At 67.1% G+C, this 56,815-nt stretch carries 48 protein-coding genes, 2 tRNA genes, 4 pseudogenes and 2 riboswitches (2 of these 56 cut by a window edge); of the genes and pseudogenes, 28 read left to right on the top strand and 26 right to left on the bottom strand.

The genetic code is table 11. The annotated features are described in order from the left end of the window. Positions 1–564, bottom strand: partial view of a transporter substrate-binding domain-containing protein gene (locus BTH_RS29000; RefSeq protein ID WP_011402667.1) — the 5' portion only. Its footprint begins 231 nt before the window's first position; only the first 564 of its 795 coding nucleotides appear in the window; it begins with the start codon at positions 562–564; its stop codon lies beyond the left edge, outside the window. A 149-nt stretch (positions 565–713) separates the two neighbouring features. On the opposite strand from BTH_RS29000, the gene hemE reads away from it, so the two are divergent. The 3 genes from hemE to BTH_RS28990 all read left to right on the top strand — a co-directional run bounded on the left by hemE (position 714) and on the right by BTH_RS28990 (position 4,516). Then, positions 714–1,808 (top strand): uroporphyrinogen decarboxylase, encoded by a 1,095-nt coding sequence (hemE, locus tag BTH_RS28995; RefSeq protein ID WP_009906695.1) that lies wholly within the window; start codon positions 714–716, stop codon positions 1,806–1,808. A gap of 241 nt (positions 1,809–2,049) precedes the next feature. Next, a complete protein-coding gene (locus tag BTH_RS35805) occupies positions 2,050–2,256 on the top strand; it encodes a hypothetical protein (RefSeq protein WP_080511574.1) in 207 nt (68 codons plus the stop codon). Then, the gene (locus BTH_RS28990) at positions 2,249–4,516 is read left to right on the top strand and encodes a primosomal protein N' (protein ID WP_025404150.1); all 2,268 of its coding nucleotides are present in this window, start codon (positions 2,249–2,251) and stop codon (positions 4,514–4,516) included. Before BTH_RS35805 ends, BTH_RS28990 begins: the two co-directional genes overlap by 8 nt. Before the next feature lie 10 nt (positions 4,517–4,526). On the opposite strand, the gene BTH_RS28985 is transcribed toward BTH_RS28990, so the two are convergent. Next, positions 4,527–4,697 carry a hypothetical protein gene (locus BTH_RS28985; RefSeq protein WP_011402665.1) on the bottom strand — a complete coding sequence of 57 codons (171 nt, stop codon included), beginning with the start codon at positions 4,695–4,697 and terminating at the stop codon, positions 4,527–4,529. A gap of 283 nt (positions 4,698–4,980) precedes the next feature. Between BTH_RS28985 and putA the strand changes: the two genes are divergently transcribed. Together putA and BTH_RS28975 are read left to right on the top strand one after the other, a co-directional pair. Then, complete coding sequence (gene putA / locus BTH_RS28980) at positions 4,981–8,910, top strand: trifunctional transcriptional regulator/proline dehydrogenase/L-glutamate gamma-semialdehyde dehydrogenase (protein ID WP_009910285.1); 3,930 nt, start codon at positions 4,981–4,983, stop codon at positions 8,908–8,910. Positions 8,911–8,994: 84 nt separating this feature from the next. Then, positions 8,995–10,134: a branched-chain amino acid ABC transporter substrate-binding protein gene (locus tag BTH_RS28975; protein WP_009906688.1), complete on the top strand. Its 1,140-nt coding sequence runs from the start codon at positions 8,995–8,997 to the stop codon at positions 10,132–10,134. Positions 10,135–10,333: 199 nt separating this feature from the next. Here the strand turns inward: BTH_RS28975 and BTH_RS28970 are convergent, their stop codons facing one another. Then, on the bottom strand, positions 10,334–11,875 hold the full coding sequence (locus tag BTH_RS28970; RefSeq protein ID WP_009910284.1) for a class I adenylate-forming enzyme family protein: 1,542 nt from the start codon (positions 11,873–11,875) through the stop codon (positions 10,334–10,336). Between the two features lie 149 nt (positions 11,876–12,024). Continuing rightward, the gene (locus tag BTH_RS28965; protein ID WP_011402663.1) at positions 12,025–13,665 is read right to left on the bottom strand and encodes an acyl-CoA dehydrogenase family protein; all 1,641 of its coding nucleotides are present in this window, start codon (positions 13,663–13,665) and stop codon (positions 12,025–12,027) included. Positions 13,666–13,711: 46 nt separating this feature from the next. On the opposite strand from BTH_RS28965, the gene BTH_RS28960 reads away from it, so the two are divergent. The 4 genes from BTH_RS28960 (at position 13,712) to BTH_RS28945 (ending at position 17,309) form a co-directional block, all read left to right on the top strand. Next, the gene (locus BTH_RS28960) at positions 13,712–14,410 is read left to right on the top strand and encodes a TetR/AcrR family transcriptional regulator (RefSeq protein WP_009910276.1); all 699 of its coding nucleotides are present in this window, start codon (positions 13,712–13,714) and stop codon (positions 14,408–14,410) included. Between the two features lie 570 nt (positions 14,411–14,980). Then, entirely contained in the window at positions 14,981–16,135 is a 1,155-nt protein-coding gene (locus BTH_RS28955) for a pyridoxal phosphate-dependent aminotransferase (protein ID WP_009910274.1), read from the top strand. 56 nt (positions 16,136–16,191) lie between these two features. After that, positions 16,192–16,986, top strand: coding sequence for an ABC transporter substrate-binding protein (locus tag BTH_RS28950; protein WP_009910273.1), 795 nt, complete (start codon positions 16,192–16,194; stop codon positions 16,984–16,986). Further along, complete coding sequence (locus BTH_RS28945) at positions 16,983–17,309, top strand: FAD-linked oxidase C-terminal domain-containing protein (RefSeq protein ID WP_011402662.1); 327 nt, start codon at positions 16,983–16,985, stop codon at positions 17,307–17,309. Before BTH_RS28950 ends, BTH_RS28945 begins: the two co-directional genes overlap by 4 nt. A gap of 61 nt (positions 17,310–17,370) precedes the next feature. Here the strand turns inward: BTH_RS28945 and BTH_RS28940 are convergent, their stop codons facing one another. Then, positions 17,371–18,003: a PadR family transcriptional regulator gene (locus tag BTH_RS28940; RefSeq protein WP_009910271.1), complete on the bottom strand. Its 633-nt coding sequence runs from the start codon at positions 18,001–18,003 to the stop codon at positions 17,371–17,373. A gap of 97 nt (positions 18,004–18,100) precedes the next feature. Then, positions 18,101–18,532 carry a Cd(II)/Pb(II)-responsive transcriptional regulator gene (cadR, locus tag BTH_RS28935; protein WP_009906678.1) on the bottom strand — a complete coding sequence of 144 codons (432 nt, stop codon included), beginning with the start codon at positions 18,530–18,532 and terminating at the stop codon, positions 18,101–18,103. A gap of 82 nt (positions 18,533–18,614) precedes the next feature. On the opposite strand from cadR, the gene BTH_RS28930 reads away from it, so the two are divergent. From BTH_RS28930 to BTH_RS28910, 4 genes are all read left to right on the top strand, one after another. Next, positions 18,615–21,107: a heavy metal translocating P-type ATPase gene (locus BTH_RS28930; protein WP_011402661.1), complete on the top strand. Its 2,493-nt coding sequence runs from the start codon at positions 18,615–18,617 to the stop codon at positions 21,105–21,107. A 12-nt stretch (positions 21,108–21,119) separates the two neighbouring features. Next, entirely contained in the window at positions 21,120–21,536 is a 417-nt protein-coding gene (locus BTH_RS28925) for a zinc ribbon domain-containing protein (RefSeq protein ID WP_009910265.1), read from the top strand. Between the two features lie 237 nt (positions 21,537–21,773). Next, positions 21,774–22,022 (top strand): hypothetical protein, encoded by a 249-nt coding sequence (locus tag BTH_RS28920; RefSeq protein WP_009910263.1) that lies wholly within the window; start codon positions 21,774–21,776, stop codon positions 22,020–22,022. A 398-nt stretch (positions 22,023–22,420) separates the two neighbouring features. After that, positions 22,421–23,884: a mechanosensitive ion channel gene (locus tag BTH_RS28910; protein ID WP_009910260.1), complete on the top strand. Its 1,464-nt coding sequence runs from the start codon at positions 22,421–22,423 to the stop codon at positions 23,882–23,884. Positions 23,885–24,118: 234 nt separating this feature from the next. Here the strand turns inward: BTH_RS28910 and BTH_RS28905 are convergent, their stop codons facing one another. After that, positions 24,119–25,267 (bottom strand): acyltransferase family protein, encoded by a 1,149-nt coding sequence (locus tag BTH_RS28905; RefSeq protein WP_025404149.1) that lies wholly within the window; start codon positions 25,265–25,267, stop codon positions 24,119–24,121. Positions 25,268–25,749: 482 nt separating this feature from the next. Here BTH_RS28905 and eat point away from each other — a divergent pair, with 482 nt between their 5' ends. The 3 genes from eat to eutC are packed head-to-tail and all read left to right on the top strand — an operon-like array spanning position 25,750 to position 29,377. Further along, a complete protein-coding gene (gene eat, locus BTH_RS28895; RefSeq protein ID WP_011402658.1) occupies positions 25,750–27,159 on the top strand; it encodes an ethanolamine permease in 1,410 nt (469 codons plus the stop codon). 32 nt (positions 27,160–27,191) lie between these two features. Then, positions 27,192–28,589 (top strand): ethanolamine ammonia-lyase subunit EutB, encoded by a 1,398-nt coding sequence (locus BTH_RS28890; RefSeq protein WP_009910253.1) that lies wholly within the window; start codon positions 27,192–27,194, stop codon positions 28,587–28,589. Then, on the top strand, positions 28,586–29,377 hold the full coding sequence (gene eutC / locus BTH_RS28885) for an ethanolamine ammonia-lyase subunit EutC (RefSeq protein ID WP_009910252.1): 792 nt from the start codon (positions 28,586–28,588) through the stop codon (positions 29,375–29,377). Before BTH_RS28890 ends, eutC begins: the two co-directional genes overlap by 4 nt. Here eutC and BTH_RS32675 read toward each other — a convergent pair. Further along, complete coding sequence (locus BTH_RS32675; protein ID WP_080511571.1) at positions 29,310–29,858, bottom strand: MGMT family protein; 549 nt, start codon at positions 29,856–29,858, stop codon at positions 29,310–29,312. The two genes, eutC and BTH_RS32675, sit on opposite strands and share 68 nt — an antisense overlap. Then, a pseudogene (locus BTH_RS28880) lies at positions 29,824–30,384 on the bottom strand (LysR substrate-binding domain-containing protein); the annotation flags it as partial. The gene BTH_RS32675 and the pseudogene BTH_RS28880, both read right to left, overlap by 35 nt. A 55-nt stretch (positions 30,385–30,439) precedes the next feature. On the opposite strand from BTH_RS28880, the pseudogene BTH_RS28875 reads away from it, so the two are divergent. Continuing rightward, positions 30,440–31,429 (top strand): annotated as a pseudogene (locus BTH_RS28875) (IS256 family transposase); the annotation flags it as partial. Between the two features lie 113 nt (positions 31,430–31,542). Here BTH_RS28875 and BTH_RS32670 read toward each other — a convergent pair. The 5 genes from BTH_RS32670 to BTH_RS28860 form a co-directional block, all read right to left on the bottom strand. Continuing rightward, a complete protein-coding gene (locus tag BTH_RS32670) occupies positions 31,543–32,058 on the bottom strand; it encodes a site-specific integrase (RefSeq protein WP_156530116.1) in 516 nt (171 codons plus the stop codon). A gap of 68 nt (positions 32,059–32,126) precedes the next feature. Further along, a tRNA-Ser gene (locus BTH_RS28870) sits at positions 32,127–32,197 on the bottom strand. 85 nt (positions 32,198–32,282) lie between these two features. Further along, positions 32,283–32,600, bottom strand: coding sequence for a helix-turn-helix domain-containing protein (locus tag BTH_RS32665; RefSeq protein ID WP_011402654.1), 318 nt, complete (start codon positions 32,598–32,600; stop codon positions 32,283–32,285). 7 nt (positions 32,601–32,607) lie between these two features. Further along, positions 32,608–32,940, bottom strand: coding sequence for a type II toxin-antitoxin system RelE/ParE family toxin (locus tag BTH_RS28865; RefSeq protein ID WP_009910242.1), 333 nt, complete (start codon positions 32,938–32,940; stop codon positions 32,608–32,610). A 41-nt stretch (positions 32,941–32,981) separates the two neighbouring features. Continuing rightward, positions 32,982–33,497 (bottom strand): site-specific integrase, encoded by a 516-nt coding sequence (locus BTH_RS28860; protein WP_227739577.1) that lies wholly within the window; start codon positions 33,495–33,497, stop codon positions 32,982–32,984. A gap of 76 nt (positions 33,498–33,573) precedes the next feature. Here BTH_RS28860 and BTH_RS34160 point away from each other — a divergent pair. Next, positions 33,574–34,331 (top strand): IS5 family transposase gene (locus BTH_RS34160; protein ID WP_099005207.1). Its coding sequence is split into 2 segments (ribosomal slippage): positions 33,574–33,889 and positions 33,889–34,331, totalling 759 coding nucleotides; the frame shifts between segments, so codons are not numbered across the junction. A 400-nt stretch (positions 34,332–34,731) separates the two neighbouring features. Here the strand turns inward: BTH_RS34160 and BTH_RS28845 are convergent. From BTH_RS28845 to BTH_RS28805, 9 genes are all read right to left on the bottom strand, one after another. Then, entirely contained in the window at positions 34,732–35,511 is a 780-nt protein-coding gene (locus BTH_RS28845) for a rolling circle replication-associated protein (RefSeq protein WP_011402651.1), read from the bottom strand. A 458-nt stretch (positions 35,512–35,969) separates the two neighbouring features. Beyond that, complete coding sequence (locus BTH_RS28840) at positions 35,970–36,551, bottom strand: hypothetical protein (RefSeq protein WP_043300356.1); 582 nt, start codon at positions 36,549–36,551, stop codon at positions 35,970–35,972. A 76-nt stretch (positions 36,552–36,627) separates the two neighbouring features. Next, positions 36,628–38,010, bottom strand: a complete 1,383-nt coding sequence (locus BTH_RS28835; protein WP_011402649.1) for a type II secretion system protein GspD — start codon at positions 38,008–38,010, stop codon at positions 36,628–36,630. Continuing rightward, positions 38,007–38,915, bottom strand: a complete 909-nt coding sequence (locus BTH_RS28830) for a zonular occludens toxin domain-containing protein (protein WP_025404147.1) — start codon at positions 38,913–38,915, stop codon at positions 38,007–38,009. The genes BTH_RS28835 and BTH_RS28830 overlap by 4 nt, the downstream gene beginning before the upstream one ends. Then, complete coding sequence (locus tag BTH_RS28825) at positions 38,912–39,193, bottom strand: DUF2523 domain-containing protein (RefSeq protein WP_025404146.1); 282 nt, start codon at positions 39,191–39,193, stop codon at positions 38,912–38,914. Before BTH_RS28825 ends, BTH_RS28830 begins: the two co-directional genes overlap by 4 nt. Continuing rightward, positions 39,190–40,803, bottom strand: coding sequence for an IgG-binding virulence factor TspB family protein (locus BTH_RS34155; RefSeq protein WP_011402647.1), 1,614 nt, complete (start codon positions 40,801–40,803; stop codon positions 39,190–39,192). Before BTH_RS34155 ends, BTH_RS28825 begins: the two co-directional genes overlap by 4 nt. Before the next feature lie 73 nt (positions 40,804–40,876). After that, positions 40,877–41,149: a hypothetical protein gene (locus BTH_RS28815; protein WP_025404144.1), complete on the bottom strand. Its 273-nt coding sequence runs from the start codon at positions 41,147–41,149 to the stop codon at positions 40,877–40,879. A 63-nt stretch (positions 41,150–41,212) separates the two neighbouring features. Continuing rightward, positions 41,213–41,422, bottom strand: coding sequence for a major capsid protein (locus BTH_RS28810; RefSeq protein WP_011402645.1), 210 nt, complete (start codon positions 41,420–41,422; stop codon positions 41,213–41,215). 83 nt (positions 41,423–41,505) lie between these two features. Beyond that, positions 41,506–41,808 carry a hypothetical protein gene (locus BTH_RS28805; protein WP_011402644.1) on the bottom strand — a complete coding sequence of 101 codons (303 nt, stop codon included), beginning with the start codon at positions 41,806–41,808 and terminating at the stop codon, positions 41,506–41,508. 500 nt (positions 41,809–42,308) lie between these two features. Between BTH_RS28805 and BTH_RS35430 the strand changes: the two are divergent. Next, positions 42,309–42,419: pseudogene (locus tag BTH_RS35430) on the top strand (transcriptional regulator); the annotation flags it as partial. Positions 42,420–42,663: 244 nt separating this feature from the next. Here BTH_RS35430 and BTH_RS28795 read toward each other — a convergent pair. Continuing rightward, a tRNA-Arg gene (locus tag BTH_RS28795) sits at positions 42,664–42,739 on the bottom strand. Between the two features lie 276 nt (positions 42,740–43,015). Here BTH_RS28795 and BTH_RS28790 point away from each other — a divergent pair. Continuing rightward, positions 43,016–43,918 (top strand): c-type cytochrome, encoded by a 903-nt coding sequence (locus tag BTH_RS28790; RefSeq protein ID WP_011402642.1) that lies wholly within the window; start codon positions 43,016–43,018, stop codon positions 43,916–43,918. A gap of 280 nt (positions 43,919–44,198) precedes the next feature. Here BTH_RS28790 and BTH_RS28785 read toward each other — a convergent pair whose 3' ends face one another. After that, positions 44,199–46,286: a UvrD-helicase domain-containing protein gene (locus tag BTH_RS28785; protein ID WP_025369702.1), complete on the bottom strand. Its 2,088-nt coding sequence runs from the start codon at positions 46,284–46,286 to the stop codon at positions 44,199–44,201. 312 nt (positions 46,287–46,598) lie between these two features. On the opposite strand from BTH_RS28785, the pseudogene BTH_RS28780 reads away from it, so the two are divergent. From BTH_RS28780 to gcvP, 7 genes and pseudogenes are all read left to right on the top strand, one after another. Next, positions 46,599–47,394 (top strand): annotated as a pseudogene (locus tag BTH_RS28780) (hypothetical protein). Positions 47,395–47,457: 63 nt separating this feature from the next. Next, positions 47,458–48,189 (top strand): SGNH/GDSL hydrolase family protein, encoded by a 732-nt coding sequence (locus BTH_RS28775; RefSeq protein ID WP_009910205.1) that lies wholly within the window; start codon positions 47,458–47,460, stop codon positions 48,187–48,189. Between the two features lie 460 nt (positions 48,190–48,649). Continuing rightward, entirely contained in the window at positions 48,650–49,702 is a 1,053-nt protein-coding gene (locus tag BTH_RS28770) for an oxidoreductase (RefSeq protein WP_011402638.1), read from the top strand. Positions 49,703–49,871: 169 nt separating this feature from the next. Next, positions 49,872–50,231 (top strand): hypothetical protein, encoded by a 360-nt coding sequence (locus BTH_RS28765; RefSeq protein ID WP_009906661.1) that lies wholly within the window; start codon positions 49,872–49,874, stop codon positions 50,229–50,231. A 254-nt stretch (positions 50,232–50,485) separates the two neighbouring features. Further along, a riboswitch (glycine riboswitch) is annotated at positions 50,486–50,598 on the top strand. Between the two features lie 32 nt (positions 50,599–50,630). Next, a riboswitch (glycine riboswitch) is annotated at positions 50,631–50,767 on the top strand. Between the two features lie 96 nt (positions 50,768–50,863). Next, positions 50,864–51,982 carry a glycine cleavage system aminomethyltransferase GcvT gene (gene gcvT / locus BTH_RS28760; protein ID WP_009906659.1) on the top strand — a complete coding sequence of 373 codons (1,119 nt, stop codon included), beginning with the start codon at positions 50,864–50,866 and terminating at the stop codon, positions 51,980–51,982. 93 nt (positions 51,983–52,075) lie between these two features. Continuing rightward, entirely contained in the window at positions 52,076–52,456 is a 381-nt protein-coding gene (gene gcvH / locus BTH_RS28755) for a glycine cleavage system protein GcvH (RefSeq protein WP_009906658.1), read from the top strand. A gap of 354 nt (positions 52,457–52,810) precedes the next feature. After that, positions 52,811–55,738: an aminomethyl-transferring glycine dehydrogenase gene (gene gcvP / locus BTH_RS28750; protein WP_009910201.1), complete on the top strand. Its 2,928-nt coding sequence runs from the start codon at positions 52,811–52,813 to the stop codon at positions 55,736–55,738. On the opposite strand, the gene BTH_RS35795 is transcribed toward gcvP, so the two are convergent. Beyond that, on the bottom strand, positions 55,729–55,854 hold the full coding sequence (locus tag BTH_RS35795) for a ubiquinol-cytochrome C reductase (RefSeq protein ID WP_080511566.1): 126 nt from the start codon (positions 55,852–55,854) through the stop codon (positions 55,729–55,731). The genes gcvP and BTH_RS35795 overlap by 10 nt on opposite strands. Before the next feature lie 35 nt (positions 55,855–55,889). On the opposite strand from BTH_RS35795, the gene BTH_RS28745 reads away from it, so the two are divergent. After that, positions 55,890–56,815, top strand: partial view of an alginate lyase family protein gene (locus BTH_RS28745; RefSeq protein WP_009910200.1) — the 5' portion only. 193 nt of this gene lie beyond the right edge of the window; the window shows 926 of its 1,119 coding nt (coding positions 1–926); the start codon lies at positions 55,890–55,892; its stop codon lies off the right edge, out of view.

Below are 56,815 nucleotides of genomic sequence, written 5' to 3'. Positions count from 1 at the left end.
AATCTGCTTGAAGATCGTCACGTTATCCGGGAATACGGTGATCCTAGCGTGGGTGAAATGCTGCTTCGCGAAACGCTCGTTCGTGCCGCCCGGATTCGCGATCACGCGCGTTTGCGGCTGGTCGATCTGCGCGATCGTCTGATAGCGCTCGACATCCGCGCAGCGCACGATCGGCGTTTTGCCGTCGGTGACGTACGGCTGCGTGAAGAACACGTGCTTTTGTCGCTCGAGCGTCGTCGAGATGCCGCCCACCGCGATGTCGCATTTCGCGACGAAATCGTCGGTGAGCGTCGGCCACGTCGTCTTCACGAACGCCGTTTTCACGCCGAGCGATTTCGCGAGCGACGCCGCCATGTCGATGTCGATGCCTTCGAACGCGCCGTCCTCGCGCCGGTACGTGTACGGCTTGTAGTCGCCCGTCGTGCAGACGCGCAGCGTGCCTCGCGCGAGCACGTCGTCGAGCCGCGACGCGGGCATGGCGGGCGCGGCGTGCTCGCGCGCGGCTTGCGCATGGGCGAAGCCCGCGCAGCAGGCGAGCGCGAGCAATGTGATCTTCATTTTCATCGTGTCTCCTCGATACGTGTGGCTGGCGTGGCCGGGTTCGTACGCCGGATCATAACGGACGGCCGGCGAGCGTCATATGGCCGCGAGCGCCGGGCGGCGCGCCGCGTCCGGTAGAATGCTCCTTTGCGTTTCGCTTTGTCGCACTCATCGTGGCCCAGACTCTCATCAACGACACCTTCCTGCGCGCGCTGCTGCGCGAGCCGACCGACTACACGCCGATCTGGCTGATGCGCCAGGCGGGCCGCTACCTGCCCGAGTACAACGCCACGCGCGCGCGCGCCGGCAGCTTTCTCGGGCTCGCGAAGCATCCCGATTACGCGACCGAGGTGACGCTGCAGCCGCTCGAGCGCTTCCCGCTCGACGCCGCGATCCTGTTTTCCGACATCCTGACGATTCCCGACGCGATGGGGCTCGGCCTCGATTTCGCCGCGGGCGAGGGGCCGAAGTTCGCGCATCCGGTGCGCACCGAGGCCGATGTCGCGAAGCTCGCGGTGCCGGACATCGGCGCGACGCTCGGCTACGTGACCGACGCGGTGCGAGAGATTCGCCGCGCGCTCACCGACGGCGAAGGTCGCCAGCGTGTGCCGCTGATCGGTTTCTCCGGCAGCCCGTGGACGCTCGCGTGCTACATGGTGGAAGGCGGCGGCTCGGACGATTTCCGCACGGTGAAGTCGATGGCGTATGCGCGGCCTGACCTGATGCACCGCATTCTCGACGTGAACGCGCAGGCAGTGGCCGCATACCTGAACGCGCAGATCGAAGCCGGCGCGCAGGCCGTGATGATCTTCGATACCTGGGGAGGCGCGCTGGCCGACGGCGCGTATCAGCGCTTCTCGCTCGACTACATCCGGCGCGTCGTCGCGCAGTTGAAACGCGAGCACGACGGCGCGCGCGTGCCGGCGATCGCGTTCACGAAGGGCGGCGGGCTCTGGCTCGAAGACTTGGCGGCGACGGGCGTCGACGCGGTCGGCCTCGACTGGACGGTCAACCTCGGCCGCGCGCGCGAGCGCGTCGCGGGGCGCGTCGCGCTGCAGGGCAACCTCGATCCGACGATCCTGTTCGCGCCGCCCGAGGCGATTCGCGCCGAGGCGCGCGCGGTGCTCGACAGCTACGGCAATCACCCGGGCCACGTGTTCAACCTGGGCCACGGCATTTCGCAGTTCACGCCGCCCGAGCACGTTGCGGAGCTCGTAGACGAAGTGCATCGCCATAGCCGCGCGATCCGGAGCGGAACCGGATCGTAATCGCAAGCCGTCCGATGCTGCGACGCGACGCGACGGGTTTGCGCAAACGCGACTAAACAGGGCGCAAGCGCCCGTCCGATGGTGCTCTTCTGCTTGTCAAGACTTGACTTATGCACATTTCCCACGTTGCAGCGCGGTAGAGGGCGGGTTCGGCGAGCGGGCCGCGCTATGACGGTGGAAATTGGATAGCAGCCTTGTTGGATAAGGCTTCCCGGCCGGCTCGCCGAATCGCGAAAAAGCAGTGGATGGCCGGAGGCAACGCCATTTCGCGGTCGTCAAGGGCGAGTTCTCAACAAAGTTATCCACAGGATCGGCGGACGCGCCGCGATTCTTAATGAGAATCCAAAACTTAGCGCCGAAAGTGATGTTTCACTTTAACTTCGCGAGCGTCATGGGTGTCTGGCCTGCCGGGCATGCCGGCATTCGGCGGTGCCGCACCGATGGCTGACGCGTTCGTGCGCGTCGCGCTCGATCATCCGCTGCCGACGCTGTTCGATTACCGCTATCGCGGCGACGCCCCGGCCGCGCCGGGAATGCTCGTGCAGGTGCCGTTCGGCCGGCGCAGCGCGGTCGGGCTCGTGTGCGAAGTGACCGCTCACACGGACGTTCCCGCGAACAAGCTGAAGGCGGTCGACGCAGTCTGCGCGGAGCTGCCGCCGCTGTCGCGGCGGTGGCTCGACCTCGTCGCGTTCGCGGCCGACTACTATCAGCGCGGACTCGGCGAAGTCGCGCTGCCCGCGCTGCCTCAGGCGCTGCGCGACGTGACGCGCTGGGGACGGCTGCTCGCGCCCGAGTTGCGCTACCGGCTGCTCGATGCCGGCCGCGCCGCGCTGCCGGCCGCGCTGCCCGCGCGCGGCGCGGCGCTGCGCCGGCTCGCGCAGGCGCTCGCGGACGCGCCCGCGCTGTCGCTCGCCGAGGTGCGCGCGCTGCACCCGAAGGCCGTCGCGGTGCTCGACGAGTGGCAGGCGCAAGGCTGGGCCGCATGCGACGAGATCGCGATCACGCATGCGCACGCGCAGTTCGTCGGCAACCCGGCGCCGATCGCCGGATGGCGCGCGGTTGCGTCGCGGCCGCAACTGACCGATCAGCAGGCCGACGCGCTCGACGCGATCGCGTCGGCGGACGGCTTCGTGCCGTTCCTGCTGCACGGCGTGACGGGCAGCGGCAAGACCGAGGTGTATCTGCGCGCGCTTGCCGCGCTGCTCGAGCGGCGGTCCGACGCGCAGGCGCTCGTCCTCGTGCCCGAGATCAACCTGACGCCGCAGTTCGAGGCGGCATTCCGAGCGCGCTTCGCGGCGACGCTGCCCGCCGATGCGATCGTCACGCTGCATAGCGGCCTTGCCGAAGGCGAGCGCGCGCGCCACTGGCTCGCCGCGCATACCGGCCGTGCGCGGATCGTGCTCGGCACGCGGCTCGCGGTGCTCGCGTCGCTGCCGGCGCTCGCGATGATCGTCGTCGACGAGGAGCACGAGCCGGCCTACAAGCAACAGGAAGGGTTGCGCTATTCGGCGCGCGATCTCGCCGTGTGGCGGGCGAAGCAGTGTGCGATTCCGGTCGTGCTCGGCTCGGCGACGCCGTCGCTCGAAACCTGGTGGCAGGCCGAGCAGGGCCGCTACCGGCGCCTCACGCTGACGAAGCGCGCGGTCGCCGATGCGGCGCTGCCGACGGTGCGGCTCGTCGATCTCGAGGAGGAGCGGCGGCGCGGGCGCGGGTCGATCGGCGGGCTGTCGGGGCCGCTCGTCGCCGCGTTGAAGGCGCGGCTCGAGCGCGGCGAGCAGAGCCTCGTGTTCCTGAACCGGCGCGGCTATGCGCCCGCGCTCGCATGCGACGCGTGCGGCTGGGTCGCAGGCTGCCCGCGATGCAGCGCGTACGTCGTGATGCACAAGCCCGAGCACGCGGTGCGCTGCCACCACTGCGGCTGGGAGGCGCGGATTCCGCGGTCGTGCCCGGAATGCGGAAACGTCGACATCGCGCCGCTCGGCCGCGGCACGCAACGCGTCGAGGAGACGCTCGCGCTCGCCGTGCCGGGCGCGCGGGTCCTGCGTATCGATGCGGACAGCACGCGCCGCAAGGGCAGCGCGCAGGCGCTTTTCTCGGACGTGCACGCGGGCGAGGTCGACATACTCGTCGGCACGCAGATGATCGCGAAGGGGCACGATTTCCAGCGGGTGTCGCTTGTCGGCGTGCTGAACGCGGATACCGCGCTCTTCTCGCACGATTTCCGCGCGAGCGAGCGGCTATTCGCGCAACTGATGCAGGTGAGCGGCCGCGCGGGGCGCGCGGGGCTGCCGGGCGAGGTGCTGATTCAGACGCGCTACCCGCGCCACGCGCTCTATCACGCGCTCGCGCGTCAGGATTACGTGGGGTTCGCCGGCGCGACGCTCGGCGAGCGGCGCGACGCGCATCTGCCGCCGTTCGTCTATCAGGCGCTGTTACGCGCCGAGGGGCGCACGCTCGAGGCGGCGCTCGTGTTCCTGCAGCAGGCGGCCGACGCTTTTTCGGCGCTGCCGGGCGCGGAGCGCGTGACTGTCTATGACGCCGTGCCGATGACGATCGTCAAGGTGGCGAACGTCCACCGGGCGCAACTGTTGATCGAGAGCGCGTCGCGCGCGGCGCTTCAGCACACGCTGCGCGCGTGGCAGCCGCTGTTGCGCGAGCTGAAGGGCGTGCTGCGCTGGAGCGTCGAGGTCGATCCGCTCGACATCTGACGCCGGCGCGTCACTCGTGCGCTTCGCGCAGGCCGGGAATCCGCGCGCGGCGCTTGCCTTTCTTCGCGCCGTGCGCGTACCCGAGCGCCTGGAAGAACACCGCCGACGCGCGGTGCACAAATACGATCGCGCCCGCGATCCACGCGGCCAGCACGATGCCGATCACTACCCATCCATCCATCTACGTTCTCCTTCGCGTCCGCCGACAGCGGGTGCGCGCGAATCCGATATCACGCCAGATTGCCACGGAAATCGAGCCGGTAAAACTGACAGGATCAGGGAAAATACCGATTGTCCAAAGTGGTGCGGGCGATCCGCCTTTTTGCATAACGCATTGATAATAAAGGGAATTGTTTGGGTGCAACCGGGTGCGTAATTTGGTTGCACCTTTTTATTGAGTGCCTTACGATTTTGCGATCTTTTAAAGTCCTTGGCCGGCATCGGGCCGGCGCTAGAAGAAAATCATGGCAAGCACCACACTGGGCGTCAAAGTCGACGATCTGCTTCGCGCGCGTTTGAAGGACGCGGCGTCGCGGCTCGAGCGCACTCCTCACTGGCTGATCAAGCAGGCGATCTTCGCGTATCTCGAGCGGATCGAGCACGGACAGCTCCCGCCGGAGCTGTCCGGCCACACGGGCATGGCCGACCTGTCCGACGGCCACGCCGACGGCGATGAAGACGGCGCGCCGCACCCGTTCCTCGAATTCGCGCAGAACGTGCAGCCGCAGTCGGTGCTGCGCGCGGCGATCACGGCCGCATACCGGCGGCCGGAGCCCGAGTGCGTGCCGTTCCTGATCGGCGAGGCGCGGCTGCCCGCGAGCCTCGCGCCGGACGTCCAGTCGATGGCGGCGGGCCTCGTCGAGGCGCTGCGCGAGAAGAGCTCGGGCGGCGGCGTCGAGGGGCTGATCCACGAATTCTCGCTGTCGAGCCAGGAAGGCGTGGCGCTGATGTGCCTCGCCGAGGCGCTGCTGCGGATTCCCGACCGCGCGACCCGCGACGCGCTGATCCGCGACAAGATCAGCAAGGGCGACTGGCGCTCGCATGTCGGCCACGCGCCGTCGCTGTTCGTCAACGCGGCCACCTGGGGCCTGATGATCACGGGCAAGCTCGTCACGACGAACAGCGAGGCGGGCCTGTCGTCGGCGCTCACGAGGCTGATCGGCAAGGGCGGCGAGCCGCTGATCAGGAAGGGCGTCGACATGGCGATGCGCCTGATGGGCGAGCAGTTCGTCACGGGCGAGACGATTTCCGAAGCGCTCGCGAACAGCCGCAAGTACGAGGCGCGCGGCTTCCGCTACTCGTACGACATGCTCGGCGAGGCGGCGACGACCGAGGAGGACGCGCTGCGCTACTACGCTTCGTACGAGCAGGCGATCCATGCGATCGGCAAGGCGGCGGGCGGCCGCGGCATCTACGAAGGCCCGGGTATCTCGATCAAGCTTTCGGCGCTGCACGCGCGCTACTCGCGCTCGCAGCAGGAACGCACGATGAACGAGCTGCTGCCGCGCGTGCGCTCGCTCGCGCTGCTCGCGCGCCGCTACGACATCGGCCTGAACATCGACGCCGAGGAGGCGGACCGGCTCGAACTGTCGCTCGATCTGCTCGAGGCGCTGTGTTTCGATTCGGAGCTCGCCGGCTGGAACGGCATCGGCTTCGTCGTGCAGGCGTACCAGAAGCGCTGCCCGTTCGTGATCGACTACCTCGTCGATCTCGCGCGCCGCAGCCGCCATCGCCTGATGATCCGCCTCGTGAAGGGCGCGTACTGGGATTCCGAGGTCAAGCGCGCGCAGGTGGACGGCCTCGAAGGCTATCCGGTCTACACGCGCAAGATCTACACCGACGTGTCGTACCTCGCATGCGCGAAGAAGCTGCTCGCCGCGCCGGACGCCGTCTATCCGCAGTTCGCGACGCACAACGCGTACACGCTCGCCGCGATCTATCACCTCGCGGGCCAGAACTATTACCCCGGCCAGTATGAATTCCAGTGCCTGCACGGAATGGGCGAGCCGCTGTACGAGGAAGTCACCGGCCGCGACAAGCTGAACCGCCCGTGCCGCGTATACGCGCCCGTCGGCACGCACGAGACGCTGCTCGCGTACCTCGTGCGCCGCCTGCTGGAAAACGGCGCGAACACGTCGTTCGTGAACCGCATCGCCGACAAGACCGTGTCGGTGAAGGAGCTGGTCGCCGATCCGGTCGAGGAAGCCGCGAAGGTCGTGCCGCTCGGCGCGCCGCACGCGAAGATTGCGCTGCCGCGCGAGCTGTACGGCGCGTCGCGCGTCAACTCGATGGGCCTCGATCTGTCGAACGAGCACCGGCTCGCGTCGCTGTCGTCGGCGCTGCTCGCGAGCGCGCATCACCCGTGGCGCGCCGCGCCGATGCTCGCCGACGACGCGCTCGCGCACGCCGAGCCGCGCGACGTGCGCAATCCGGCCGATCTGCGCGACGTGGTCGGCACGGTCAGCGAGGCGACGCCCGAAGAGGTGGGCGCGGCGCTCGCGCACGCGGTCGCGGCCGCGCCGATCTGGCAGGCCACGCCGGTGGACGCGCGCGCCGACTGTCTCGCGCGCGCGGCGGACCTCCTCGAAGCGCAGATGCACACGCTGATGGGCCTGATCGTGCGCGAGGCGGGCAAGTCGCTGCCGAACGCGATCGCCGAGATCCGCGAAGCGGTCGATTTCCTGCGCTACTACTCGGCGCAGATCCGCGACGAGTTCTCGAACGACACGCACCGCCCGCTCGGCCCCGTCGTCTGCATCAGCCCGTGGAACTTCCCGCTCGCGATCTTCATGGGCCAGGTGGCCGCCGCGCTTGCGGCCGGCAATACGGTGCTCGCGAAGCCGGCCGAGCAGACGCCGCTGATCGCCGCGCAGGCGGTGCGCCTGCTGCGCGACGCCGGCGTGCCGGCGGGCGCGGTGCAACTGCTGCCCGGCAACGGCGAGACGGTCGGCGCGGCGCTCGTCGCCGATCCCCGCACGCGCGCGGTGATGTTCACCGGCTCGACCGAAGTCGCGCGCCTCATCAACAAGACGCTGTCGTCGCGCCTCGATCCGGACGGCAAGCCGATTCCGTTGATCGCCGAGACGGGCGGCCAGAACGCGATGATCGTCGATTCGTCGGCGCTCGCCGAGCAGGTTGTCGCCGACGTGCTGCAGTCGTCGTTCGACTCGGCCGGTCAACGCTGTTCGGCGCTGCGCGTTCTGTGTCTGCAGGACGACGTCGCGGACCGCACGCTGACGATGCTCAAGGGCGCGATGCGCGAGCTCGCGCTCGGCAATCCGGACCGGCTGTCGGTGGACGTCGGCCCGGTGATCGACGCCGACGCGAAGCGCACGATCGATGCGCACATCGCGGCGATGAAGGACAAGGGGCATGCGGTCACGCAGCTCGAGATGCCGGAAGCGTGCGCGCAGGGCACGTTCGTGCCCCCGACGATCATCGAGATCGGCAACGTCGACGAACTGAAGCGCGAGGTGTTCGGCCCGGTGCTGCACGTCGTGCGCTATCGCCGCAGCGGCCTCGACAAGCTGCTCGAGCAGATCCGCGCGACGGGCTACGGCCTGACGCTCGGCATCCACACGCGGATCGACGAGACGATCGCGCACGTGATCTCGCGCGCGCACGTCGGCAACATCTACGTGAACCGCAACGTGATCGGCGCGGTGGTCGGCGTGCAGCCGTTCGGCGGCGAAGGGCTGTCGGGCACGGGGCCGAAGGCGGGCGGCGCGCTGTATCTGCAGCGCCTGCTCGCGACACGCCCGGCCGGGCTGCCGCGCTCGCTCGAGGCGTCGCTCGTCGCCGATGCGCCGCAGGAAGGCGAGACGCGCGATAATCCGTCCGCCGCGTTGACCGCGCTGCGCGACTGGCTGATCGAGCAGCGCGAGCCGGCGCTCGCCGCGCGCTGCGACGGCTACCTGTCGCACGTGCTCGCGGGCGCAACCGCGGTGCTTTCGGGGCCGACGGGCGAGCGCAATACGTATACACTCGGCGCACGCGGCACGGTGCTCTGCATCGCGGCGACGGCGAGCGGCGCGCGCGCGCAGTTCGCGGCGGTGCTCGCCACGGGCAACCGCGCGCTCTTCGCGAGCGCGGCGGGCGAGGCGCTCGCGGCGGCGCTGCCGGCGCCGCTGAAGGCGCATGCGGCCGTGAGGAAGCAGGCGGACGCGGCGTTCGACGCGGTGCTGTTCGAGGGCGACAGCGACGAGTTGCTCGCGCTCGTGAAGGAAGTCGCGCAGCGCCCCGGGCCGATCGTGTCGGTGCAGGGCGTCGCGGCGGGCGCGTTCGAGAACGGCGGCGACGAAGACTACGCGCTCGAGCGGCTCCTCACCGAGCGCTCGGTGAGCGTGAACACCGCGGCGGCAGGCGGCAATGCGAATTTGATGACGATTGGCTGAGCAATCCTTGCCCTTCGATTCAAGAAACGGAAGCGGCAAGGCGAACCCGAAGTCGCTCCATTTACCCTGGTACTAGGAGAAGATATGCAACACACGATGAAAAAGCTGGCAGGCGCGACGTTCGTCGCGGTCATGTCGCTCGCGGGGACGGCGCATGCGGATGACGTCAAGATCGGCTTCGCGGCGCCGATGACGGGTGCGCAGGCGCACTACGGCAAGGATATGCAGAACGGGATCGTGCTCGCGATCGAGGACATCAACGCGACGAAGCCCGTGATCGGCGGCAAGCCGGTGAAGTTCGTGCTCGACACCCAGGACGACCAGGCCGACCCGCGCACCGGCACGACGGTCGCGCAGAAGCTCGTCGACGACGGCATCAAGGGCATGCTCGGCCACTTCAATTCGGGCACGACGATTCCCGCCTCGCGCATTTACGCGAACGCGGGCATCCCGCAGATCGCGATGGCGACGGCGCCCGAATACACGCAGCAAGGCTACAAGACGACGTTCCGGATGATGACGTCCGACACGCAGCAGGGCTCGGTCGCGGGCGCGTTCGCGGTGAAGGATCTCGGCATGAAGAAGATCGCGATCGTGGACGACCGCACGGCGTACGGCCAGGGCCTCGCCGACCAGTTCGAGAAGGCTGCGAAGGCGGCGGGCGCGACGATCGTCGACCGTGAATTCACGAACGACAAGGCTGTCGACTTCAAGGCGATCCTGACGAAGCTGAAGGCCGCGAAGCCGGATCTCGTCTACTACGGCGGCGCGGATTCGCAGGCCGCGCCGATGGCCAAGCAGATGAAGTCGCTCGGCGTCACGGCGCCGCTGATGGGCGGTGAAATGATGCACACGCCGACGTTCCTGAAGATCGCGGGCAGCGCGGCGGAAGGCTCGATCGCGTCGCTCGCCGGTCTGCCGCTCGCCGAAATGCCCGGCGGCAAGACCTACGAGGACAAGTACAAGAAGCGCTTCGGCGAAGACGTGCAGACGTACTCGCCGTACGCCTACGACGGCGCGATGGCGATGTTCAACGCGATGAAGAAGGCGAACTCGACCGATCCGGCGAAGTACCTGCCGCTGCTCGCGAAGACCGACATGGCGGGCGTCACGTCGACGCACATCGCGTATGACGCGAAGGGCGACCTGAAGAACGGCGGCATCACGATGTACAAGGTCGAGAAGGGCGAGTGGAAGCCCCTGAAGAGCATCGGCGGCAAGTAAGCGCCGCGCGGCGTGGCGCGGGCGTCGCGTAGCGGCGTTCGCGGCGCGCTTCGATGCCGATGTCGGTATCGACGAACCCCGGGTCTGCGCTCGCAGATCCGGGGTTTTGTTTTTTGCGGTTTTCCGGTTGCGTGGTCGAGTGGTCGAGCGGTTTTGTGGTTTCGCGCACGGAGGCCGAAGCACGCGGTGCGCCGCCGTGTCATGCGCCGCCGCGCGCGCGCAGCAGGTACTTCTGGAGCTTGCCCGTCGGCGTGCGCGGCAGGCGCTCGGCGAACACGTATTCGCGCGGAATCTTGTACGCGGCGAGGCGCGTCGCGCAGAACGCGCGCAGCGCGTCGGCGTCGACCGCGCGTTCGCCATCAGGCGCGCGGTCGGCGCTGCCCGCTCCGCGCAGCACGACGTGCGCGATCACCGTCTCGCCCCATTGCGGATGCGCGCGGCCGATCACGGCCGCCTCCGCGACGGCCGGATGTTCGGTCAGCACATCCTCGACTTCCTTCGAATACACGTTCTCGCCGCCCGTCACGATCATGTCCTTGATCCGGTCGACGACGAACAGGTAACCGTCGTCGTCGACGCGCGCGACATCGCCGCTGCGGTGCCAGCCGTCGTCGTCGAACGCGGCGCGCGTCGCGTCGGGGTCGTCGAGATAGCCGAGCATCATGCTGTCCGCGCGCAGCCGGATTTCGCCGATCTCCCCCGGCCGCGCGACGTCGCCCACCGCGGTCACGACCCGCACGTCGACGCCCGGCGTGCCCTGTCGGCCGATCGAGCCCGCCTTCATCGTCTGCTCGAACGGATGGAGCACGGTGCCGGCGGGCCCCGTCTCGGTCATGCCGTACACCTGATAGAACGCCTCGCTGCGATACGCGCGCATCAGCCGGCGCGCGAGCGCCGCGCCGATCGGCCCGCCGCCGTACAGCCAGGCCCGCACGCTCGTGAGATCGAACGACGCGAAATCGGCGATCGTGTCGAGCGGCAGCGTGTACGACACAGGTGCGCCGAAGTACAGCGTCGCCTGCTCGGCCTCGACGGTCTGCAAAAAGCGCAGCGGATGATATTCGCGCATCAGCACGACGGTGCCGCCCACGTACAGCGTGCCGCCGAACCAGTTGTTCAGCGGCGACGCGTGCCAGATCGGCATCGCCATCAGCGTGCGCTCGCGCTCGGTCATCGACAGCGCGAGCGCGCTCGTCGCGGCGGCGAGCGCGACTGTCCGGTGGCTGTGCATGCAGCCTTTCGGGCGGCCCGTGGTGCCCGACGTGTAGAGAATTTCGGCGAGCGCCGCGTCGTCGGGCGTGCCGGACGCGATGCCGGGCGCATCGGCGACGAGGCGGTCGAACGGCGCGGCGCCGGCTGCGTCGCCTTCGGTCACGAGGCGCAGCGCGCCGTGCCCGACGCCCGCGAGCACGGGCGCGAGCGCCGCGTCGAACAGCACCGCGCGGCTCGCGCTGTGCCGCAGGATGTGGTCGACTTCCGGGGCCTGCAGCTTGTGATTGACCGGCACGACGACCGCGCCGATGCGCCACGCGCCGAGCAGCAGATCGAAGAACGCGGGCGTGTTCAGGCACATCGCGGCAACGCGTTCGCCCGGCGCGATGCCGAGCGACGCGAGCACCTCGGCCGCGCGCCGCGAGCGCTGCTGCATCTGCCGATACGTGATCGTCGCGCCGTCGTCGCGCAGGAACGGCTTGTCGGGCGTCGCGCGTGCGGCGCGCTCGAGTGCGGCGATCAGGTTCATGGCGTCGTGCTCCGTTCGTGCGGTGGGCGGTCGTTCGGATGGAGGCGGCGCGCCGGGCGGCGGTCGGCTGCGCCCGGCGCGCCGCGCGTGGCTTCGACGAAATCGGCGCGGCCGAACGCAGGCGCTGCTGCCGTGCGCGCCGCGCGCGGTCACGCGGCGTACGCGCGCTGCAGCAGCGCGGCGACGTCGACGCGCCGCGCATCGAGCGCGCCCGTCACGCGGCCCCACGCCGGCTCGCCGAAGCGCGTCGCGATGAAGCCTTCGCTGACGGTGGCGGGTGCCGCATCGATCAGCAGGCACGCCTGCGCGACGAGCGCGATGCGTTGCGCGAGCACGCGGCCGAGCGCTTCGAGCGCGTCGGGCGGCGTGCCGAGCAGCGCGCGCAGCGCGTCGAGCTCCGCGCGAATCCGCGCATCGTGGCCGCCGAGCGCGCGCAGCTCGTCGGCGAGCGCGTGCGCCGCGTCCGGCTCGCGCGAGATCGCGCGCATCACGTCGAGGCACATCACGTTGCCCGAGCCTTCCCAGATCGAATTGACGGGTGCCTCGCGAAACAGCCGCGCGATCGGGCCGTCGTCGACATAGCCGTTGCCGCCGAACACTTCCATCACTTCGCCCGCCGCCTCGACCGCGCGCTTGCAGACCCAGAATTTCGCGGCTGGCGTGACGATGCGCGTCCACGCCGCCTCGCCGCGCTCGAACGCCTGCGCGAGCCGCATCGCGAGCGCGAGCGCCGCCTCGCTCTCGAGCGCGAGATCGGCGAGCACCGCGCGCATCAGCGGCTGCTCGGCGAGCGCGCGGCCGAACGCGTGACGCTGCCGCGCGTACGCGATCGCCTGCACGAGCCCCTGACGCAGGATCGCCGCGCTGCCGAGCACGCAGTTCAGCCGCGTGTAGGTGGCCATCTCGATGATCGTCGGAATGCCGCGGCCTTCTTCGCCGAGCATCACGCCCCATGCGTCGTCGAGCTCGATTTCGCTGCTCGAATTGCTGCGGTTGCCGACCTTGTTCTTCAGCCGCTGAATGCGCACCGCGTTCTTCGTGCCGTCCGGCCGCCAGCGCGGCACGTAGAAGCACGACGGGCCGCCCGATTCGGTGCGCGCGACGACGAGGTGCGCGTCGCACATCGGCGCGGAGAAGAACCATTTGTGGCCGCGCAGCAGATGCTCGCCGCCGCGGCCGCCCACGCCGACGGGCACGGCGAGCGTCGTGTTCGCGCGCACGTCCGAGCCGCCCTGCTTTTCGGTCATGCCCATGCCGATCATGATCGACTGTTTCGTGTCGATCGGCGCGTCGCGCGGATCGTGGACATCGCTGTAGAGCTTGTCTTTCAACTGCGCCCACAGCGCGGGCTCCTTTTGCAGAACGGGGATGCTCGCCTGCGTCATCGTCGCCGGGCACAGCGTGCCCGCCTCGATCTGGCCGTGCAGGTAGAAGCCCGCCGCGTTTGCCGCCCAGCGCCCGGCGCGCGATTCGCGGAACGCGAGCGAGATCAGGCCCTGTTCGCGATAGAGGCCGAGCAGCGCGTGCCAGCTCGGATGAAAATCGACGCGGTCGATCCGGCGGCCGCGGCGGTCGAACGCGTTCAGCTCGGGCACGTGGCGGTTCGCGTCCTCGGCCTGCTGCGCGGTGTCGCGCGCGCCGAGCCGCGCGCCGAACGCGTCGAGCCGCGGCGCGGCCCACGACGCGCCCGCGCGTTCGAGCGCTTCGCCCAGCGCCGGGTCGGTGGCGAAGAGGTTATAGTCGGTCAATTCGTCGAACTGGTTGCTCACCTCGTGGGTCGACCAGGCCATGATGGGCGTCTCCTTGTCGTTGTTCGGCTCGATCAGGTTAGCAAAGATGACTTCGCGACATGTTCAGGTTTGGGCGCCGCGCGAGAAGCCGATCGCGCAGCCGCAGCCGGCCTTGCGCCGCCGTCCGCGGCAGCGCCGCGCGCACGCGAGTTCGCAGGCGTTGCAGGAGGCCTTTGTTCGGGTTTTGCTCGAGCGCGGCTACGCGAAGGCGACGATTCGCGAGATCGCCGCGGTCGCGGGCGTGAGCGTCGGCACGTTTTACGAGTATTTCGGCGACAAGGAGAGCCTCGCCGCGCTCACGATCCATCATTACGTGAAGGCGCTCGCGGCGCGGATGCGCACGGTCGTCGATGCGCGGCGCGGCGCGGATTGCCGGGCTGTCGCGGCCGCGCTCGTCGAGGCGCAGATCGATGCGCTCGCGCAGGACGCTCGCGTGTGGGCCGCGATGTTGACGATCGAGCGCACGGTTTCGCCGATCGGCGCGTATCGCCGGCATTACGACGATTACGTCGCGTTGTGGCGCGATGCGCTCGCCGGCGCGAGCGACGCGCCGGCCGATGCGCGGCTCGACGTGACGGCGCGCGTCGCGCATGCGCTGTGCTACGGGTGGGTGTCGCAATCGCTGCTGATGCAGGGCGCGGACGTCGACGTCGCGCAATTGCGCGGCGAGCTGCATCGGGCGGTGGACGCGTATCTCGCGGCCTCGGCGGCCGGCGGCGCGGGAGGCCGCGCGGCGGGCGGGTGAATCGCGGGGCTTGCCGTCGAAGTCCCGGAGGCCCGCGTTTGCGCGATGCGCGCCGGTGGCCTGCCGTTGGCGGACGCGGCGGCGGCGATCCCGGCGCGTTTGGCGAAGGTTTCCCCTTTTGATCGGCGAATTTCGTCGGGCTTCGAGGTTTCATTTGCCGATGCGCCGATGCGCCGATGCGCCGACACGCCGACACGCCGACCGGCCGATTCGTTGATCCTCGCGTCGCCGAGCGGCCGGGCATCGGGCGGCATACGCGAGGCTGCAACCCGCCCGGGCGGCCGAAGCTGAATCCGCCCCCGGTCATCCGCCTCGACCCCATTGCGACAACCGTTCACCACCGACGCCCGTCCGTCCGAAGCCGCGCGCCGGCACTTCGAACGCGCATCGTGCCGGGCGACATCGCGCTTGATTCCGCCAAGCGCCCCATCGGCATGAGCCATGAGTTTTTCTCATGTCCGCCATGACGAACTTTCGATTGTCTCCGGATATTGGCTCGGGCCAAATCGGCATCGTTGCCCCGCGCGCCGCCGATAGCCGGCGCGCGCGCCCGCGAGCCAAGGAGGATTCATGCAGAGCGCCGCCGCGCCCCGTTCGAAGCTGCCCGACGTCGGCACGACGATCTTCACCGTCATCGGTCAGCTCGCCGCCGAGCACCAGGCGTTGAATCTGTCGCAGGGCGCGCCGAGCTTCGCGCCCGATCCGGCGCTCGTCGAGCGCGCCGCTCGCGCGATGCGCGACGGGCACAACCAGTACGCGCCGATGGCGGGCGTCGCCGCGCTGCGCGACGCGCTCGCCGTCAAGACCGAGCGCCTGTACGGCGGGCGCTACGATCCGGACTCCGAAGTCACCGTCGTCGCGAGCGCGAGCGAGGGGCTCTACGCGGCGATCAGCGCGCTTGTTCATCCGGGCGACGAGGTGATCTACTTCGAGCCGTCGTTCGACAGCTACGCGCCGATCGTCCGGCTGCAGGGCGCGACGCCCGTCGCGATCAAGCTGTCGCCCGACGGCTTTCGCGTGAACTGGGACGAGGTGGCCGCGAAGATCACGCCGCGCACGCGGATGCTGATCGTCAACACGCCGCACAACCCGAGCGCGACGATCCTCGGCGACGCCGACATCGCGCACCTTGCGCGGCTCACCGCGGGCACCGACATCGTGGTGCTGTCCGACGAGGTGTACGAGCACGTCGTGTTCGACGGCGCGCGCCACCACAGCATGGCGCGTCATCGCGCGCTCGCCGAGCGCAGCGTGATCGTGTCGTCGTTCGGCAAGTCGTATCACGTGACGGGCTGGCGCGTCGGCTACTGCCTTGCGCCCGCCGAGCTCACGCGCGAGCTGCGCAAGGTCCATCAGTTCATGACGTTCGCGGCCGATACGCCGATGCAGCACGCGTTCGCCGAAGCGCTCGCCGAGCCGGCGAGCTATCTCGAGCTCGGCGCGTTCTACGAGCGCAAGCGCGACCTGCTCGCGAGCGAGCTTGCCGGCTCGCGTTTCGAACTGCAGCGCAGCGAGGGCTCGTTCTTCATGCTCGCGCGCTTTCGGCACTTTTCCGACGAATCGGATGCCGACTTCGTGCTGCGCGCGATTCGCGACGCGCGCGTCGCGACGATTCCGCTATCCGCGTTCTACGCGGACGGCACGAACACCGGCTGCATCCGCTTGAGCTTTTCGAAGGACGACGCGACGCTGATCGAAGGCGCGCGCCGTCTGCGCAGCCTCTGACTTGACGCGCCCGTCGCGCCGATCCGGACAAGACCCGACCTCCAGGAGAATCATCGATGAAACGACTGCAATTCCGGCTCGCGCTCGCCTGCGCATTGAGCGTCGCCGCGGGGGCCGGCGCGGCGCGCGCCGACGTTTCGCAAACGCTGCGCTTCGGTCTCGAGGCGCAATATCCGCCGTTCGAATCGAAGGCGGCGAACGGCGAGCTGCAAGGCTTCGATATCGACGTCGGCAACGCCGTCTGCAAGGAGGCGAAGCTCGCGTGCAAATGGGTCGAGACGTCGTTCGACGGACTGATCCCGGCGCTGCAGGGCCGCAAGTTCGACGCGATCAATTCGGCGATGAACGCGACCGACCAGCGCCGTCAGGCGATCGACTTCACGACGGTGATCTATCGCGTGCCGACGCGACTGATCGCGCGCGCGGACAGCGGCCTCGCGCCGACGCCGGAATCGTTGAAGGGCAAGCGGGTGGGCGTGCTGCAGGGCTCGATTCAGGAGACGTATGCGAATGCGCACTGGGCGGGAGCGGGCGTGCAGGTCGTCGCGTATCAGGACCAGAATCAGGCTTACTCGGATCTCACGGCGGGCCGCCTCGACGGCACGCTCGTGCTCGCGCCCGCGGGCCAGCGCGGTTTCCTGTCGCGGCCGGACGCGAAGGGCTTCGCGTTCGTCGGGCAAGCGGTGCGCGACGACAAGATCCTCGGAAGCGGGATCGCGTTCGGGCTGCGCAAGGGCGACGAAGCGCTGAAGCTGCGCCTGAACGCCGCGATCGACAAGCTGAAGGCGGACGGCACCGTGAAGGCGCTCGGCCGCAAGTATTTCGGCGATATCGACATCTCGACGAAGTGACGGAGGCGGCGCGCTGCGACGCCGCGCTTCGCGTGCGCTGGGCGCATGCGGCGTGCCCGTGCTTCGGGCATGTCGGCGACGGCAACGTGCACGTCGGCGTGCCGCTCGCCGATTCGCCGGCGTATGGCGCGAACAGCGTCGAGCGCGCCGTCTACGAGATCGCGCGCGAGATGGGCGGATCGATATCGGCCAAGCATGGGATCGGCCGGCTCAAGCGGCCGTTTCTCGGGTATTCGCGCAGCGCCGCCGAGATCGGCGTGATGCGGACGATGAAGGGGGCGCTCGATCCGCTCGGGATCTCGAAGCTTGGAAAGGCGTTGTAGCTGTCGGGGGGCGATCGCGGTGATTGTCGCGTCCGGCTCTCCGGGCGATCCTCCTGCCCGCTTATTCCGAATCCGGCGAATCCGCCTGCGCGAACCGTGCGGCGACCTCGCGCAGCCAAGCCTCGCTCCACGTGAGCGCGCCCACCTTCAGATGCTCGACCACGCTGCGCACCCAATCGAGCTCGGCTTCCAGGGTCGCTCGCATCAGCTCGCCGTCGAGCAGGAAGAGTCGCGGAATCTGCATCGCGAGCGCGGCGTCCTGCGTTTCGTCCAGGCGGGCCAGCTCGGCTTCGAGCGCGGCGGCGCGTGCCTCGAGCTGGCGGCGGGCATCGTCCGCGGACAGCAGCGGCAGCACCGATAGCGCGGCCGGAAACGACGGAAACTCCCGTGCCGGCTGCGCGAGCTGCTCGCGCAGCCACATGCGCGCGGTGTCGCGGCCGACGTCGGTGATGTCGTAGACCGTGCGTTCCGGAAACGCGCCGTCGCGCTCGGTCTCGCGCACGGCGATCAGCGCGTCGCGCTGCAGGCGCTCGATCGTCTGGTAGAGGCTGTTGCGCTGCTTGACGTTGACCACCTCGTCCTTGCCGCGCAGCTTGATGAGTTGCTGGATTCGGTATGCGTGCATCGGCGCTTCGGTGAGCATCGCGAGCACGACGAGCGCAAGCGGAGAGTATCGAGACGCGTATTGAGCCATAACATGAGTAGTTAACTAATTTCTAGTCATGTTATGGCTAGGAATAAAAGAACGCAAGCCGTACAACGCCCGCCAGCCGGGCATCCGCGGCGGCACGTCAGCCGACGTGCGAGCGCTTGCCCGGCATGTTCGGCGTTTCCATCGTCGCGAGGCCGTGCACGATTCCGCAGTCCTCGACCGCATGCTCGCCCTGGCACCGTTCGCGCAATTCGATCAATTGCGTGCGCAAGTGCTGCAGTTCGGCAAGCCGCGTGTTGACGTGACCGATGTGCTCGTCGAGCAGCGCGTTGACCGAATCGCAGCGATCCGCCGGATCGTCGGTGAAGCGCAACAGTGCGCGGATCTCGTCGTGCGTCATGTCGAGGGCGCGGCAATTGCGGATGAAGCGCAGCCGCTCGACATGCGCGTCGGTGTAGTGGCGGTAGTTGGAATCGGTCCGTTCCGCGCCCGGCATCAGCCCCTCTTTTTCGTAGAAACGAATCGTCTCGGGCGTGCACCGCGCCGCTTTCGCAAGTTCGCCGATCTTCATTCGAATCTCCTTACAAAAAGGGTTGACCTTGTAGTCACTTCAAGGTGTTAACTGTACACCGTCAGTCACTGAGGAGGTTGCCATGACCGAGGCCACCCGGGCCGAAAACCGGCCGCGAACGCCCGAATCCCATCGCGACGGCGCGCATTCGGATGATGCGCGCGTTTCGGCGCGCGCCGACGGCTGCTGCTCGCACGATCACCCGAACGGCGACTTCGAAACGCAGGCAAATCATGCGGCGCAATCACATGATCGCGATTCGAGCGGCCACGGGCATGCTCCCGGTTCGCACGCGAACGACGACCATCCGCACGACCACGACCACGACCACGACCACGACCACGACCACGACCACGCCGGCTCGGCGTGCTGCGCCCCCGCGCCGGTCGCGTTCGCGCCGCTGCCCGGCGCGCGACAGGCCGCCGACGGCCGCGTGCGCTCGGCGTTCCGGATCATGCAGATGGACTGCCCGACCGAGGAGGCGCTGATCCGCAAGAAGCTCGGCGGAATGTCCGAAGTCGCGGCGCTCGAATTCAATCTGATGCAGCGGATGCTGACGGTCGATCACACGCCAGGCGCGGAAGCCGGCATCGCCGCCGCGATCCGCTCGCTCGGCATGACGCCCGAGCAGGCGGGCGCCGGCGCGCCGGGCCGGCCCGCCGCATCCGCGCAGGCCGATGCGCCGCGCCCGTGGTGGCCGCTCGCGGTCGCGGGCGTTGCGGCGGCCGCCTCCGAGGCGGCCACCTGGCTGCAACTTCCGGTGTGGCTCGCCGCCGCGCTTGCGCTCGCCGCGGTGGCGACCTGCGGCCTCGGCACGTATCGCAAGGGCTGGATCGCGCTCACCAACGGCAACCTGAACATCAATGCGCTGATGAGCATCGCGGTGACGGGGGCGATGGCGATCGGCCAGTGGCCCGAGGCCGCGATGGTGATGGTGCTCTTCACCGTCGCCGAGCTGATCGAGGCGCGTTCGCTCGACCGCGCGCGCAACGCGATCCAGAGCCTGATGCGCCTTGCGCCCGATACCGCGACGGTCAAGCAGCCCGACGGCACGTGGCAGCCGGTCGACGCGGCGCAGGTCGCGCTCGGCGCGGTCGTGCGCGTGAAGCCCGGCGAGCGGATCGGCCTCGACGGCGAAATCGTCGCCGGCCGCTCGACCGTCAACCAGGCGCCGATCACGGGCGAAAGCCTGCCCGTCGAGAAGGCCGAGGGCGACGCGGTATACGCGGGCACGATCAACGAGGCCGGCTCGTTCGAATATCGGGTGACGGCGGTCGCGAGCAACACGACGCTCGCGCGGATCATTCATGCGGTCGAGGAGGCGCAGGGCTCGAAGGCGCCGACGCAGCGCTTCGTCGACAGCTTCGCGCGCATCTATACGCCGATCGTGTTCGCGATCGCGCTCGTCGTTGCGATCGCGCCGCCGCTCCTGCTCGACGGCGCGTGGCGCGACTGGATCTACCGCGCGCTCGTGCTGCTCGTGATCGCGTGTCCGTGCGCGCTCGTGATCTCGACGCCCGTCACGATCGTGTCGGGGCTCGCGGCGGCCGCGCGGCGCGGGATTCTCGTGAAGGGCGGCGTGTACCTCGAGCAGGGGCGCAGACTCGCGTGGCTCGCGCTCGACAAGACGGGCACGATCACGCGCGGCAAGCCGGTGCAGACCGATTTCGAGATGCGTGCGGCCGATGTCGACGCCACGCACGTGCGGCGGCTCGCCGCGAGCCTCGCCGCGCGCTCGGATCACCCGGTTTCGCAGGCGGTCGCGGCGGCGGCCGCGGCCGAAGCCGGCACGGGCGACGCCGCCCGCGCGACGAGCACGCCGTTCCTCGATGTCGCCGATTTCGAGGCGATCCCCGGCCGCGGCGTGCGCGGCAAGATCGGCGGCGCGCCGTACTGGCTCGGCAATCATCGCCTCGTCGAGGAGCTCGAATGCTGCACGAGCGAGCTCGAAACGCGCCTCGACGAGCTCGAGCGGCAGGGCAAGACGGTCGTGATGCTGATCGACGGCGCGCGCGTGCTCGGCCTGTTCGCGGTGGCCGATACGGTGAAGGACACGAGCCGCGCGGCGGTCGCCGAACTGCACGCGCTCGGCATCAAGACCGCGATGCTGACGGGCGACAACCCGCACACCGCGCAAGCGATCGCGCAGCAGGTCGGCATCGACGATGCGCGCGGCAACCAGTTGCCGCAGGACAAGCTCGCCGCCGTCGACGAACTCGCGGCCGGCGGCCGCGCAGTCGGCATGGTTGGCGACGGGATCAACGACGCGCCGGCGCTCGCGCGCGCCGGCATCGGCTTCGCGATGGGCGCGATGGGCACCGACACCGCGATCGAGACGGCCGACGTCGCGCTGATGGACGACGACCTGCGCAAGATCCCGGCGTTCGTGCGGCTTTCACGCTCGACGCACCGCGTGCTCGTGCAGAACATCGCGTTCGCGCTCGTCGTGAAGGCCGTGTTCGTCGGCCTCACGGTTGCGGGGATGAGCACGATGTGGATGGCGGTGTTCGCCGACGCGGGCGCGAGCCTCATCGTCGTCGGCAACGGTCTGCGGCTGCTGCGCCGCGGTCAATGAACGGAGGCGGCGATGGATTGGCTCAAGTGGATCGTCGGCGGGCGACATCATGGATACGGCGGCCAACGCGGCCGTCATGACGGCGGGGCGGGCGGCGGGCACGGTCACGGCTACGACGATCGCGGCGGCCATGGCGGCCGCGGCGGTCACGGCCACGGCGGCTACGGTTGGGGCCGTCAGGACACGCAACGCGGCGGCGGCTGGGACCGCACGCGTGACGGCGCGCCGCTTCGCGGCGAACCGAGCGCGCCCGCGCAGCGCGCCGCGTGCGCGAAGTGCGGCTCGATCAACGGCGCGGACGCGAAGTTCTGCGCGCAATGCGGCGCATCGCAGACGCCGCCCGCATGCGGCGCATGTCGCGCGCCGCTCGATGTGTCGGCGCGCTTCTGTCCGCAGTGCGGGACGACCGTCTTGCCGCAGCGCGGATGACGGGCGACGCCGGGCCGCGCGCTATGCGGCTCATGCGGTTTCGCCTGCATCGATAGCGTCGCCAGGCAGCTTCGCGATCGTTCGGACCGAGACCGGGCGCGATGTGCGCCGACACCGTTCGGATCGAGTTGCTCGGCGGCCGCATAGGCCGCAATGGACAGGTCGCAATAGCCGCCACGGACGTGGGGCGGAGGCGGTCGCAATCGAGATCGGGGCAAGCGTGCGAACCAGCGTAGGTTGCGCTTCCGCGCAGGCGCGAGCGAGGCCGAGATCTCGGGATTGGCGCACGAAACGCCCGGCGGCGCGTCATTCGCACCGCCGCGCGTTTTCGCAGGATCGCGGCATTATCGCGACAGTATCGCGGACGCGCGCGGCGCGCGCTTCACCATCCGCGCGACGGATCGCCCTGCAAGTACCGGGCCTGTCATCGAGCGCGACGCCTATTCGGGCTCGCGCGGCATCGCGGGCGAATCGGGCGCGCGGTGAACGGCGTCGTTCACATTCTTCCATCTCTCACCAATCGCGCGGTTCGTTGCAAGCCTGCAGTTCGCCGATGCGAATCGCGCCTCGCGCGCCCGTGCCGAACGCGACATTCGCGCACGCGAACCCTTCGTTACGCCAACGAATTGCGTCGATCCGCGCGCGAACGCCGGCCTTCGTTTCATCGGGCGCGAGTATGCGCGGCCCATCGCCGCACCGCGCAGGGGCGCGATTTTTACTAGCAGGATTGATCCCTTAGATTAAAGTTCGAGTACAGTGAAGCACGATTGAAGCCGTCATCGTTCCCCGTGTAAGGTCGCCGGCTGCGGAGATCCGTTTTCTTCGGAGTCCGCAGGTTGTTCGTCGAGGTCCAACGCAACATCACGCTTTTCGGGAGAGAACATATGGATTCATCCAGTTTCCTGACGTCGATGCAAAGCACGCTCGGCGTTTATCTGCCCAAGATCGCGGGCGCGCTCGGCATCCTGGTCGTCGGCTGGCTGATCGCCGTGATCGTCCGGGCCGGCGTGCGCCGCCTGCTGAGCGCGCTGAAAGTCGACGCGCGCATCGCCGAAAGCACGGGCCAGGGCGCGCAGGTGGAGCGCATCATCGCGGGCGGCCTGTTCTGGCTCGTCCTGCTCGTGACCGCGGTCGGCATCTTCAACGTGCTGAACCTTTACGCGATCTCGAATCCGTTCTCGCTGCTCGTCACGAAGATCATCAACTATCTGCCGAACCTGATCGGCGGCGCGGCGCTCACGCTCGTCGCGTGGCTGATCGCTTCGCTGCTGCGCAGCCTCGCGGACAAGACGCTGAAGGCGAGCAAGATCGACAGCAAGCTGTCGGAGACGGCGGGGATGCGGCCGATGAGCGCCTACCTCGGCGACGTGCTGTTCTGGCTCGTGATCCTGATGTTCATTCCGGCGATCCTCGCCGCGTTCGACCTGAACGGCCTGCTGTCGCCCGTGCAGGGAATGATCGACAAGATTCTCGCGATCGTGCCGAACGTGTTCGCCGCGGCCGTGATCGGCTTCGTCGGCTGGCTCGTCGCGCGCATCCTGCGCGGGCTCGTCACGAACCTGCTCGTCGCGGCGGGCGCCGACCGGCTCACGCAAAGCGTCGAGAGCCCGACGCCCGTGAAGATCTCGAATCTCGTCGGCACGGTCGTCTTCATCTTCGTGTTCGTGCCGACGCTGATCTCCGCGCTCGACGCGCTGAAGATAGAAGCGATCTCGCGGCCCGCGACCGACCTGCTCGGCCAGTTCCTCAATGCGGTGCCCGACATCGTCGCGGCGGTCGTGATCGTGCTCGTCACGTTCTACGTCGCGCGCTTCGTCGGCGCGCTCGTGCAGAAGCTGCTCGTCGCCGCGGGCGTCGACGGCCTGCCCACGATGCTCGGCGTCGAGCGCGTGTTCACCGGAATGCTGCAGCCGTCGGCGCTCGCCGGCCGGCTGATCGTGTTCTTCGCGATGCTGTTCGCGACGGTCGAGGCCGCGAACCGGCTCGGCTTCACGCAGGTGCGCGACGTCGTCACGCTGTTCATCGAGTTCGGCGGGCACGTGCTGATGGGCGGCGTGATTCTCGTGATCGGGTTCTGGCTCGCGGGCCTTGCGCGCCGCGTGATCGAGCAGGCCGACAACGAGCACAGCCGGCTGTTGTCGCGCATCGCGCAGTTCGCGATTCTCGGCCTCGTGTTCGCGATGGGGCTGCGCGCGATGGGCATCGCGAATGAGATCGTGCAGCTCGCGTTCGGCCTCGTGCTCGGTGCGATCGCGGTCGCGATCGCGCTGTCGTTCGGGCTCGGCGGCCGCGAGGCGGCGGGCAAGCTGCTCGACCGCTGGTTCAATCAGCGCGGCGGGCAGGAATGACGCGGGCGCGCTGACGACAGGCGGGCGATCGCGCGGCGGTCGTCCGTGCCGCGGCGCGTTTCCGTCATGTTCGCGGTGTTGTGCCGCGCCGGCCGACTTCGCCGCTGGTGCGACGGCTATCGCGTCGTCGTATCGACGGTCGTGCACGCATGCGGCGACGGCGCGTTCCGGCATCGCGTCCCGGATTCGCCGCGTGCGCGGATCGGTTAGCGTTCCTGATGACCGAGCCGGTGCTCAGGCCGCGTCCGCGTTGCCGATCCGGACTTTGTCGGGCGCGATCGCATGGCTGGCCGGCAGCGGCGGGAAGCCGGCGAGCCGTGCCGCTCCCGAACGCAGCGCGAGCGCATACAGCAGCATGGGGCCGGCGACGCCCGCGAGCGTGCCGAGCGCGAGCTGCACGCCGACGTCGACGATGCCGATCTTGACGAGCGCGATGCGCGTCGCGGCGGTCGCGAGGATGTGCGCGAGATAGATCGGCATCGACGCGAAGCCGACGTATTCGAGCCACGACGGGCGACGCGCGGGCGAGCGCCGCGCCGCATCGCCGCGCTGTGTCGCGCGATACGCGGCGAGCAGCACGAGCGCGCTGCCCGACAGCGCGGCGGGCAGCGCCCAGACGCTGTCCGACCCGCCGAAGCGATGCGCGAACGCGACCGTCGCGGCGAACGTCGCCGCGACGACGACGAGCGCGAGCCCGTTCGACGCGCGCTCGACGAGCGCGGGCAGCGTGTCGCCGATCAGCATCCCGAGCGCGAAGAACGGGAAGTACGCGAGCGTCATCGATACGATGCCCCACTGCGTCGCGGAGCCGGCGACGAACGCGACGATGGCGAGCCCGCCGATCGCGAGCGCGATGAGCGCGACGGGCACGTAGGTCACGATGAGCGGCGCGCGCGCATGCGCGGCGTCCGCGCCATTCGCGCCGCCGCGCGCCGCCATGCGCGGCGCGACGATCGACGCGCTCCACGCGATCAGCATGCAGATGAAAAGCGCGTACAGGAACCAGAACTGCCCGAACGGCCGCCAGCCGATCGCAAGCAGGTCGTTCGGCGTGAACGCGTGATTCATTCCGTGCGACGACAGCGCGATCTGCACCGCGCCTTGCAGCAGCGACCAGACGAAGTAGGGATAGAGGATCGTGCGCAGCTTCGCGAGCAGGAAGACGTCGCCCGCGCGTTGCAGCGATTTCGGCACGTGCAGCCCGGACAGCAGGAAGAAGAGCGGCATGTGGAACGTGTAGATCGTGTAGTCGGTCGCGGCGAGCAAGGCGCTCGGCCAGCCGGCCGGCACGAGGCCGGCCGCGAACAGGCCGCGCAGCACGTGGCCGAATACGACGAGGATGATGCCCGCGCCCCGAGCGGTATCGAGATAGGAGTCCCGCATGATCTGAATGATTGGAATGGTCGTTCGTGGGTAAGCCGTGCGCTGCTCGAAGACGGCGCGCGGAACGCTTGCTGCGTGCGGGCAATGTAGGCGGGCGCGCGACGGCGGTCTGTCTGCCGGACGACATAAGTTCGCCGTCGCGCCATGCCGCCCGAGGCGGCCGATGCAGCCGATGCGCCCGATGCGCCCGATGCGGACGAACGGCGAAAGGTGGACGGACCGCGGGCGGGCGCGGCCGTCGGGGCGCGCGTCGCCGCGCGTTCGATACGGCATCGCTCGATCTCTCATCCGCCGCGATCCCGCCCCGCCCAAGCGGGTTTCACACGCACGCCGGCCGCCGGAAATATTTTCGTATGCGAAATGAAAGCGCGGACGTTTGCCGATTTTCGATAACACGTCGATTAATGACTCACTAGCATCGATTCTCAGTGGCGGGGCGGGCCGATCTCGGCGCCGGGCGCCGCCCCTTCGAGGAGAGATTCATGCAGACGGAATCGAATGGCCGCCCCGGCGCGGGCGGCGGCGCAGCGCGGCCGGCGCTTCAGCAGACGCTCGGCACGTGGCAGCTGTGGGGGATCGCGGTCGGTCTCGTGATCTCGGGCGAGTACTTCGGCTGGAGCTACGGCTGGGCGAGTGCGGGCACGCTCGGCTTCGTCGTCACCGCGCTGTTCGTCGCGGCGATGTACACGACCTTCATTTTCAGCTTCACCGAGCTCACGACGTCGATTCCGCACGCGGGCGGCCCGTTCGCGTACGCGCGGCGCGCGTTCGGCCCGGCGGGCGGCTATCTCGCCGGCGTCGCTACGCTCGTCGAATTCGTGTTCGCGCCGCCCGCGATCGCGCTGGCGATCGGCGCGTACCTGCACGTGCAGTTTCCCGGCCTCGAGCCGAAGCACGCGGCGATGGGCGCGTATCTCGTGTTCATGGCGCTGAACATCGTCGGCGTGCAGATCGCCGCGACGTTCGAACTCGTCGTCACGCTGCTCGCGATCTTCGAGCTGCTCGTGTTCATGGGCGTCGTGTCGCCGGGCTTCGCGTGGAGCAACTTCATGAAGGGCGGCTGGGCGGGCGCGGATCACTTCAGCGCGGGTGCGTTCCACGGGATGTTCGCGGCGATCCCGTTCGCGATCTGGTTCTTCCTCGCGATCGAGGGCGTCGCGATGGCGGCCGAGGAAGCGAAGAATCCGAAGCGCTCGATTCCGATCGCATACGTGGCCGGCATCCTGACGCTCGTCGCGCTCGCGATCGGCGTGATGGTGTTCGCGGGCGGCGCGGGCGACTGGACCCGGCTCGCGAACATCAACGATCCGCTGCCGCAGGCAATGAAGTACATCGTCGGCGCGAACAGCGGCTGGATGCACATGCTTGTGTGGCTCGGCCTGTTCGGCCTCGTCGCGTCGTTCCACGGGATCATCCTCGGCTATTCGCGCCAGATCTTCGCGCTCGCCCGCGAGGGCTATCTGCCCGAATGGCTCGCGAAGGTGCACCCGCGCTTCAAGACGCCTTATCGCGCGATCCTCGCGGGCGGCGTGGTCGGCATCGTCGCGATCTATAGCGACGAGCTGATCCAGTTCGGCGGCCAGACGCTCACCGCGAACATCGTGACGATGTCCGTATTCGGCGCTATCGTGATGTACATCGTCAGCATGGCCGCGCTCTTCAAGCTGCGCCGCGCGCAGCCGAGGATGGAGCGCCCGTTCCGCGCGCCGCTGTACCCGTTCTTCCCGGCGTTCGCGCTCGTCGCGGCGCTCGTGTGCCTCGGCACGATGGTGTACTTCAACGCGCTCGTCGCGTCGATCTTCGTCGCGTTCGTCGCGCTCGGGTACGGCTACTTCCTCGCGACGCGCGCGCAGCGCGCGGCCGCGCCCGCCGACGCGCTGCTGGAGGAGTGAACGGCGCGCGGCCGTGACGATAAGGAGCCCTGATGCGATATACGGAGACGATCGGTTCGCGCACCTACCGCTTCGCGGACCTGAAAACGCTGCTCGCGAAGGCGAGCCCTTTGCGTTCCGGCGACCAGCTCGCGGGCGTCGCGGCCGCGACCGAGGAGGAGCGCGTCGCCGCGAAGATGGCGCTCGCGAGCGTGCCGCTCGCCGCGTTCCTGAACGAGGCTGTGATTCCCTACGAAGACGACGAGGTCACGCGCCTCGTCGTCGACACGCATTCGCGCGACGCGTTCGCCGAGATCTCGCACCTGACGGTCGGCGATTTCCGCAACTGGCTGCTGTCGCCCGCGGCCGACGCCGCCGCGCTCGAGCGGATCGCGTCCGGCCTCACGCCGGAGATGGTCGCGGCCGTATCGAAGCTGATGCGCAATCAGGACCTGATCGCGGCGGCGAGGAAGCGCCGCGTCGTCACGCGCTTTCGGAATACGGTCGGGCTGCCGGGGCGGATGTCGGTGCGCTTGCAGCCGAACCATCCGACCGACGACGTGAAGGGCATCGCCGCATCGATGCTCGATGGGTTGATGTACGGCTGCGGCGACGCGATGATCGGCATCAACCCGGCAACCGACAGCCTCGCCGCGATCACGAAGCTGCTCGCGATGATCGACGCGTTTCGCGAGCGCTACCGCGTGCCGACGCAGTCGTGCGTGCTCACGCACGTGACGAACACGATCGCGGCGATCGAGAAGGGCGCGCCCGTCGATCTCGTGTTTCAGTCGATCGCGGGCACGGAGAAGGCGAACGCAAGCTTCGGCATTTCGCTCGCGCTGCTCGCCGAGGCGCGCGACGCGGCGCTCGCGCTCAAGCGCGGCACGGTCGGCGACAACCTGATGTATTTCGAGACGGGCCAGGGCAGCGCGCTGTCGGCGAACGCGCATCACAGCGTCGATCAGCAGACGTGTGAGGTGCGCGCATACGCGGTCGCGCGCGTGTTCGAGCCGTTTCTCGTCAACACGGTGGTCGGCTTCATCGGCCCCGAATATCTGTACGACGGCAAGCAGATCATCCGCGCGGGGCTCGAGGATCACTTCTGCGGCAAGCTGCTCGGCGTGCCGATGGGCTGCGACATCTGCTACACGAACCACGCGCAAGCCGATCAGGACGACATGGACAACCTGCTCACGCTGCTCGGCGCGGCGGGCATCAACTTCATCATGGGCATTCCCGGCGCGGACGACGTGATGCTCAACTACCAGAGCACGTCGTTTCACGATCAGCTCTACGTGCGCGAAGTGCTCGGCCTGCGCCGCGCGCCCGAGTTCGAGGAATGGCTGGAGGCGATGGAGATCGCGGACGCGCACGGCGCGCTGCGCGCCGCGTCGGCGCGCGTGCCGCTGCTCGCGGGCGCGAACGACTGGATGGGGCTCTCCGCATGAGCGACGCGGTCGAAAAGAATCCGTGGGGGCAACTGAAGTCGTTCACGAACGCGCGGATCGCGCTCGGCCGCGCGGGCAACAGCCTGCCGACCGCGCCGCTGCTCGCGTTCAACCTGTCGCATGCGCAGGCGCGCGATGCCGTCCATCAGCCGCTCGACGCCGACGCGCTGCGCCGCGACATCGAAGCGGCCGGGCTGCCGACGCTCGGCGTGCAGAGCGCCGCGCCGGACCGGCAGCATTACCTGCGCCGGCCGGATCTCGGCCGCAGGCTCTCCGACGACAGCCGCGCGCTGCTCGCGGCGTATGGCGCGGGGCTCGACGAAGCGCCGGATGTGGTGTTCGTCGTCGGCGACGGGCTGTCGGCGTTCGCGGCCGCGAAGCAGGCGTTGCCGCTGCTGAACGCGATGCGGGCGAAGCTCGACGGCTGGCGAGTGGGGCCTGTCGTCGTCGCGCGGCAGGCGCGCGTCGCGCTCGGCGACGAGATCGGCGAGTTGCTCGGTGCGCGCCTCGTTGCGATGCTGATCGGCGAGCGGCCCGGCCTGAGCTCGCCGGACAGCCTCGGCGTGTATCTGACATATGCGCCGAAGGTCGGCTGTCACGACGCGCAGCGCAACTGCATCTCGAATGTGCGCCCCGAAGGGCTGCCTCACGACGCGGCCGCGCACAAGCTGCACTACCTGCTGACGCACGCGCGGCGGCTCGGGATGACGGGCGTCGGGCTCAAGGACGACAGCGACGCGCTGTTGCCCGCCTCGCAGGCTGAAGCGGAGCGTCTGGCGCAGGAATAGCCCTGGGCAGGTTGCGCGGCGGCCGGCGGTTTTCGGCGGTGTGAGGCGTTCGCCGGGTTTGGGCGATGCCGCAGCGGCGCACGAATGTTTCGCGCCGCCGCCACGGGCTGCGCCCCTGCGACGCGCGCGAACGTGCTCCGCGGCGCGGGCGGCTTCCGGGTGCGGCGCACGAACGCGGCGGGCGCATGCCGCGCGCCTGTCGCGCGAATCGGCGCGACAGGCTTGCCCCGGCCGCTTCGATGGGCGCGGGCGCATGCCGGCGCTCGTGTCCGGGCCGCCGCCGTTTGTGCTCGATGCCGCCGCCTTGGCCCGTCAGCGCTCCGTCCTTGCCGACGATCCGATGGCGCGGCACGACGATCGAGATGTGGTTCGCGCCGTTCGCCGCGGCGAGCGCGCGCCGAGCAGGCGCTCCAGACCGGCGACTGACTCCGCTGCGGCTCCGGCATTCATGCGTCGCGAAACAAGCGCTCGCAAACGAAATCGACGAACACTCGCACCTTCGGCGACAACTGCCGGTTCGACGGCCACAAAATCGAGAACTGCCCGGGCCCGATCCGGTATGCGTCGAGCACGGTCACGAGCGCGCCGTCGGCGAGCGTGTCGCGCGCGAGGAAGTCCGGCATGTAGCCGATGCCGAATCCCGCCATCACCGCCGCGCGCAGCGCCTCCATGTTGTTGCACGTCATCGTGGTGTGCAGGTTCGGCGGCTCGCTGCCGTCTGGCAGCAGCGCCCACGGCTGCAGCTTGCCCGTCGTCGGGAAGCGGTAGCGCACGCACGCGTGCGCGTCGAGTTCGCGCAGCGTGCGCGGAGCGCCCGCCCGCGCGAGATACGCGGGCGACGCGCACAGCAGAAAGCTGAACGGCCCGAGGCGGCGCGACATCAGGCTCGAATCGCTGAGCGTGCCGCTGCGGATCACCGCGTCGAAGCCGCCTTCGACGACGTCGACGAGCCGGTCGTTGAAATCGAGGTCCAGCTCGACGTCCGGATAGCGGCGCTTGAATTCCGGAGCCTATCCGAATGTTTGTGTGTGAGGCATAAACTGATGGCCAAGGAGCCACTTTATGCCACGCAAACGCAAGGAAGAAGTGACGATTGAACCGGGCAAGGGCTTGAACCTGGACCCGGAACTGATCAAGCAACTGGTACCCGGAACGCTGGATCGGGCAACGATCAACGAGCAGCTCGCCGCGCTCAAGAAAGCAATCTTCGAACGCGCGCTGGGCGGCGAACTGACCCACCACCTCGGCTACGAGAAGGGCGATGCCAAGCCGGCAGGCCGCACGAACCACCGCAACGGCACCAGCCGCAAGCGCATCACGACCGACGACGACCTGCTCGACGTCGAGATTCCGCGCGACCGAGAAGGCACCTTCGATCCGGTGCTGATCGCCAAGGGCGAGCGACGCTTCACCGGCTTTGACGACAAGATCATCGCGATGTACGCACGCGGCATGAGCGTGCGGGAGATTCAGGGTTTCCTGCTGGAGATGTACGGCATCGAGGTGTCGCCGGACTTCATCAGTACGGTGACCGATGCCGTGATCGACGAAGTGCGCGAATGGCAGCAGCGGCCGCTCGAGCCGATGTACCCGGTCGTGTTCTTCGACGCCTTGCGAGTCAAGATCCGCGACGAAGGCGTGGTCCGCAACAAGGCGATCTACCTGGCGCTGGGCGTGCGCCGCGACGGCACACGCGACGTGTTGGGCCTTTGGATCGAGCAGACCGAGGGGGCCAAGTTCTGGCTGCGGGTGGTGAACGACCTTAAGCTGCGCGGCGTGCAGGATATCCTGATCGCCGTGGTCGACGGCCTGAAGGGCTTCCCGGAAGCGATCAACACGGTGTTCCCGGAAACGACGGTCCAGACCTGCATCGTGCATCTGATCCGGAACTCACTGGACTTCGCCAGCTGGAAAGACAGGAAATCGGTCGCAGCGGCGCTCAAGGAGGTCTATCGGGCACCGTCGGCCGAAGCGGCCGCCGTGGCGCTGGAAGCGTTCGATACGAGCCCGTGGGGTACGAAATACCCTCCGATTGCCGCGCTCTGGCGCCGAGGGCAGTATCTCGTAGGAATTTTTTTACTCAAGACCGGGCGTCATGCTCGATGCCCGGTCTTCTCTCTGAGGCCTGCGCCCGGCCGCGACCTTGACTGCGGTAGAGGGGGCCGTCAATTCACCGAAGCGCGCAGGTCGGGGCCGGATGGGGCGCTCACTTTCCGGACGGCAGTTACCAGTTCCTGGTCCGTCGGGTTGTAATACCGCATTGCCATCTGCAGTGTCTTCCAACCCATGACCTTGGCCAGGGTGGACGCAGGCATGTGCGGCGCGAGCCGAGATGCAGCTTCGTGCCGCAAGTCATGAAAACGCAGCCCGACAACGCCCGCCCGTTCACAGGCCCGACGAAATGCTGCGCTGAGTCCCCTCGAATCGTAGAACGACGTCAACCGCCCGCCATGAATTGACCGGGGAAGCGCCCGAATCGCTGCCTCTGCCCGCTCGGACAGCGGCACCGACCGCGCATGCCCGTTCTTTGTGAGGTTCAGGCGGATGGTGTGATTCGCGAGGTCGATTTGTTCCCAGCGAAGCTTCACGATTTCACCTGCACGCATCCCCGTCTCGATGGCAAGGACGATACAGAAAGACAGTGTCGCAGACCGTTGATGTTTGCAGCAGGAGTGCAGCAAAAATGCAGCAACAAATCTGTAAGCACCGCAAAGCGAGGCTTGAGCTTGAGGTAAGTCCTTGATTTTGTTGGCGCGCCCGGCTGGGATCGAACCAGCAACCCCTGCCTTCGGAGGGCAGATAGCCGCACTCATCACACGCTGCTTGCGCATTTTCTTGGGACACAGGACGCTGCCCACGCTACACATTTGCACGCATCCTTAAATCCATGTCGCATTGAGCACCGTCAAGCAAACGAAATCACAAGCCGCTTACCACATGCAGCCGCGTATTTACGCAGCGTCGCAAATGATGGTGAATGCTTTTCACTCGACAACGAAGCCTCAAGCCGCGAGACCGCCGATGCGGTCGTACCCATCCGCTCAGCAATCTGAGCCTGTGTCAGACCAGCATCGCGCCGTGCAGACAAGATAGCGCGCAACGCGGTGTACTCATCCTCCAACGCGTCATACGCCGCCTTGACATTGCGACCGGCGAGCAGGCGCGCCGTGTCGTCCGCCGTATGCGGAACCGGATTGAATCCCTCAGCGCGAACACGCTTCACTGCTACCTTAGCCATTACGCACCTCTCTCAAACGTGCTTGGGCGATCCGCAATTCATGTTGCGGCGTTTCCTGTGTCTTCTTGACGAAGGAGTGCAGCACAACGACTTGCCGCCCCACATGCGTGCAATAGAACACCCGCCCGATGCCTTCCCTACCCTTGGGGCGCAACTCAAACAGCCCGTTACCCATTGCTCTGGAATGCGGCATCCGTAGATCCGCCCCGAATTCCTGCATCAGATCCAACAGCCGGAGGTAGTCCGCGAGAATCCCAGCCGGGAACGCGAAAACGTCGCGCTTCACCCGTTCGTTGTAGTAGACGACCGTCCAATCAAATTTCATGTTAGCAAATTTGCTATATTTCTGCAATCTGGCCTGCCGCTCTAGAGCGGCAGGAGCTTCTGTACAGCCGCGCGGCCTTGGTCCGGCGACAGGTGGGCGTAGCGCTCCGTCACGGAGATCGAGGAGTGCCCCAGCAGGTCTTTCACGACGTACAGGGAAACACCCTCCATCACCAGCCATGACGCGAAAGTATGTCGCAGGTCGTGGATCCGGAAATTCTCGATACCGACGCGGGCGCATGCTGCGTTAAATCCTTTCTGCAGGGTCTGTATGCGCTTCCCGGACCACCCCGGAAACACCCACTCGGAACCGGAACACTTCCGCTCAACCCAATCCCGTTGATCCCTCAATGCCGACAGCGCGGCACTATTCAACGGCACCACCCTACGCTTGCCGTTCTTCGTATGCTCAGCGTCCAGACGCAAAAACGAGCGCTCAAAATCCACCCGACGCCAGTCAAGCGCCAATAACTCGTTCTTTCTGCAACCTGTACTGAGTGCGAGGCGCACGAAATTTGCCAAATGTGGGCGCTTTGCATAAGCACCGGCAGAAAGAATCAGCGCGGACGCTTCCGCACGCGATATCCATCTAGGGCGTGTTCACACTACATTAGTTTGAGGTTATGCTTCGGAGATGGAAATCTCCGAAGCCCAATTCAAGCAGATCGAACATTGCCTGCCGCGACAGCGTGGCAATGTGAGCCTGTCGAACCTGCAAGTGCTCAACGCGATCCTTTATGTGGCCGAGCACGGATGTAAATGGCGCGGCCTGCCACCACGTTTCGGCCGCTGGCACACGATCTACACGCGCATGAACCGTTGGTCTCGCAACGGTGTACTGGACCGAGTGTTCACGGAGTTGCAGCGCGCGCAGATCATTCGCGTTCGGATTGAAGCGGTATCGCTGGATAGCACGATCGTGAAGGTTCATCCTGACGGCACCGGTGCGTTAAAAAAAATGGACCTCAAGCCATCGGCAAGTCTCGCGGAGGATGGACAACCAAGATTCATATGGTTGCCGCGGATGCTCGAACAGCCATAACGTTCGCACTGTCGCCCGGTCAAGCCGGCGATGCGCCGCAGGGACGTGCACTGCTCGAACGCCTGGGGCCGCCGAATCGGCCGCTGCACCTGCTGATGGACAAGGCGTACGAAGGTAACGAAACCCGACAACTCGCGCTCGATCTCGGCTTCATCCCGGTCGTCCCTCCGTTGAGTACGCGCGTCGAGCCTTGGGAATACGACCGGGAAATGTACAAGCGTCGTAACGAAGTCGAGCGGCTGTTCCGTCGATTGAAGGGTTTTCGTCGCATCTTCTCGCGCTTCGACAAACTCGACTTGATGTTCATTGCCTTTATCAACTTCGCCCTGATTATCGAAGCCCTTCGATAGTGTGAACACGCCCTAACCCGATGCTCCCCGCCATTCAATCCGAGACTCTGCGCCGGATTCGGCAAGTCAGAGCAATCGCATTCGAGACGGACAAAATTAATAGCTGCCGAAAGAAATTTCAACTCTCTCTTGACTGTTGACTCCTGCACACCATCGGCAAGACGGACCGCAACATACTTCCGAACGTCCACCCTTTTCAACGCCGAGATAGCGCGTCCGCCAAAATACGGCTGAAGTCGCTTCAACGAGTACATATCTCGCTGCTTACTGCGGTGATCCTTAGCCGACAAATAAATACCGACGATTTCCTCAAATGTCATTCCAAACGCCTCTAGCGCTATTGAATCACCAGAATATCGACAGTTGCGATTCTATGCTTAAATCCATTTACATAATTGGTCTAATTCTCGCGCGTCGATAACCAGAACACGCCCAACTCCTGCCGCCAAAACGCTTGACAGCGGTCAAGCGTCGCGCCCGCCTGCAAAGCCGCATTGAACGCAACCTTCAGGGCTTCCGCCGGATCATTCGCGGCAATGTGATCGATCGGCATAACCTCCGGAACGACGACGCCGCGGCTTGTCCAATACCGCTTTTCATTCAGCGCGTGTTCCGCGAAATCCTTCGTGATGTACTTCGCCAGGTAGGCCGCGAGCTTGTGCCGCAGGCCCCTTTCCTTGAACGGGTTTCGGACGTTAATCTGCCCATTCCCGACGCCTACGATGCTTTGCCAGATCGAGCGCAGCACTCGATAGTTCTGACGGCCCTTGACCGCCACGTGGAGGTGCCACGCACCCCGCTTCTGACGCTCAGGCGTCGCGACATACTGGAAGGTCGACAGCTTCGCGAGACGCCGGCGCAGCGCGTCGAAATCACGCTTCAGGCGGGCTTTGTCCTGCATGTTCTCGCGGTACGTCAACGTGATCATTCGATCCGCTCCAATCGCCTTACACCGTAGCCGCACCTGCTGCTTGGCACGCTTCGCCGCATCGAGCAGGTTCGATTCACTGTTCTCCGACTCCCCGCGTTTCGCCTTGGGCCTCGCGTTCAACGACAGTGCGCCCATGTACCGATCAAACCGCGTCGCCGTCACTTCGACCTGCCCATCACCGAAATTCCGGCCACGGATCACCCACTCTCTACGGAACGGCGAGAAGTCGCCTATACTTGCGTCGTGCATTGCAATCACCCTTGTAATGCGCTGTTTCACCAAGCCCTGACCGTGCCAGCGTTCAGGGCTTTTCTTTTTTCCGAGCTGTCTTTCTGTCCTTGCTCCGCCTCGCTCTATGCCTGCGTCCGTGTCCCGTATCCGTTAAGTGTCCCTGATACAAGTTTAGGGGCCGCGCTGCGCGCGGCCCGCCCGGCGCGCTCTGCTGCGCTGGGCGAGCCCCGCGCACTTCAACCCCCACCCCCTCGCCACCGAACCGCCTACGCCCGCCCCAATCGCGCCGGAAGCGCCCCGCGCGGCAGTGCCTTGCAGAATGGAGGGGCCACCGCCGCAGCGCCTTCGCTCCCCGCCCCCCGCGATTACCCGCTACTCGGTCCGGCGGGCCGCGCTGAGCCGCGCGACAAAGGCCAGGACTTCGCATTGCCGCCGTCGCCCTACGCCGCTTCGGCCTCGGCCGGACACTCCCGACGCTAGACGCCCGATTTTTCGTTACGCCCGCGATCGAGATAACGATTAAATCCGTCCTTGTCGTACTCAAACGCCCCGAGCATCAACTCGTCGGCCCAATACGCCAAGCGCTCGACCACTTCTGCCTTTGATAGCCCCGCATCAACCGCCAGCCGATCAAGCGCGAAATGTGCCCGTTGGTCGACGGTAAAACTGAATCGGCGACGCTCGTAATCCTTGCTCGCATGAATCGGCAATCGCACCACTCGCCGAACCCAATCAACCTCATGCACGACTGACGAACGCGAACGTTGCGGGTCGATAGCCTTGCGCTTCGACGCCTCTAAATCGCGACGGAGTTGCGCCAATTCTTCGCGAAGCCGCTCGTTCTCCATTACTAGCTCGTCATAAGCGTCGACAGCAGGTGGAATATTTTTCGTTACCGTAACGGGATTGCCTGACGCCTTGCGCCGCGCACGGAATGCCGCTTGCCGCTCCGCGTTCGTCATCGACCCACCTTCCTTGCGCGGGCGACCGCGACCACGCTTTCCCGTTACGGCTGGAAGCGGTAACGGAATTGTTTTCGTGTCTTCGGGTTGGATCATGACGCACACTCCATATCGACAATGTTCTTATTTTACGTTACGAGTAACGATAAATAAATATTTGTTACGAGTAACGTTAAATCCGCTGTACCTGTAGTACGAGCAGCACCTCCGTGCGCTGCTTCGAGCTTGATCGACCATCAAGAAAGCTCGGCAGCCACGCGTAACCGCTACGCGCCGTCGAATTCCGGTCCTGAATCAGCCCGCCCAGCACCACGACCTCGCCATCCGTCAGCCGTGTGACGGTCTGTAGCTGGCGCGTGTTCTTTGTCGGCGACGTATCGACGCCGGTTTTCGTCGGGACAAAATCGGAGATCTCCTCATGCACGCGCAGTTCGATCGCGTCACGCATCACCGTAGGCTCAACGTCGAAAATCAGCCCGGCGTCCTGATAGGTGATCGACTGAACCGGCGTGCCGCTCGACCCTTGGTAGCTCACGCTTGATTGCGTCGGCACCTGCTGCCCGACGTTCAGCCGCACCCGCTCGCCCGACGCGATCCGCACATGCGGCGAACTGATGACCTTGAACCGCGAATCGGCATTGAGCGCAGATATCGCCGCGTCGATGCCCGGCCCGGTGAATCGCACCGCGCTCTTGTCGGATGACGTGTCGCCGCTCGAGATTCGAAGCTGACCGCCCAGCACCTTCGCCGCGATGCTCCACGCCGAATTGGTCGAATCGGTGTTGGTCACTTCATACGCCCAGCCGCGCACCACCACCTCGCCCGGCGCAGTGTCCAGCTCGGGAACCAGTTTGCGCAGCATGGCAACCTCATCGCGCGAGCCGACGATCACCAGCTCACCGCCGCGCGCCTGAACACCGCTCGCAACTGGTTGAGCAACAGGCGCGTTAGTCGGCACCGCAGCCGGTGCGCCCGGCACCTGTACGGCACCAGCAGACTCGCCAGCGACCGGGCCAACGGATACCGGTGGCAGCATCGAGTGCGAGCCAATCAACGGCTCTACCAGCTCGCGTAAATCGCTGGCCTTCCGGTATCGCGGTTTGTATACGTACACATCGCGATCCGCTTTCGCGAGCACGGCGCCCGGCTTTCTCATCACGTAATCGACGCCGTTTTTCGTGACTACCTGAAAGCCGAGCGAATCGAGGAAATCCACCATCACGTCGCGCACATCGCGGCTCTGATCGTCCAGACGGAATGACACAAGACGAGTGTCGGTCAGCACATCCGGGCCGAGCACATAAGGCGTGCGCATTGCGTCCTGATAGATCAGGTCGACCACCTGCGCCACCGTGACGAACCGCAGGTCAAACGCCGTCCCGCGAACGTGCTTGAGCGGCGTGAGCGGCGACGGTGCGGGCAAAGGTGGCGCAGACGCCGCGGCAGCCAAACTGGAGTCAGCTGGCAGGGTCGGCAACGGCGGAACCGAGCCAGCCGCATGCACCCACCCACTCGACAGCATCAACGCGCCAAGCAGCGCACCATATCGCCTCATCTCACACCCCCGTTTTGTTCTGTTTTTCCACCCTGCACGCCCGTCCACCCGCTCGTCATCTTTCCGTCCACTTCGCCGACCAGACGCACGCCCTCGCCGCGAAACTCAGACGCCGGAACCGCGCGCAATCGACTATCCGCCCCTACCACCACGACATACGCGACACCGGCCACCGCGTAACGCCCGGCCACTCGCCATTCAGCCGACTTGCTTGCGTCAGCTGGACGCGTTGCCGTCGCCGGTTGCGACGCCGGGACCGCAGCCGTTGCCGTTGCAGCTTGTGCAGTGCCGAAGCCTTCGTGCGCCCTGTGATAAATCTTCACGGCCAGCACGACGAACACGACCAGCGCGACCGGCACGACATACAACGCCTTGGGAATGACCGCCTGTTTCTTCGTGTGAACCTCGGCGCTCGTATACAGCTTGAACACCTCGCGCGGATACGACCATTGGCGCTTCACCGCGTCTTTCAAGCTGCTCGGGTTGTGGCAGTGATCCCATTCGTACAGCATCGCGCGCTTCAGCCCGAACAGGTTGCGCACATGGACGTGTCGACCGACGAGATCGCGCACCGTCTTGCTGATGCGCTGCGGATGCTGCGTGATGATGATGAAGTCAACGCCCATATGTCGATGAACGTGCAGCTGCTCGACGTCCGGCGTCGGCTTTTGGCTTGCGGTCGTCGGTGGGTAGATGCGCTGGGCCTCATCGATGACGATCAGGTCGTGCGCCTGCGCGTTCACATGCCATTGCCGCAACCACGGTTCATCAATTTCGACGTGCTCGACGGCAAGGTCGCGAATGCCATCGACCAGCACGCGACGCCCTTTCGCAAGCTTCGTCAGCAGCCACACCGCATACAGCGTCTTACCGCTACCCGGCACCCCTGTAATCAGCGTGATCATTTGCTGAACACCATTTTTGTTGTAGACGTGAGCAGGTAGAACGAAACGCGGGCCGACAAGCCGCCGAGCACATACGCGATGCCGTCGCCAACGCCGCCGAGCGCCAGCACGTTCGCGATATCGGCCGCCAACCCGCCAACGCTCGCAGTCATCCACTGAATCACCTGATTCAGTGCTAAGTCGATGCCGGTCACCGTCAGGAAACCGATGCCGAGCGCCACCAATACACGCGTGACGATCGGACCAACCAGCGATATAAGCAGGGTCGCCCAGCTCATGCCATTAGCCCCATAACGAAGATGAGACCCGCGCCGAGCGCCGACAGCATGAGCACCAGCGGCCGCAGCCTCACAGCCAGATCGCAAATCGGTTGATAGCTGAACGATAGGCGCGCGTCGAACACGACGACCTCATAGGGCCGCGGGCAAACGCCGTTGTTCAGGCCGATTGAGATCGGTGACAGCGACACGCCCTTCGATTCGCGCTTCACGTCCACATCATTCGCACTACCGAGGGGTGCGCAACCGGACGCGTCGGGGTGAAGCACGCACACATCAGGCCACGGTGGCTGAGGCTTACCGGTATCTCCCGGACCTGTGCCCGGGTTAGTCCCCGGATTGGTGCCGGGATTCGTTCCCGGATCAGTGCCGGGATTTGTCCCCGGGTTCGTGCCCGGATCGGTTCCGGGGTTCGTACCCGGGTTGGTTCCCGGATTCGTGCCCGGATTCGTGCCCGGGTTGGCTCCCGGATTCGTGCCCGGGTTGGTTCCGGGATTCGTGCCCGGGTTCGTTCCGGGATCAGTACCCGGACTGGCCCCAGGGTTGCCGTTCGGCATCGGAAACCCCATCGATCCGCCGCCTGCGCGCGTGCCGGGACTCACCGACGTGAATTCGCCCACATTGGGAACCCACTGGGGATTCTGCGCATTCCAGCTACTAACGTCGTCCTCACTAATCGGGTAGCTTGGATCAAAAGGTACACCCTGATAGCCGGGTTGATTGCTGGCCTGCTTCCATAGCTCGTTCGCGAGCGCCGCGACAATTTTCGGACTGACCGGCTTAGCGCGCTCCGCATTCTCCAGCGATTTCACGGTATCCGACACAGTTTGCGGACGCCCTTGAATATCAACGTACGTCGCTTCGCGCGCACATGACGCATACACGTCGCTGAGATATGCGGTGAAGTTATGGCCGTGAATAACAACTCGCGCCGGCATATCCTTGACAGCAAGATACATGCTGTCAGTGGGGCGGCGCTGATCCGGCCAGCAGTCGGCAGCGTCAGTATTGCCCGTGCACACGAAACCCCAATAGACGTAGCCACTAGTCGGACAAGGCTCGCCAACGTGCCCCCGTGTCGCATCCGCCACTGCATCGAGCGTGACCGACGGCTTCTTCGGAAATATCAAGCGTATCAAGCCGTCAATCGCAAGCTGTACGGATGCACCGAAGGCAGCACCGAGCGCGTAGCACGCAGCAACGCCCAAAAATCCACCTCCGAGCGCGCAGCTGGCCACTGCAATGCCGCCGATAGTGGAGCTAGTAACTCCAGTGATCGTATTGATCGCTCTAGCCGTCGCCTCGACTTGCGCGCCCGAGACCTCATAACCTCGCTTTGCTTCAGTCGCGGCAATCACACCCGCCAACTGCATCGAAGGCCGGGACTCTGTCTCGACCACCACACGATCGACAACCGAACCTGAACCGGTCGCCTCCACGACGCGATCAAGCGGTCCCGCAGGTTTAGCTGTGGTTCCAGGCTCCATCACAATATTTCCGCGCGTGTCAAAGCGGACAGCCGCTTTTGGCGCTGGTACTGGACCGGCCGCATTTGCCGTCGCCAACGAAGCGAACAGCAACGCGACGATGAAAAAGTGAGCAAGCCTCATGACATCAATATCAAACCGGCTGTGTACAAGGTGACGACAGTCACCGCGAATTCGATGTAGTACAGAATCACGATCAACTCTCCGAAGCGGAATCCACGAAGCGACGCAGCGCACGCAGACCGAACGCCATCGCCAGCACCAGAAGCACCGCGCTACCCACCGCCATACCCGCTTCGATGCCACCCGGGACGGGCACATCGCCGGTTGTCCCATCGCCGACGAGCGTCAGGTGCGCGACCTGCTGCACACCGGCCGAGCCATCCGACAACGTGCACGGAACTTGAGCGCTTGACGCGGCGGCACCGGAAGCAGCGCCACACACCACTACGTCGATACCCTGCGCCATACCCCCTCCAATGAAAAACCCCCGGCGTGCCAAGGCATACCGGGGGCCTGTCGTGCCGCTCGATCAGCGACCGATGAAGCTGCGCACCGTGCGGTAGCCGAACGTCACCGCCGCCAGCGCGAGCACCGCCGTGCCGACGAGAACGATGTTCGGGCTAATGCCGTTGATCGCGTTCACGACGGCCGTCACATCCATCGCCGGGGTGCCCGCATCCGCCGCGAATGCGCCCGCGCTTGCGACCGCCGTAGCTGCTGCTGCAAACAGTTTCTTCATACTCTTTCTCTCTCAGGTTCTGGCCCGGGTGTAGAGGACCGTTCGGGTGGGCCAGCTTCGAACGGCCGGCTGCCCATGACGGGCTATGCGGTAGCGTGCGCGGCCGGTTTCGCGGTCGGTCGGCCGAACGGAACAAGCGAGACGATGCGCGGTTCGAGCTTGCCTTCCATCGACTGTTGAAGCGCGAACTCCGCGAGGTAGTCACCGGGTTGCGAATCCTTCAGCGCGTTCGGCAGGTTGATCGTTCCGACGAGAATCTGTTTGCCCTCGCTGGTCTCCTGCTCCAGCACGCATTGCGCCGTGTGGATTTCCCACGGCTGGTTCGTGCGCTTCGAGATACCACCGCGCGGGACCACTTGCAGAATCGTCAACTTTTGCTTGCTCATCTCGGTTCCTTTGATTTAGGACTGCTATTCACATTGAACGGAGCCGCGTGGACTCCGCATGCATGCGCGACGAACGCGCTAATCGAAAAAGGTGGACGCTAGGTCAGCCGCCCACAAAACACCGCGTCATCCGAGGGTGAATGTCGACGCGGCGCACTACAGGGGAAACGGGTTGCGAGGCTGGGAGACTTCCACCGGGACCAACGTGCAGAGGTCCGGTTTTCGGCCTGCCCGACGCAGAGCGTCGCGGGCCTTTTCGCGGGCACCCTCGACACCCCGGGCGCTCACATCGATGACGGCAACGCGGTTGTTACCGCACTGCGTGTAGGCATGAACTTGGTATTTCGGCACCACTCACCCCCGTTCGCTTTTGATATGGCCCCATCATCACGGGGTTTACCTTTCCCCATGGGCTGTTAGACTGCGCACATTACCTGATTGGTACATGTACCGTTTTGGGAATCCTACGTACCAATTTGGTACACGTCAAGAGGAATCGTATGGATATTGCGGAACTGATCGAACGCGCCAAGGATGCGACCGGGTCGCAGCTCGCCGTCGCCGAGAAAATCGGACGCCCGCACTCGCGCATAAGTGACTGGAAAGCGGGCCGACGCAAGCCCGATGCGGCCGACATCATGCTGCTTGCAGAGGTGGCAGGCGTACCCGTGTTCGAGACGCTCGCCGAAGTCGAAATGGAACTGGACGCAGAGCGTAGCTCGGTGTGGCAACGTGCTTTGGGAAACCTGCGTGCGGCGGGTGTAGCGGCGACTGTGGTGCTTGGCGCTACCGCCGTGGTGAGCTTGACTTCAAAACCGGCTGACGCGGCTGAAAAAGCGCAAGAAAACAAAGACTTGGCGCGCCCGGCTGGGATCGAACCAGCAACCCCTGCCTTCGGAGGGCAGTACTCTATCCATTGAGCTACGGGCGCTTACGGAGGCGATGCGACCCTAGATAGTCACAACGCGTAGCAAGACCGCAAGGATACCTCGTTTCCGTTGGACCGTCCACCGCGGTCCCGCATCCGCGCATCGCCCCTCCCGCATCGCCCCGCCGCGCACGCCGAGCCCCTCCGACGTGCGGGTAAACACGCGCCGGCCGATCGCTCGCCGCCATGTAAACGTTCCGTCTATAATCGTCCGAGCTTCATCCGCAGCCATTCATTGCCGTACCGCTCAAAATTCCTATTCATGGAGACGAGGCAAGCATGAGCGAAGCACCCCACGGAGCCCCCATCAAAACCCCCGGGCAACTCATCGCAGTTGTCATCGCCTCATTCGTGGTCCCGATCGCGATCATCGTCCTGTTCGCCACCTACGCCAATCATGCGTTCCGCACGGGCGCCGGCACCGACGGTCTGTCCGACGAAGCCGTCGCGAAACGCATCGCCCCCCTCGCCCAGGTCGACATCAAGGACGCGAACGCGCCGCGCGTCTACAAAACGGGCGAGGAAGTCTACAAGGCCGTCTGCGTGACCTGTCACGGCACCGGCGCCGCCGGCGCGCCGAAATTCGGCGACGCCGCCGCATGGGCGCCGCGCATCGCCGCCGGCTATGACGAAGTCCTGCGCATCGCGCTGACCGGCAAGGGCGCGATGCCGCCGCGCGGCGGCACGAACCCCGACGACTATAGCGACTATGAGTTCGCGCGCGCCGTCGTCTACATGGCGAATCAGGGCGGCGCGAAATTCGCCGAGCCTGCCCAGCCCGCCGCGAACGCGGCGTCTGCCTCGGGCGCGGCCGCCGCGTCCGCGCCGGGCGCATCCGATGCAACAGCCGCCAACGCGCAGGCCGCCGCGGCAATGGCCGCGATCGCCGCGCTACCCAAATCCGGCGAAGCGCCCGCTGCCGGCGCGAACGCGGAAAGCTCGGCGTCGGCCGGCAAGGCGCTGTACGAATCGACATGCCAGGCCTGCCACGCCACCGGCGTGCTGAACGCGCCGAAGTTCGGCAACAAGGCCGACTGGGCGCCGCGCCTGAAGGATTCGATGGATGTCGTCTACAACTTCGCGCTGCACGGCAAAGGCGCGATGCCGCCGAAGGGTGGCTCGAGCGCGTCGGATGCCGACGTGAAGGCCGCGGTCGACTACATGGTCAACGCCGCCAAGTAACACGCTCGCCACAACAGCCAACGAAAAACCCCCGCGCTGCACAAGCATCGCCGGGGGTTCTGTTTTGTCGGCGCCGGCAGCCGGAAAGCCGCCGCGCATCGGCCAATTCGTCCGGCGGCGATCCGGTGCTTTCAAGCCTGTCCGGCCGTGTTCCCGTGCCTCGGCCGCCGCGCGACAAAGGATCGAACACAACGGGCCGAAACAACGGGCTGACGCAACGGACCCACCGACGTCGCCCGCCACCGCGCCGCCAGTCAGTCAACTCGTCAGCCAGCCCACCTCACTTCTGCAGCAGCGCCTTCAGGCTCGCGAGCCGATCCTTCGGCGTCATCGGCGCCTCTTCCGGCGTCGGCGGCGGCGCCTCGTCGAGCCCCATCTCGGCGATGAAACGCGACTGTTCGCAGACGATTGTCTCGCGCGCCCGCTTGCGCTTCTTGCACCAGTTCAGATGCAGGCTGCGCTGCGCGCGCGTGATCGCGACGTACATCAGCCGGCGCTCTTCCTCGATCCGCTCGTCGTCGATCGGGCCGTCGTCGCTGCCGCCGCTGTGCGGCATGATCCCTTCCTCGACGCCGACCAAGAACACGTGCGGATACTCGAGCCCCTTCGACGCATGCACGGTCGACAAGCGCACCGCGTCCGGATCTTCTTCCTTGCCTTCGAGCATCGACATCAGCGCGACCGTCTGGATCAGCCCGAGCAGGTTCTTGCCGGTATCGGCGAGGCCGTCCGCGTTGTGGAAGCCTTCCGCCTCGCCGTCCACCGCCTCGTCCGGCTCCGGCTTCGTCCCCTTGCGCTTCAGCCATTCAAGGAATTCGAGCACGTTCTGCCACTTCGTCTGCGCCTGCCGTTCGTCGTAGGCGTCGTACAGGTACGCTTCGTAGTGGATCGCTTCCATCATGTCGTCGAGCACGACGGTCGCGGGCTCCTTGTCCGCGCGGTCGGTCAGGCGCTGGATGAAATCGCAGAAGATCCTCAGCGGCTCGATCTGCCGCGCGGACAGCCGCGCCTCGATCCCGCCCATGTAGACCGCCTCGAACAGCGACACCTTCGCCTGCCCGGCGAACGCGCCGAGCGCCTCGAGCGTCGTGTTGCCGATCCCGCGGCGCGGCGTCGTGACCGCGCGGATGAACGCCGGATCGTCGTCGGCGTTCGCGATCAGGCGCAGGTACGCGCACAGATCCTTGATCTCGGCCTTGTCGAAGAACGACTGGCCGCCCGACAGCACGTATGGAATCCGCTCGCGCCGCAGCACTTGCTCGAAGATGCGCGCCTGGAAGTTGCCGCGGTACAGGATCGCGTAGTCGCGAAACTGGGTGCGCCGCTCGAATTTGTGCGCCGACAGGCGGAACACGACGGATTCGGCCTCGTGCTCTTCGTCGTTGCACGGCGTGACGGTGATCGAATCGCCCATCCCGTGCTCGGACCACAGCTTCTTCTCGAACAGCTTCGGGTTGTTCGCGATCACGTTGTTCGCCGCCGTCAGAATGCGCACCGTCGAGCGATAGTTCTGCTCGAGCTTGATCACGTGCAGCTTCGGAAAATCCTTGCCGAGTTGCGCGAGATTCTCGAGCGTAGCTCCACGCCAGCCGTAGATCGCCTGATCGTCGTCGCCCACCGCCGTGAACGCCGCTCGCGGCCCCGCGAGCAGCTTGAGCAGTTCGTACTGGCACGCGTTGGTGTCCTGGTATTCGTCGATCAGCAGGTAGCGCAGCCGGTTCTGCCAACGGTCGCGCACCGGCTCGTTCTTCGCGAACAGCTCGGTCGGCAGGCGGATCAGATCGTCGAAGTCGACCGCCTGGTACGCGTGCAGCGTCGCGACGTAGTTCCGGTAGACGAGCGCCGCCTGGTGCTCGTCCTCGTTCGCCGCGATCGTCATCGCCTCCTCGGGCGTGACGAGGCCGTTCTTCCACAGCGAGATGATCGTCTGGATCTTGCGGATCAGGCCCTTGTCGGTCGTGCCGATCTGCTCTTGGATCATCCCGAAGCAGTCGTCCGAATCCATGATCGAGAACTGCGGCTTCAGGCCGACGTGCTCGGCCTCCTGTCTCAGGATCTGCACGCCGAGCGAATGGAACGTGCAGACGGTGAGCTGATTGACGGGCACCTTGCGGCCTTCCTTGCCGGGCGTCGTGAGCGTCTTGCCCTCGAGAAGCTTGCCGACGCGCTCGCGCATTTCGGCGGCCGCCTTGTTCGTGAACGTGACGGCGGCGATGTGGCGCGGCTCGAAGCCTTTTGCTTCGATCAGGTGCGCGATCTTCTGCGTGATGACGCGGGTCTTGCCGCTGCCCGCGCCGGCGAGCACGAGGCAGGGACCGTCGAGATAGCGCACCGCTTCGCTTTGAGCGGGATTCAGGCCTGCGGACATGATTGCGGATGGTGTTGCGGTTGACGGCGGCGAAGCCGGAAGGCGCCGCGAGCGAAGCGCGGCCGGCGCGCGCAAGGCGGCGCCGGCCGCGGCAAATGGCTCGCGGGACGCGCATGTTAACACGGCGGCGGCCGGCGATTCTTTCGCGTATGTGAAACGACGGCCGCGTCGGCCATTCGGCCGATGCGCGCCGGGCGCTCGTGCGGCAGGGGCGTCTGCCGGCGACGTGACGCACGCATGCGGCATGGCCGCTGCGCGTCTTCGCGTCGCGAGGCGTTCTGATAGCATCGCCTTTTTACCGGACGTCCCGCGATGCTCGCGCTGAAGCTCACGCTGGTCCCGCTGTTCCTGCTGCTTGTGTCGATGTCGGGCAGATGGTGGGGGCCATCGATCGCGGGCTGGCTCGCCGGGCTGCCGGTCGTCGCCGGTCCGATTCTCCTGCTCGTCGCCGTCGAGCATGGCCCCGCCTTCGGCGCGCAAGCGGCGCTGCTGTCGCTGTCCGCAATCGCCGCGTCCGAGGCGTTCAACTTCGCGTATGCGTGGACCTGCCGCCAACGCCGGTGGCCCGCTCGCGCTCGCGGCCGGCCTCGCCGCCTGGGCCGCCGCCGCGAGCGTGCTCGTGAGGCTGCCCGCAACGCCGCTTGCCGCGATGGCCGTCGCACTCGTGGCGATATGCGTCGGTCAGTCCTGCCTGCCGCGCGGCGCAGCGGTCGCGCCGCGCGCGCCGTTGTCGCGCGCCGATCTGGCCGGCCGGCTCGTCGCGGGCGCGGCGCTTGCGCTTGCCGTCACGTCGCTGTCCGGCGCGCTCGGCGCCGCCTGGAGCGGCATCCTCGCCGTGTTCCCGCTCCTCGGCAGCGTGCTGTCGGTATCGTCGCACCGCGCGCACGGGCCGGACTTCGTCATCCATCTGCTGCGCGCGATGGTGCTCGGCCGCTTCTCGTTCGCCGCATTCTGCCTGTGTGTCGCACTCGCGCTGCCGCATCAGCCGGCAATTCCGGCGTTCGTCGAAGCCGCCGCGCTGTCGATCGTCGTGCAAGGCATGACGAGGCGCTTCGCGGCGCGAAGCGCGAGGCCGCCCGCGCTCACGCGTGCGGCGGCGCCCGACTGACGATCGCGCGCCGCTATCATGAGCGCACGCGCTCGCCCCCGCGCCCATCACCACGGAACGCCTATGGGATACCACTTCGCCACCGCCGCGCTCGGCCCGCTGCTGCTCGCGCAGGGTCGCCACGTCAGGCGGGTGACGCCGCGCCTCGCCGAAGCCGACGGGCCGCGCAGCGGCGTCGACGGCGCCGGGCCACCGCTGCGTCTGCTCGTGCTCGGCGATTCGGCGGCGGCGGGCGTCGGTGTTCCCACGCAGTCCGACGCGCTCGCCGGGCAACTCGTGCGCGCGCTCGCGCCGTTCCATCGCGTCGAGTGGCGGCTGCTCGCGCGCACCGGCGCGACGACGCGGGATCTGCTCGACTGGCTCGATGCCGAGCCCGCCGCGCGCTTCGACGCGGTCGTCACGTCGCTCGGCGTCAACGACGTGACGGACGGCGTGCCGCCCTCGCGCTGGCGCGACGCGCAGGCGGCGCTCGTCGAGCGGCTGACGACGCGCTTCGGCGCGGCGCACGTGATCCTGACCGCTGTGCCGCCGATGCATCGTTTGCCGGCGCTGCCGCAGCCGCTCAGGTGGTATCTCGGGCTGCGCGCGCGGCGCCTGAACGCCGTGCTTTCGCACTGGGCCGCCGCGCAACCCGCTTGCGAGTTCCTGCGGATCGACATGCCGCTCACGCGCGATGCGATGGCGTCGGACGGCTTTCATCCGGGCCTGCGGGCCTGTGCGGCGTGGGCCGAGCAGGCCGCCGCCGCGATCAGGCGGCGGGCGGGGGCGACGCAGTGGCGGGCGACGGCCGGCTGACGCGCCACGACGTCCGCGTTCCTGCCTCCGGCTCATGCATCGACGATTCGTCGACGATCGCAGCCGTTCGATGGAATACGGATGCGCGCGCTTCATTTCCGAATGGCCGCGCCTTCGCGAGCCGGCGAAGCCGGCGCCGGGCGGCCGCGCCGCGTTCCCGTGGCCGCCCGAATGAATCGGCGATGTCCGGTAGGCCGCCGCGCCCGCGGCATCGGACGACGGCCTCGAAAGAGGCGTCGAACGAGATCGCCCCCTACCGTGGTGGCGCCGTCAGCCGCCTGCCCGCCCGCCGTCCGGCCGCGTCGCGCGCGGCGGACGTTCGGCTTTCGCACGCCTTGTCCGTTCGGCCAACGTCGCCGGCAAGCCGTTCCGCCCCGATTCGTCATGCCACAATAGACATTCGTCGCCGCGCGGCGTCCGAGCCGCAGCGCCCCCGTTTCGCAAGCAGACAGGATCGTTCATGTCGTCAACGCTCAAGATTGGTTTGATGGGTTTCGGTTTTGCAGGCGCGACGTTCCACGCGCCCGTCATCGCGCACAGCGGCCGCACGCAGCTTGCCGCGATCGCGACCGGCCAGCCGGACCGCGCGGCCGCCGCGTATCCGGAGGCCGTCGTCGTGCCGGATCTCGACGCGCTCGTCGCGCGCGAGGATGTCGAGTGCGTTGTGATCGCGACGCCGAACGACACGCATGCCGAGTTGGCGAAACGGGCGCTCGACGCGGGCAAGCACGTAGTCGTCGACAAGCCCGTCACGCTGTCGGCCGCGGATGCGCTTGTGCTCGCGCGTCTCGCCACCGCACGCGGCCTCGTGTTCGCGCCGTTCCACAACCGCCGTTGGGACGGCGATTTCCTGACCGTGCGTCAGCTCGTCGAAAGCGGCGAACTCGGCCGCATCACCTATTTCGAATCGCACTTCGACCGCTTCCGCCCGCATGTGCGCGCGCGCTGGCGCGAGGAAGCGGCGCGCGGCGGCGGGCTGCTGTTCGACCTCGGCCCGCACCTGATCGATCAGGCGCTCGCGCTGTTCGGCGCGCCGGACGCGGTGAGCGCGACGATCAAGACCCGCCGCGACGACGGCGATGCGCCCGACTTCGTCCACCTGCAGCTCGGCTATCCGGACAAGGACGTCGTGCTGCACGCAAGCGCGCTCGCGGCCATCGAGCCCGCACGCTTCACCGTGCTCGGCACGCAGGCCGGTTATCAGAAGCACGGGCTCGACACGCAGGAAGATCAACTGAAGGCGGGCCTCACGCCGGACGACGTCGAGTTCGGCGGCGGCAACCCGCCGGGCGTGCTGCGCGGACTCGACGGCGACCTCGAGGTCGAGCGGCCCGTGCCGACGCTCGACGGCCAGTACGCGGAGTTCTATCGCGCGCTCGCCGCGTCGATTCATGACGGCGCGCCGTTCCCCGTCGCGCCGCAGGATGCCGTCGACGTGATGACGATCATCGAGCTCGCGATGCGCAGCGAACGCGAAGGCCGGCGCGTGCCGTTCTTGCGCGAAGCGGTCTGAGCAGGCGGCGCGCGGCCGGCGCGATCGTGCCCTTCGCGTCCGGCCCGGCTTTGCTCGCCGACAAGCGCCAACAAACGGTTACAAACAATTCGGGAACGAACGTCATCTCGACGCCGGTCTGAGCCGTTCGTCCAATTGCCTGTTCGGCATCGACAATCAGGAGAATGCAATGCAACGGTTGATCCGCGCGGCGGCATGCTGCGTCCTCGTCTCGTCGCTCGCGGCATGTGTGGTCACGCCGCCGCGCCCGGCGCCCGCGCCCGCGCCTCGCCCCAGTCCGCAAGTGGTCGGCTACGAGCGGATGCAGCAGATCCAGAGCCGCATCGATAACCTGAGCCACCGCATCGACGCGCGCGTGAACGCAGGCTACTATCCGCCGCCGCAAGGCGCCGCGCTGCATCGCCGGCTCGACGTGATCCGCCGGGAATCGACCGACATGGCGGCCCAGCACGGCGGCGGCCTGTCCGGCGACGAGCAGCGCGTACTCAATCAGGAGCTCGACGTGGCCGCACGCGCGATCGGCGAGTGAGCGCGCGGCGGCCCCACGAACTTCCGGGGCCGCCCGGCCGACGATGCCTCGGCGCGCGGCTTCGGCGCCTTTTTCGCGCAAGCCGCGCGCGCCGACGAAACGCTTCACGATTCCGACCCCGGCACGCTCACCGCTCACCGCTCACCGAATCATCCGCAGCCCGCGCCGCCAACGCCCGGCGTCCGCCGCCGCTTGTCTTCAAGCGACAGCGATTTGCCCAAATTGACAACCCATCCGCGCTCGCGTACATTCGCCCGCACGCGTCGGGAGAGCGTGCGGCCGCCATTCGTTGTCGATCGAAAGGCAAGCCGCGCCGCCGAAGGGGCACACCCGCAAACTCTCAGGCAAAAGGACCGACCGCGTCGAAGAATCCGTCTGACGACATGCGTCGGGCGACGTTTTTCGCACTCTGGAGAGCGGCAGTAGCCGCGTGCGCGCAACGCGACGCACGGGCAGGCTGCCCACCGAAGGGGCGCGCGCGAGCCGGATCGAATCCGCCGCGCAATCTCTCAGGTATCGAGGACAGAGGGGCATGCACGCATCGCAGGCGGCTTCACGCGCCGGCGGTTCGCCGAGTTGCCGTTTTGTTTTCGCGCCCGGGCCAAGTCCCGGCCGCCTTGCCTGGGACCCCGATGACCGTTCTCAAAATCACCCCGCTTCACGCCGCGCATCGCGCCCTCAACGCCCGCATGGTCGATTTCGGCGGCTGGGACATGCCCGTCAACTACGGCTCGCAGATCGAAGAGCACCAGGCGGTGCGTACCGATGCCGGCATGTTCGACGTGTCGCACATGTGTGTCGTCGATTTCACGGGCCCGCGCGTGCGTGCGTTCTTCGAGCACGCGCTCGCGAACAACGTCGCGAAGCTGCAAACGCCCGGCAAGGCGCTCTATTCGTGCCTGCTGAACCCGCAAGGCGGCGTCATCGACGATCTGATCGTCTACTACTTCACCGAGGATTTCTTCCGCGTCGTCGTCAACGCCGGCACGGCCGACAAGGACGTCGCGTGGTTCAGCCAGCTCAACGAGCAAGGCGGCTTCGGCCTCACGATCGCGCCGCGCCGCGACTTCGCGATCGTCGCCGTCCAGGGGCCGAACGCGCGCGCGAAGGTGTGGGACACCGTGCCCGCCGCGCGCGCCGCGACGAGCGAGCTCAAGCCCTTCAACGCCGCGCAGGTCGCAGGCACGCCGTTCGGCGACCTCACCGTCGCGCGCACCGGCTACACGGGCGAGGACGGCTTCGAGATCATCGTCCCGGCGATGCACGTCGAAGCGCTGTGGAACGCGCTCGCCGAACGCGGCGTGCGCCCGTGCGGGCTCGGCGCACGCGACACGCTGCGCCTCGAGGCCGGCATGAATCTCTACGGCCAGGACATGGACGAAACGGTATCGCCGCTCGACGCCGGTCTCGCGTGGACGGTCGATCTCGCCGCGCCGCGCGCGTTCGTCGGCCGCGACGCGCTCGAAGCGAACGGCTCGCGCGCGGCATTCGTCGGCCTCATCCTGCAGAAGGAGAACGGCCGCGCGGGTGGCGTGCTGCGCGCGCACCAGAAGGTCGTGACGCCGCACGGCGACGGCGAGATCACGAGCGGCACGTTCTCGCCGACGATGCAGGAATCGATCGCGTTCGCACGCGTGCCGAAGGGCGTCGCCATCGGCGACACGGTGCACGTGCAGATCCGCGACAAGAATCTTCCCGCGCGCGTGGTAAAACTGCCGTTCGTGCGCAACGGCAAGGTCCTCGCTGCGTAACGGGCCGGGCGGCGCGCCGCCCGGCGATACCGCACCCGGCGCGCCCATTGCGCGCCAGAAAGAATCACACCCTTTTCCATTCAGGAGCATTCGATGAGCAACGTCCCGGCCGAACTGAAATACACCGACGAACACGAGTGGATTCGCACCGAAGCCGACGGCACGCTGACGATCGGCATCACCGACCACGCGCAAACCACGCTCGGCGACATCGTCTTCCTCGAGTTGCCGAAAGTCGGCTCGCAGGTGAAGGCGGGCGACGCCGTCGGCGTCGTCGAATCGGTGAAAGCCGCGTCGGACATCTACTCGCCCGTGACCGGCGAAGTGATCGCGATCAACACGGATGTGGCCGACGCGCCGGAAGAGGTGAACGGCGACGCGTACGGCGCATGGCTCTTCAAGATCAAGCTGGCGGCCGGCGCATCGACCGACAGCCTGCTCGACGCCGCCGCCTACGAGAAGCTGGTCGGCTGACCCCGCACCTTACTCGTCACGCGGTGCGCGGCCCGGCGGCAAGGGCCGCGCACCGCGCGAGACTGGGGTAGGTGCGGCAACGCCGGCCCTGGTCGATTGCGAAGTATCGGACTATGGGCAGGCGCTGAGGTACCGACTTCGGTCGACCGCAAAGCATGGGACCAGAGCAAGCGCTGAAGCACCCACTCTGGTCGACCGCAAAGCATCGGACCAGAGCAAGCGCTAAAGCGCTAACTCCGGTCGACCGCAAAGCATGGGACCAGAGCAAGCGCTGAAGCCCCCACTCCGGTCGACCGCAAAGCATGGGACCAGAGTAAGCGCTAAAGCGCTAACTCTGGTCGACACAGGACCACCATGAAGCTCGAACACCCGGACCGCCTGATGAAACGCACGCCCCTCTCGCTCGCCGCGCTCGAAACGCACGACGCGTTCGCCGAACGCCATATCGGCCCCGATGCCGCCAGCCAGCAGGCCATGCTCGACACGCTCGGCTTCGCGACGCGCGCCGCACTGATCGACGCCGTGATCCCCGCGTCGATCCGCCGCGCCGAAACGCTGCCGCTCGGCCCGTTCGCGCAACCGTTGAGCGAGGCGGAAGCGCTCGCCGCGCTGCGCGAACTCGCGGACAAGAACCAGGTGTTCCGCTCGTATATCGGCCAGGGCTACTACGACACCCACACCCCGGCGGTGATCCTGCGCAACGTGCTCGAAAACCCGGCGTGGTACACCGCGTACACGCCGTACCAGCCCGAAATCTCGCAAGGCCGCCTCGAGGCGCTGCTGAACTTCCAGCAGATGGTCGCCGACCTGACGGGCCTCGAGATCTCGAACGCGTCGCTGCTCGACGAAGCCACGGCCGCAGCCGAAGCGATGACGCTGCTGCAACGCGTCGGCAAGCCGCAGTCGAACGTGTTCTATGTCGCCGACGACGTGCTGCCGCAAACGCTCGAAGTAATCAAGACGCGCGCGAAACCGATCGGCATCGAAGTGAAGTCGGGCCCGGCCGCCGACGCCGCGGCCGCGAACGCGTTCGGCGTGCTGCTGCAATATCCGGGCGTGAACGGCGACGTGCGCGACTACCGCGCACTCGCCGACGCAATCCACGCGGCGGGCGGCCATGTCGTCGTCGCGGCCGACATCCTCGCGCTCACCGTGCTCACGCCGCCCGGCGAATGGGGCGCGGACGTCGCGGTCGGCAACACGCAGCGCTTCGGCGTGCCGATGGGCTTCGGCGGCCCGCACGCCGCCTACATGGCGGTGCGCGACGAATTCAAGCGGCAGATGCCGGGCCGCCTCGTGGGCGTGACCGTCGACGCGCAGGGCAAGCCCGCGCTGCGCCTCGCGCTGCAAACGCGCGAGCAGCACATCCGCCGCGAAAAGGCGACGTCGAACGTCTGCACCGCGCAGGCGCTCCTCGCGATCATGGCAAGCATGTACGCGGTCTACCACGGCCCGCGCGGCCTGAAGACGATCGCGCTGCGCGTGAACCGCATCGCGGCGCTCGTCGCCGCCGGCGTGAAGCAACTCGGCTTCGCGACCGTCAACGACACGTTCTTCGACACGCTGACGATCGACACCGGCGCGCGCACCGCACAGATTCATGCGCTCGCGAATGCGAAGCGCATCAACCTGCGCCGTGTGAGCGACACGCGGGTCGGCATCTCTGTCGACGAGACGACGACCCGCGGCGATCTCGCCGAGCTGCTCGGAGTTTTCGCGCAAGCCGCGGGCGGCACCGCGCCCGACGTCGATGCGCTCGACGCAGGCCTCGCCGACACGGCGGCGCTGCCGGCCGGCCTCCAGCGCACGAGCGCGTACCTCACGCACCACGTGTTCAACCGCCACCATTCGGAAACGGAAATGCTGCGCTACCTGCGCAGCCTATCTGACAAGGATCTCGCGCTCGACCGCTCGATGATTCCGCTCGGCTCGTGCACGATGAAGCTGAACGCGACCTCCGAGATGCTGCCCGTCACGTGGCCCGAATTCGGCCGCATCCACCCGTTCGCGCCCGCCGAGCAGACCGTCGGCTACCGCGAGATGATCGACCAGCTCGAGCAGATGCTCGTCGCGGCAACGGGCTACGCGGCCGTGTCGCTGCAGCCGAACGCCGGCTCGCAGGGCGAGTACGCGGGCCTGCTCATCATCCACGCGTATCACGAGTCGCGCGGCGAGAGCCACCGCAACGTCTGTCTGATCCCGGCGTCCGCTCACGGCACGAACCCGGCGTCCGCGCACATGGCCGGCATGAAGGTCGTGGTCGTCGCGTGCGACGCGCAGGGCAACGTCGACATCGACGATCTGAAGGCGAAGGCCGAGCAACACGCGAACGACCTCGCGGCGATCATGATCACGTACCCGTCGACGCACGGCGTGTTCGAGCAGAACGTCCGCGAGATCTGCGAGATCGTGCACGCGCACGGCGGCCAGGTGTACGTCGACGGCGCCAACATGAACGCGATGGTCGGCCTGACCGCGCCGGGCCAGTTCGGCGGCGACGTGTCGCACCTGAACCTGCACAAGACCTTCTGCATCCCGCACGGCGGCGGCGGCCCGGGCGTCGGCCCGGTCGCGGTCGGCGCGCACCTCGCGAAGTTCCTGCCGAACCAGCGGTCGACCGGCTACGCGCGCGCGGAAGACGGCATCGGCGCGGTGTCGGCGGCGCCTTACGGCTCGGCGTCGATCCTGCCGATCTCGTGGATGTACATCGCGATGATGGGCGCGAAGAACCTGACCGCCGCGACGGAAACCGCGATCCTCAACGCGAACTACATCGCGAAGCGCCTCGCGCCGCACTATCCGGTGCTGTATTCGGGCCCGGGCGGGCTCGTCGCGCACGAGTGCATTCTCGATCTGCGCCCGATCAAGGATTCGAGCGGCATCACCGTCGACGACGTCGCCAAGCGCTTGATGGACTATGGCTTCCACGCGCCGACGATGAGCTTCCCGGTGCCGGGCACGCTGATGGTCGAGCCGACCGAGTCGGAATCGCAGGAGGAACTGGACCGCTTCGTCGCCGCGATGATCGCGATCCGCGACGAGATCCGCGCGGTCGAGGAAGGCCGCGCCGACCGCGAGGACAACCCGCTGCGTCACGCGCCGCACACGGCAGCCGTCGTCACCGCGAACGAATGGCCGCACGCGTACTCGCGCGAGCAGGCCGCGTACCCGGTCGCATCGCTCGTCGCGAACAAGTACTGGCCGCCCGTCGGCCGCGCGGACAACGCATATGGCGACCGCAATCTGTTCTGCTCCTGCGTGCCGGTATCGGATTACGCGTGACGCGCCGGCGCGGCCCGCGCGCCGCGCCGCCCCTCTTTCATCGACGACGCGCCGTCCGCAATACGTTGTTGCGGACGGCGCGCGCGTTCGCATTCGCCCGCAAGTCCGGCTAACATCTCACACCGCGATCCAGCCAACAAAGGAGTTCTGCATGGTGCGTCAGACGTTTCCGGGCCGCGCGCAGGCGATGCGGCGGCGCTTGAGCGCGCTCGCGCCGGCGCTCGTCGCCACCGCCGCGCTGACGGCGGCCGGCCCCGCGCGGGCGGCGATGAATTTCTGCGCCGCTCCCGCGCTGCAGAGCAGCGAGGCGACGCATGCCGAACCGGGCGTGCAGGCGCTCATCAAAAGCGTCGACGCGCATCTGACCGACGAGCCGAAGGCGCTGCCGCGCGTGCATACCGAGGGCACGCTGCCGCACGAGGGCATTTACGACCAGAGCGCCGAGGCGCTCAACGACATGGAACTGATGCGCAACGCGGCGCTCGCGTGGCGCGTGACGAACCAGAGCCGCTATCTGGCGCTCGTCGACCGCTTTCTGTCGACTTGGGTGAGCACTTACCGTCCGAGCTTCAACCCGATCGACGAAACGCGCTTCGAGAGCCTGATCCTCGCGTACGACATGACGGCGAGCGCGCTGCCCGTGAAGACGCGCAACGCGACGGCCGCGTTCATCGCGGCGCTCGGCAACGGCTACGTGCAGCAGATCGACGCGCAAAAGCGCCCGCTCAAGGGCACATGGCGCAACAACTGGCAAAGCCACCGGATCAAGCTGATCGCGCTCGCCGCGTTCACGCTCGGCGACCGCAAGATGATGAACGCCGCGCAGCGGCTCTTCGTCGAGCATCTCGCCGACAACATCGAGCCGGACGGCACGACGTACGATTTTCTCGAGCGCGACGCGCTGCACTACGCGGTCTACGATCTGCAGCCGCTCGTCACGGCCGCGCTCGCCGCGCGGCGCTTCAACCGCAACTGGCTGCGCGAGCGCGCGCCGAACGGCGCGACGCTCGCCGCCGCGCTCGACTGGCTCGCGCCGTACGCGCGCGGCGAGAAGACGCACGAGGAATTCGTCCACTC

It is taken from the genome of Burkholderia thailandensis E264 (assembly GCF_000012365.1).
GTDB classification, from domain to species: Bacteria; Pseudomonadota; Gammaproteobacteria; order Burkholderiales; family Burkholderiaceae; genus Burkholderia; species Burkholderia thailandensis.
This window is presented reverse-complemented; position numbering and strand designations above follow the sequence as displayed.

Bases quoted from the DNA above. Each gene is read 5' to 3' on its own strand.
- BTH_RS28810 (WP_011402645.1), bottom strand. From the start codon at position 41,422: ATGAAGAAACTGTTTGCAGCAGCAGCTACGGCGGTCGCAAGCGCGGGC.
- putA (WP_009910285.1), top strand. From the start codon at position 4,981: ATGGCAAGCACCACACTGGGCGTCAAAGTCGACGATCTGCTTCGCGCG.
- BTH_RS28975 (WP_009906688.1), top strand. From the start codon at position 8,995: ATGCAACACACGATGAAAAAGCTGGCAGGCGCGACGTTCGTCGCGGTC.
- BTH_RS28775 (WP_009910205.1), top strand. From the start codon at position 47,458: ATGGGATACCACTTCGCCACCGCCGCGCTCGGCCCGCTGCTGCTCGCG.
- BTH_RS28845 (WP_011402651.1), bottom strand. From the start codon at position 35,511: ATGCACGACGCAAGTATAGGCGACTTCTCGCCGTTCCGTAGAGAGTGG.
- BTH_RS28790 (WP_011402642.1), top strand. From the start codon at position 43,016: ATGAGCGAAGCACCCCACGGAGCCCCCATCAAAACCCCCGGGCAACTC.
- BTH_RS28990 (WP_025404150.1), top strand. From the start codon at position 2,249: ATGGCTGACGCGTTCGTGCGCGTCGCGCTCGATCATCCGCTGCCGACG.
- BTH_RS28910 (WP_009910260.1), top strand. From the start codon at position 22,421: ATGGATTCATCCAGTTTCCTGACGTCGATGCAAAGCACGCTCGGCGTT.
- BTH_RS28940 (WP_009910271.1), bottom strand. From the start codon at position 18,003: ATGGCTCAATACGCGTCTCGATACTCTCCGCTTGCGCTCGTCGTGCTC.
- cadR (WP_009906678.1), bottom strand. From the start codon at position 18,532: ATGAAGATCGGCGAACTTGCGAAAGCGGCGCGGTGCACGCCCGAGACG.
- BTH_RS35795 (WP_080511566.1), bottom strand. From the start codon at position 55,854: ATGTTAGCCGGACTTGCGGGCGAATGCGAACGCGCGCGCCGTCCGCAA.
- eat (WP_011402658.1), top strand. From the start codon at position 25,750: ATGCAGACGGAATCGAATGGCCGCCCCGGCGCGGGCGGCGGCGCAGCG.
- BTH_RS28815 (WP_025404144.1), bottom strand. From the start codon at position 41,149: ATGGCGCAGGGTATCGACGTAGTGGTGTGTGGCGCTGCTTCCGGTGCC.
- BTH_RS28835 (WP_011402649.1), bottom strand. From the start codon at position 38,010: ATGAGGCGATATGGTGCGCTGCTTGGCGCGTTGATGCTGTCGAGTGGG.
- BTH_RS28865 (WP_009910242.1), bottom strand. From the start codon at position 32,940: ATGAAATTTGATTGGACGGTCGTCTACTACAACGAACGGGTGAAGCGC.
- BTH_RS28825 (WP_025404146.1), bottom strand. From the start codon at position 39,193: ATGAGCTGGGCGACCCTGCTTATATCGCTGGTTGGTCCGATCGTCACG.
- BTH_RS28970 (WP_009910284.1), bottom strand. From the start codon at position 11,875: ATGAACCTGATCGCCGCACTCGAGCGCGCCGCACGCGCGACGCCCGAC.
- BTH_RS34155 (WP_011402647.1), bottom strand. From the start codon at position 40,803: ATGAGGCTTGCTCACTTTTTCATCGTCGCGTTGCTGTTCGCTTCGTTG.
- BTH_RS28985 (WP_011402665.1), bottom strand. From the start codon at position 4,697: ATGGATGGATGGGTAGTGATCGGCATCGTGCTGGCCGCGTGGATCGCG.
- BTH_RS28950 (WP_009910273.1), top strand. From the start codon at position 16,192: ATGAAACGACTGCAATTCCGGCTCGCGCTCGCCTGCGCATTGAGCGTC.
- BTH_RS28960 (WP_009910276.1), top strand. From the start codon at position 13,712: ATGACTTCGCGACATGTTCAGGTTTGGGCGCCGCGCGAGAAGCCGATC.
- BTH_RS28840 (WP_043300356.1), bottom strand. From the start codon at position 36,551: ATGATCCAACCCGAAGACACGAAAACAATTCCGTTACCGCTTCCAGCC.
- BTH_RS28765 (WP_009906661.1), top strand. From the start codon at position 49,872: ATGCAACGGTTGATCCGCGCGGCGGCATGCTGCGTCCTCGTCTCGTCG.
- BTH_RS28785 (WP_025369702.1), bottom strand. From the start codon at position 46,286: ATGTCCGCAGGCCTGAATCCCGCTCAAAGCGAAGCGGTGCGCTATCTC.
- eutC (WP_009910252.1), top strand. From the start codon at position 28,586: ATGAGCGACGCGGTCGAAAAGAATCCGTGGGGGCAACTGAAGTCGTTC.
- BTH_RS28930 (WP_011402661.1), top strand. From the start codon at position 18,615: ATGACCGAGGCCACCCGGGCCGAAAACCGGCCGCGAACGCCCGAATCC.
- gcvP (WP_009910201.1), top strand. From the start codon at position 52,811: ATGAAGCTCGAACACCCGGACCGCCTGATGAAACGCACGCCCCTCTCG.
- BTH_RS28905 (WP_025404149.1), bottom strand. From the start codon at position 25,267: ATGCGGGACTCCTATCTCGATACCGCTCGGGGCGCGGGCATCATCCTC.
- gcvH (WP_009906658.1), top strand. From the start codon at position 52,076: ATGAGCAACGTCCCGGCCGAACTGAAATACACCGACGAACACGAGTGG.
- gcvT (WP_009906659.1), top strand. From the start codon at position 50,864: ATGACCGTTCTCAAAATCACCCCGCTTCACGCCGCGCATCGCGCCCTC.
- BTH_RS28925 (WP_009910265.1), top strand. From the start codon at position 21,120: ATGGATTGGCTCAAGTGGATCGTCGGCGGGCGACATCATGGATACGGC.
- BTH_RS28965 (WP_011402663.1), bottom strand. From the start codon at position 13,665: ATGGCCTGGTCGACCCACGAGGTGAGCAACCAGTTCGACGAATTGACC.
- BTH_RS28955 (WP_009910274.1), top strand. From the start codon at position 14,981: ATGCAGAGCGCCGCCGCGCCCCGTTCGAAGCTGCCCGACGTCGGCACG.
- BTH_RS28805 (WP_011402644.1), bottom strand. From the start codon at position 41,808: ATGAGCAAGCAAAAGTTGACGATTCTGCAAGTGGTCCCGCGCGGTGGT.
- BTH_RS28770 (WP_011402638.1), top strand. From the start codon at position 48,650: ATGTCGTCAACGCTCAAGATTGGTTTGATGGGTTTCGGTTTTGCAGGC.
- BTH_RS28890 (WP_009910253.1), top strand. From the start codon at position 27,192: ATGCGATATACGGAGACGATCGGTTCGCGCACCTACCGCTTCGCGGAC.
- BTH_RS28830 (WP_025404147.1), bottom strand. From the start codon at position 38,915: ATGATCACGCTGATTACAGGGGTGCCGGGTAGCGGTAAGACGCTGTAT.